At 55.8% G+C, this 57,671-nt stretch carries 42 protein-coding genes and 5 tRNA genes (2 of these 47 only partly in view); 44 read left to right on the forward strand and 3 right to left on the reverse strand.

All coding sequences use genetic code 11. The annotated features are described in order from the left end of the window. From LCM31_RS15500 to tuf (LCM31_RS15590), 19 genes are all read left to right on the forward strand, one after another. On the forward strand, positions 1 to 698 hold the 3' portion of the coding sequence (locus LCM31_RS15500) for an SPOR domain-containing protein (RefSeq protein WP_224871602.1). Its footprint begins 43 nt before the window's first position; 698 of the gene's 741 nt are visible here — the last part of the coding sequence; its start codon lies beyond the left edge, outside the window; it ends in the stop codon at positions 696 to 698. Positions 699 to 861: 163 nt separating this feature from the next. After that, a tRNA-Thr gene (locus tag LCM31_RS15505) sits at positions 862 to 937 on the forward strand. Positions 938 to 1,048: 111 nt separating this feature from the next. After that, positions 1,049 to 1,132 (forward strand) — tRNA-Tyr (locus LCM31_RS15510). Positions 1,133 to 1,212: 80 nt separating this feature from the next. Beyond that, positions 1,213 to 1,286, forward strand: a tRNA-Gly gene (locus LCM31_RS15515). Positions 1,287 to 1,395: 109 nt separating this feature from the next. Beyond that, positions 1,396 to 1,470 (forward strand) — tRNA-Thr (locus tag LCM31_RS15520). 155 nt (positions 1,471 to 1,625) lie between these two features. After that, positions 1,626 to 2,819: an elongation factor Tu gene (gene tuf, locus LCM31_RS15525; RefSeq protein ID WP_222232482.1), complete on the forward strand. Its 1,194-nt coding sequence runs from the start codon at positions 1,626 to 1,628 to the stop codon at positions 2,817 to 2,819. A gap of 120 nt (positions 2,820 to 2,939) precedes the next feature. Next, positions 2,940 to 3,015: transfer RNA gene (locus tag LCM31_RS15530), tRNA-Trp, on the forward strand. Positions 3,016 to 3,132: 117 nt separating this feature from the next. Next, positions 3,133 to 3,501: a preprotein translocase subunit SecE gene (secE, locus tag LCM31_RS15535; RefSeq protein ID WP_010130322.1), complete on the forward strand. Its 369-nt coding sequence runs from the start codon at positions 3,133 to 3,135 to the stop codon at positions 3,499 to 3,501. Between the two features lie 10 nt (positions 3,502 to 3,511). After that, positions 3,512 to 4,045 (forward strand): transcription termination/antitermination protein NusG, encoded by a 534-nt coding sequence (gene nusG / locus LCM31_RS15540; protein WP_224871603.1) that lies wholly within the window; start codon positions 3,512 to 3,514, stop codon positions 4,043 to 4,045. A gap of 174 nt (positions 4,046 to 4,219) precedes the next feature. Beyond that, a complete protein-coding gene (gene rplK / locus LCM31_RS15545) occupies positions 4,220 to 4,651 on the forward strand; it encodes a 50S ribosomal protein L11 (protein WP_224871605.1) in 432 nt (143 codons plus the stop codon). Further along, a complete protein-coding gene (rplA, locus tag LCM31_RS15550; protein WP_224871607.1) occupies positions 4,652 to 5,350 on the forward strand; it encodes a 50S ribosomal protein L1 in 699 nt (232 codons plus the stop codon). 282 nt (positions 5,351 to 5,632) lie between these two features. Beyond that, a complete protein-coding gene (gene rplJ, locus LCM31_RS15555; RefSeq protein WP_077406725.1) occupies positions 5,633 to 6,127 on the forward strand; it encodes a 50S ribosomal protein L10 in 495 nt (164 codons plus the stop codon). An 87-nt stretch (positions 6,128 to 6,214) separates the two neighbouring features. Beyond that, positions 6,215 to 6,583, forward strand: a complete 369-nt coding sequence (gene rplL, locus LCM31_RS15560; protein ID WP_224871609.1) for a 50S ribosomal protein L7/L12 — start codon at positions 6,215 to 6,217, stop codon at positions 6,581 to 6,583. A gap of 304 nt (positions 6,584 to 6,887) precedes the next feature. Then, entirely contained in the window at positions 6,888 to 10,961 is a 4,074-nt protein-coding gene (rpoB, locus tag LCM31_RS15565) for a DNA-directed RNA polymerase subunit beta (protein ID WP_224871611.1), read from the forward strand. A gap of 123 nt (positions 10,962 to 11,084) precedes the next feature. Continuing rightward, positions 11,085 to 15,314: a DNA-directed RNA polymerase subunit beta' gene (rpoC, locus tag LCM31_RS15570; protein WP_224871613.1), complete on the forward strand. Its 4,230-nt coding sequence runs from the start codon at positions 11,085 to 11,087 to the stop codon at positions 15,312 to 15,314. 260 nt (positions 15,315 to 15,574) lie between these two features. After that, entirely contained in the window at positions 15,575 to 15,949 is a 375-nt protein-coding gene (rpsL, locus tag LCM31_RS15575) for a 30S ribosomal protein S12 (protein WP_010130332.1), read from the forward strand. 128 nt (positions 15,950 to 16,077) lie between these two features. Continuing rightward, positions 16,078 to 16,548 (forward strand): 30S ribosomal protein S7, encoded by a 471-nt coding sequence (gene rpsG, locus LCM31_RS15580; RefSeq protein ID WP_222232490.1) that lies wholly within the window; start codon positions 16,078 to 16,080, stop codon positions 16,546 to 16,548. Positions 16,549 to 16,668: 120 nt separating this feature from the next. Beyond that, positions 16,669 to 18,777 carry an elongation factor G gene (gene fusA, locus LCM31_RS15585; RefSeq protein WP_224871615.1) on the forward strand — a complete coding sequence of 703 codons (2,109 nt, stop codon included), beginning with the start codon at positions 16,669 to 16,671 and terminating at the stop codon, positions 18,775 to 18,777. Between the two features lie 42 nt (positions 18,778 to 18,819). Continuing rightward, positions 18,820 to 20,013 (forward strand): elongation factor Tu, encoded by a 1,194-nt coding sequence (gene tuf / locus LCM31_RS15590; protein WP_222232482.1) that lies wholly within the window; start codon positions 18,820 to 18,822, stop codon positions 20,011 to 20,013. Between the two features lie 82 nt (positions 20,014 to 20,095). On the opposite strand, the gene LCM31_RS15595 is transcribed toward tuf (LCM31_RS15590), so the two are convergent. From LCM31_RS15595 to LCM31_RS15605, 3 genes are all read right to left on the reverse strand, one after another. Continuing rightward, positions 20,096 to 20,572, reverse strand: coding sequence for an aminoacyl-tRNA deacylase (locus LCM31_RS15595; RefSeq protein WP_224871617.1), 477 nt, complete (start codon positions 20,570 to 20,572; stop codon positions 20,096 to 20,098). Between the two features lie 161 nt (positions 20,573 to 20,733). Continuing rightward, positions 20,734 to 23,472, reverse strand: coding sequence for a serine/threonine-protein kinase (locus LCM31_RS15600; RefSeq protein ID WP_224871619.1), 2,739 nt, complete (start codon positions 23,470 to 23,472; stop codon positions 20,734 to 20,736). Positions 23,473 to 23,479: 7 nt separating this feature from the next. Further along, positions 23,480 to 24,013, reverse strand: coding sequence for an ECF-type sigma factor (locus LCM31_RS15605; RefSeq protein ID WP_224871621.1), 534 nt, complete (start codon positions 24,011 to 24,013; stop codon positions 23,480 to 23,482). Between the two features lie 600 nt (positions 24,014 to 24,613). Here LCM31_RS15605 and LCM31_RS15610 point away from each other — a divergent pair. From LCM31_RS15610 to secY, 25 genes are all read left to right on the forward strand, one after another. Further along, positions 24,614 to 25,366, forward strand: coding sequence for a SapC family protein (locus LCM31_RS15610; RefSeq protein WP_224871623.1), 753 nt, complete (start codon positions 24,614 to 24,616; stop codon positions 25,364 to 25,366). Positions 25,367 to 25,559: 193 nt separating this feature from the next. Then, on the forward strand, positions 25,560 to 45,371 hold the full coding sequence (locus LCM31_RS15615; RefSeq protein ID WP_224871625.1) for a leukotoxin LktA family filamentous adhesin: 19,812 nt from the start codon (positions 25,560 to 25,562) through the stop codon (positions 45,369 to 45,371). Between the two features lie 115 nt (positions 45,372 to 45,486). Beyond that, positions 45,487 to 47,178, forward strand: coding sequence for a ShlB/FhaC/HecB family hemolysin secretion/activation protein (locus LCM31_RS15620; protein WP_224871627.1), 1,692 nt, complete (start codon positions 45,487 to 45,489; stop codon positions 47,176 to 47,178). A gap of 107 nt (positions 47,179 to 47,285) precedes the next feature. Next, positions 47,286 to 47,597: a 30S ribosomal protein S10 gene (rpsJ, locus tag LCM31_RS15625; protein WP_010133849.1), complete on the forward strand. Its 312-nt coding sequence runs from the start codon at positions 47,286 to 47,288 to the stop codon at positions 47,595 to 47,597. Positions 47,598 to 47,707: 110 nt separating this feature from the next. Next, positions 47,708 to 48,343, forward strand: coding sequence for a 50S ribosomal protein L3 (gene rplC, locus LCM31_RS15630; protein ID WP_010133848.1), 636 nt, complete (start codon positions 47,708 to 47,710; stop codon positions 48,341 to 48,343). An 18-nt stretch (positions 48,344 to 48,361) separates the two neighbouring features. Beyond that, positions 48,362 to 48,976 (forward strand): 50S ribosomal protein L4, encoded by a 615-nt coding sequence (rplD, locus tag LCM31_RS15635; protein WP_222232508.1) that lies wholly within the window; start codon positions 48,362 to 48,364, stop codon positions 48,974 to 48,976. Further along, entirely contained in the window at positions 48,973 to 49,269 is a 297-nt protein-coding gene (gene rplW, locus LCM31_RS15640; RefSeq protein WP_077406679.1) for a 50S ribosomal protein L23, read from the forward strand. The genes rplD and rplW overlap by 4 nt, the downstream gene beginning before the upstream one ends. 14 nt (positions 49,270 to 49,283) lie before the next feature. Continuing rightward, positions 49,284 to 50,108: a 50S ribosomal protein L2 gene (rplB, locus tag LCM31_RS15645; protein ID WP_077406676.1), complete on the forward strand. Its 825-nt coding sequence runs from the start codon at positions 49,284 to 49,286 to the stop codon at positions 50,106 to 50,108. A 37-nt stretch (positions 50,109 to 50,145) separates the two neighbouring features. Continuing rightward, complete coding sequence (rpsS, locus tag LCM31_RS15650) at positions 50,146 to 50,424, forward strand: 30S ribosomal protein S19 (protein ID WP_010133844.1); 279 nt, start codon at positions 50,146 to 50,148, stop codon at positions 50,422 to 50,424. A 15-nt stretch (positions 50,425 to 50,439) separates the two neighbouring features. After that, entirely contained in the window at positions 50,440 to 50,772 is a 333-nt protein-coding gene (gene rplV / locus LCM31_RS15655; protein ID WP_010133843.1) for a 50S ribosomal protein L22, read from the forward strand. A 19-nt stretch (positions 50,773 to 50,791) separates the two neighbouring features. Beyond that, positions 50,792 to 51,472 carry a 30S ribosomal protein S3 gene (rpsC, locus tag LCM31_RS15660; protein ID WP_077406673.1) on the forward strand — a complete coding sequence of 227 codons (681 nt, stop codon included), beginning with the start codon at positions 50,792 to 50,794 and terminating at the stop codon, positions 51,470 to 51,472. An 11-nt stretch (positions 51,473 to 51,483) separates the two neighbouring features. Further along, positions 51,484 to 51,897 (forward strand): 50S ribosomal protein L16, encoded by a 414-nt coding sequence (gene rplP / locus LCM31_RS15665; protein ID WP_222232512.1) that lies wholly within the window; start codon positions 51,484 to 51,486, stop codon positions 51,895 to 51,897. Beyond that, positions 51,897 to 52,088 carry a 50S ribosomal protein L29 gene (rpmC, locus tag LCM31_RS15670; protein ID WP_010133840.1) on the forward strand — a complete coding sequence of 64 codons (192 nt, stop codon included), beginning with the start codon at positions 51,897 to 51,899 and terminating at the stop codon, positions 52,086 to 52,088. Before rplP ends, rpmC begins: the two co-directional genes overlap by 1 nt. Before the next feature lie 2 nt (positions 52,089 to 52,090). After that, entirely contained in the window at positions 52,091 to 52,354 is a 264-nt protein-coding gene (gene rpsQ, locus LCM31_RS15675; RefSeq protein WP_222232514.1) for a 30S ribosomal protein S17, read from the forward strand. A gap of 50 nt (positions 52,355 to 52,404) precedes the next feature. After that, a complete protein-coding gene (gene rplN, locus LCM31_RS15680) occupies positions 52,405 to 52,773 on the forward strand; it encodes a 50S ribosomal protein L14 (RefSeq protein WP_077406664.1) in 369 nt (122 codons plus the stop codon). Between the two features lie 20 nt (positions 52,774 to 52,793). Further along, positions 52,794 to 53,111, forward strand: coding sequence for a 50S ribosomal protein L24 (gene rplX / locus LCM31_RS15685; RefSeq protein WP_077406661.1), 318 nt, complete (start codon positions 52,794 to 52,796; stop codon positions 53,109 to 53,111). A gap of 14 nt (positions 53,112 to 53,125) precedes the next feature. Beyond that, positions 53,126 to 53,665 carry a 50S ribosomal protein L5 gene (gene rplE / locus LCM31_RS15690; RefSeq protein WP_077406658.1) on the forward strand — a complete coding sequence of 180 codons (540 nt, stop codon included), beginning with the start codon at positions 53,126 to 53,128 and terminating at the stop codon, positions 53,663 to 53,665. A gap of 9 nt (positions 53,666 to 53,674) precedes the next feature. Beyond that, a complete protein-coding gene (gene rpsN / locus LCM31_RS15695) occupies positions 53,675 to 53,980 on the forward strand; it encodes a 30S ribosomal protein S14 (protein WP_010133834.1) in 306 nt (101 codons plus the stop codon). A 27-nt stretch (positions 53,981 to 54,007) separates the two neighbouring features. After that, positions 54,008 to 54,400, forward strand: coding sequence for a 30S ribosomal protein S8 (gene rpsH, locus LCM31_RS15700; RefSeq protein WP_222232516.1), 393 nt, complete (start codon positions 54,008 to 54,010; stop codon positions 54,398 to 54,400). A 12-nt stretch (positions 54,401 to 54,412) separates the two neighbouring features. Beyond that, positions 54,413 to 54,946 (forward strand): 50S ribosomal protein L6, encoded by a 534-nt coding sequence (gene rplF / locus LCM31_RS15705; protein WP_222232518.1) that lies wholly within the window; start codon positions 54,413 to 54,415, stop codon positions 54,944 to 54,946. A 9-nt stretch (positions 54,947 to 54,955) separates the two neighbouring features. Further along, positions 54,956 to 55,306 carry a 50S ribosomal protein L18 gene (gene rplR / locus LCM31_RS15710; RefSeq protein ID WP_222232521.1) on the forward strand — a complete coding sequence of 117 codons (351 nt, stop codon included), beginning with the start codon at positions 54,956 to 54,958 and terminating at the stop codon, positions 55,304 to 55,306. Positions 55,307 to 55,316: 10 nt separating this feature from the next. Then, positions 55,317 to 55,826, forward strand: coding sequence for a 30S ribosomal protein S5 (rpsE, locus tag LCM31_RS15715; RefSeq protein WP_010133830.1), 510 nt, complete (start codon positions 55,317 to 55,319; stop codon positions 55,824 to 55,826). Positions 55,827 to 55,888: 62 nt separating this feature from the next. Beyond that, positions 55,889 to 56,074 carry a 50S ribosomal protein L30 gene (gene rpmD, locus LCM31_RS15720; protein ID WP_077406649.1) on the forward strand — a complete coding sequence of 62 codons (186 nt, stop codon included), beginning with the start codon at positions 55,889 to 55,891 and terminating at the stop codon, positions 56,072 to 56,074. A gap of 1 nt (position 56,075) precedes the next feature. Further along, positions 56,076 to 56,510: a 50S ribosomal protein L15 gene (gene rplO / locus LCM31_RS15725; protein ID WP_222232523.1), complete on the forward strand. Its 435-nt coding sequence runs from the start codon at positions 56,076 to 56,078 to the stop codon at positions 56,508 to 56,510. 12 nt (positions 56,511 to 56,522) lie between these two features. Further along, positions 56,523 to 57,671 carry the 5' portion of a preprotein translocase subunit SecY gene (secY, locus tag LCM31_RS15730; RefSeq protein ID WP_077406642.1) on the forward strand. It continues 198 nt past the right edge of the window, so the window shows 1,149 of its 1,347 coding nt (coding positions 1-1,149); its start codon is at positions 56,523 to 56,525; its stop codon lies beyond the right edge, outside the window.

Raw genomic sequence — 57,671 nt, forward strand, 5'->3', positions numbered from 1 at the left:
TGTTCGGCTGGTTTATGACCACCGAGCGCACCCCGGCAAAGACTGTAGTGGTGTCGCAGGCGGATCGCGGCGCTGACACCATATCTCTGGTTAACGAACTGGACCCTGAAGAGCTGGCGGCGCGGGCACCTGTCGCCGAGGCGCAGCCGCCTGCGCATTCGGAGCCAGCGGTCGATACGGTTGCAGACCCCCTGTGCACCATGGTCGGGCCGTTTGATGAGGCCTATCAGGGGGAGGATGTGGTGCGCCGTCTGCAGGCCCTGCAGGTTGAGGCAGATTTGCGCGACATCGAGATGCAGGGGCAAATGCGCTACTGGGTCTACCTGGCGCCGTTGAACTCATCCAAAGACGCCTTCCGCAAGCTGCGTGAGCTCCAGGCTGCGGGGGTGGATAGTTATGTGATCCCCAAGGGATCGCTGGAGAATGGTATTTCCTTTGGTATTTTTTCCGAGATTGACCGCGCGCAGTCTCTAACCGAGGAGTTGCGCGCGCGCGGATTTGACGCCGAATACCGCGAAGAGCCGCAAACCTATCTGGAGCGCTGGGTCGTGCTCAGCAGTGCCGGTCCTTCCGCGGATGGCGGTTCGCCAGAGCTTGTGGGCGAGGAGTTTTGGCAGCAACTACAGTTGGATTATCCGGATATCGGGCGCCGCCAAAACGTGTGTAGCGAGATACGTGAGGCCGGTGCCGAGCAGTAACAGAGAAATGTCTGCCTGGGGTGAAGAAAAACGACAACAGGCTGTTGCGTGTCGTCATCACTTCCCCTAGAATCCCGCCTCCACTTCAGGGGGGATCAACAACCTTTGAAGTGAGTGAACCCTCGGGTTTCACAGAGAGGCCGCAAGGCTTCGTTTTGGAGATGCTGACGTAGCTCAGTTGGTAGAGCAGCTGACTTGTAATCAGCCGGTCGGGGGTTCGACTCCTCTCGTCAGCTCCATCTCTATCCTGTTCCACAGGTTGCTGAAGAAGTTCAGTTAAGTGTGTGAATTTTAAGGAAAAACTTGTTGACATCGATCGGGTCGCTGTAGAAAATACGCACCGCTTTCGAGCAGGGGTTCCCGAGTGGCCAAAGGGATCAGACTGTAAATCTGACGCGCAAGCTTCGGTGGTTCGAATCCACCCCCCTGCACCATTATTTAGATGCCTGTGTGCTGGCATCGAAGCCGGAAGAGATTGTTGCTCTTTTGGTTGGAGGTTTTCGCACGCGATAGCGCGGGCATAGTTCAATGGTAGAACCTCAGCCTTCCAAGCTGATGATGCGGGTTCGATTCCCGCTGCCCGCTCCATTTCATTGTGTGGAGCCTGCTTGGAAAGGCATTTGGAATCTTGCAGCTTAGGTTGCAAGAAAGCAGGCGGCCCCGCCTGCGCCGGCAGGATTGCCGGTCGTTGGAGTAAGCTCATGTAGCTCAGGGGTAGAGCACACCCTTGGTAAGGGTGAGGTCGGCGGTTCAAATCCGCCCATGAGCTCCATTATTCGTAACCGCGGTGGCCTGTGTCTCCGCGGTTATTTGTATCCGGGTTTTGCGTTGTTGCGGTCCGGGTGCAAAAGGCTCCCGAGCGGATTTCCGGGGGTTTTTCTTGGTAAGGCCGCGCGTGCGGCTCACGCTTATATTGGGAGGCCCGCAATGGGAAAAGAAAAGTTTGAACGTTCCAAGCCCCACGTAAACGTGGGCACCATCGGTCACGTTGACCACGGTAAAACCACTCTGACTGCTGCACTGACTCGCGTATGTGCAGAAGTATGGGGCGGCGACGCTGTTGCTTTCGACGGTATCGACAACGCTCCGGAAGAGCGTGAGCGTGGTATCACCATCGCAACCTCTCACGTTGAATACGAGTCCCCGACCCGTCACTACGCACACGTAGATTGCCCGGGACACGCCGACTACGTTAAGAACATGATCACCGGTGCTGCTCAGATGGACGGCGCTATCCTGGTATGTTCCGCAGCTGACGGCCCCATGCCGCAGACTCGTGAGCACATCCTGCTGTCTCGTCAGGTAGGTGTACCGTACATCGTGGTATTCCTGAACAAAGCCGACATGGTTGACGACGAAGAGCTGCTGGAACTGGTTGAGATGGAAGTTCGTGAACTTCTGGACCAGTACGAGTTCCCGGGTGACGACACCCCGATCATCGTTGGTTCCGCTCTGATGGCGCTGAACGGCGAAGACGACAACGAAATGGGTACCACCGCTGTTAAGAAGCTGGTTGAAACCCTGGACGAGTACATTCCGGAGCCGGAGCGTGCGGTAGACCAGCCGTTCCTGATGCCGATCGAAGACGTATTCTCCATCTCCGGTCGTGGTACCGTAGTTACCGGTCGTGTTGAGCGTGGTGTTATCAACACTGGTGACGAGATCGAGATCGTTGGTATCAAAGAAACCACCACTACTACCTGTACTGGTGTAGAAATGTTCCGCAAGCTGCTGGACGAAGGCCGCGCTGGTGAGAACATTGGTGCGCTGCTGCGTGGTACCAAGCGTGACGAAGTTGAGCGTGGTCAGGTTCTGGCTAAGCCGGGCTCCATCACCCCGCACACCAAGTTCGAAGCAGAAGTGTACGTACTGTCCAAGGACGAAGGTGGTCGTCACACCCCGTTCTTCAAAGGCTACCGTCCGCAGTTCTACTTCCGTACCACCGACGTAACTGGTGCGTGTGAACTGCCAGAAGGTACCGAGATGGTAATGCCAGGCGATAACGTTCAGATGACCGTTACCCTGATTGCACCGATCGCAATGGAAGATGGTCTGCGCTTCGCGATCCGCGAAGGTGGCCGTACCGTTGGTGCTGGTGTTGTAGCCAAAATCATCGAGTAATCGGTGAAAAGCGCGACTACAATGTGAATCTGTAGTCGCGCTTGCAAATGCTGGGGTCGGTGGTATGATCCGCCCCTCATTTTTTCCGGAGATGGCGCAGTCTACCTCCGGATGTGTTCCAGGCCAGTAGTTCAATTGGTAGAGCACCGGTCTCCAAAACCGGCTGTTGGGGGTTCGAGTCCCTCCTGGCCTGCCAACTTTCAGATGCCCGCAAGGGGCCTGCAGTTGGGCTATCCTGTACTGCTGTCGCTCTTTGTGGTCGTAGGCAATAAAGGCGCCTTGCAGTATCTGGGCGCACTAAAGGCTTCTTTGTATGAATGCAAAAGTAGAGGCGAAAACCTTTCGTCTTGACGGCCTCAAGTGGCTGGTGGTCGTGGCGTTGATTGGCGCTGCAGTTGCCGGCAATTCCTACTACGCCGAAATTCCCCTGTTGTATCGTGTGCTGGCAATCGTTGCGCTTTGCTTGGTTGCGGTATTTGTTGCAGTGCAGACCGAGAAGGGTAATGCCTTCTGGAATCTGCTGCGGGAAGCGCAAAATGAAGTGCGCCGCGTAGTATGGCCGACCCGTCAAGAAGCAACCCAGACCACCCTGATCGTGGTTGTGTTTGTGCTGCTGATGGCGGTCATTCTCTGGGCGTTGGACTCCGGTCTTGGCTGGATTGCTTCCAAGATCATTGGCTAAAGGTTAATCCATGGCAAAGCATTGGTATGTGGTTCAGGCCTACTCCGGCTATGAGAAGCGTGTAAAGACTTCTCTGAAGGAGCGCATTGAGCTGCACGAAATGGACCATCTCTTTGGTGAGGTGCTGGTGCCCACCGAGGAAGTGGTGGAAATGCGTGCCGGCCAAAAGCGCAAGAGTGAGCGTAAATTCTTCCCCGGTTACGTACTGGTGGAAATGGAGTTGAACGACGACACCTGGCACCTGGTCAAAGAGACCCCGCGTGTGCTGGGTTTTATTGGTGGCAAGGCGGACAAGCCTGCACCAATTACCGATCGGGAAGCTCAAGCGATTTTGAATCGCATCGACGACTCCGTTGATAAGCCCAAGCCCAAGACGCTGTTCGAGCCGGGCGAAATGGTGCGTGTTATCGATGGTCCGTTTAATGATTTCAATGGTGTGGTTGAGGAAGTCAACTACGAGAAGAGCCGCCTGCGAGTGGCGGTGTTGATCTTCGGTCGCTCCACACCGGTAGAGCTGGAATTCGGTCAGGTAGAAAAGAGCTGAGTTCAAGCTGAAAGGATTCGGCCCTCTTTCGTTTCGGCGAAAGAGGGCTTTCGCGTCCCTGAAAACCCAGTGCTGAAAATGCATTGGCCGGATGGGAAACAGGGGAGCTGAGCGTTGCACGTTTGTATAAGTGTACAGCGCAGGCGCTAATACCCAGTTAAAGAGGAAGCTGTAATGGCTAAGAAAGTAGAAGCTTACATCAAGCTGCAAGTTAAGGCCGGTCAGGCCAACCCGAGCCCCCCCGTTGGTCCCGCACTGGGCCAGCACGGCGTAAACATCATGGAGTTCTGTAAAGCGTTTAACGCACAGACCCAGAGCCTGGAGCCAGGCCTGCCGGTACCGGTAGTGATCTCTGTTTACAACGATCGCTCCTTCACCTTCATCATGAAGTCGCCGCCCGCGTCGGTTCTGCTGCGCAAGGCTGCCAAGATCAAGAGCGGTTCTGGCCGTCCGAACACCGAGAAAGTCGGTAAAGTGACCCGTGCTCAGCTCGAAGAAATCGTTGAAATGAAAAAAGCAGACCTCACTGCATCCGACATGGACGCAGCGGTGCGCACCATCGCTGGTTCTGCTCGCAGTGCCGGTATCGAAGTGGAGGGTCTGTAAGTGGCTAAATTGACCAAGCGTCAGCGCGCAATGGCTGAAAAACTGGAAGCTGGCAAAGCTTACGGTATCGACGAAGCAGTAGCGCTGCTGAAAGAGTTCTCCAACGTTAAGTTCTCTGAAACCGTAGACGCAGCGATCAACCTGGGTATTGATCCGCGTAAATCCGACCAGGCTGTTCGCGGCGCGACCACCCTGCCGCACGGTACCGGTAAAGAAGTACGTGTTGCTGTATTCACCCAGGGTGCCAATGCCGACGCCGCGAAAGAAGCGGGCGCTGACATCGTTGGTATGGACGAGCTGGCTGCGGAAGTTAAAGCTGGCAAGATGGATTTCGACGTAGTTGTGGCCTCTCCGGACGCTATGCGCGTTGTTGGTCAGCTGGGTCAGATCCTCGGCCCGCGCGGCCTGATGCCGAACCCGAAAACCGGCACCGTTACCCCGGACGTAGCGACTGCGGTTAAGAATGCGAAAGCTGGTCAGGTGCGTTTCCGCGCTGACAAAGGCGGCATCATTCACGGCGGCATCGGCAAGGTGTCTTTCGACGCGAACGCGCTGAAAGAAAACCTGGAAGCACTGGTTGCTGACCTGAAAAAGGCCAAGCCGGCTTCTGCCAAGGGCGTATATCTGAAGAAGATCACCCTGAGCACCACCATGGGCCCGGGTCTGGTCCTCGATCAGGCTTCTCTGGACGTTAAGTAAGTTACATACAGTAATTACTACGCCAGATTGTAAAAGAACTTTGGGGTTCGCCGCATCGCTTAGGCAATGCGGCGGGCCGTCAAAGACCGTAGGTGCGGTGGGTGTTTGAGGTTTAAATGCTCCCCGCTTAATCCGCGCTCCGGCCAGGTTGGCCTTAAGTGAGTGCGAGCCTACGCAGACGGTGTTGCCCAAACCAGTATTTTTACTGGATTTGAGCTTTTTGCACCGGAACGGATTGGGTTCATTTGACCCCAATCTTTTTTCAAATCCAGGAGTGACACTATGGCTATTGGACTCGTAGACAAGAAAGCGATTGTCGCGGAAGTCCAGCAGGCTGCTGAGGGTGCTCTGTCTGCGGTTGTTGCGGATTCCCGTGGCGTAACCGTGAATGACATGACTGCCCTGCGCAAAGAGGCTCGCGAGAACGGCGTTTGGTTAAAAGTCGTCCGCAATACTCTGGCGCGTCGCGCTCTGGCCGGTACCGAATTCGAATGTCTGATCGAGACGTTCGTAGGTCCCAGCATCATTGCTTTCTCTAACGAACACCCGGGTGCCGGCGCGCGCATCCTCAAGGCGTTCGCGAAAGACAATGAAAAGCTGGAGCTGAAAGGTGCCGCCTTCGAAGGCGTAGCGACTGACATCGCTCTGTTGGCAAGCCTGCCGACTTACGATGAAGCAATCGCTAAGCTGATGAGCTGCATGAAAGAAGCATCCGCTGGCAAACTGGTTCGCACTATTGCGGCCGTTCGCGACCAGAAAGAGCAGGAAGCTGCTTAATAGTTTCGCAAAAGCGAAATGGCAGTTATCCACTTTTTATAGAAATTACGAGCAGTTTGCTGCTCACACGAAATCAGGTACTAACTCATGTCTCTGACTAAAGAAGATATCATCAATGCGATCGCCGAAATGTCCGTTAAGGACGTTGTTGAGCTGATCGAAGCTATGGAAGAAAAGTTCGGCGTGACCGCAGCTGCTGCTGTTATGGCGGGCCCGGCTGGCGGCGAAGCTGCTGCAGAAGAGAAAGACGAATTCGACGTAATTCTGACCTCTGCTGGCGACAAGAAAGTAAACGTGATCAAAGCTGTTCGCGGCATCACCGGTCTGGGCCTGAAAGAAGCCAAGGCGCTGGTAGACGGTGCTCCGAGCCCGCTGAAAGAAGGCGTTTCCAAAGACGAAGCCGAAGCAGCGAAGAAAGAGCTGGAAGAAGCTGGTGCTACCGTAGAACTGAAGTAATTCGGTTTTACACACCACCGCCGGGGCCGATCAGTCGGTTGCCGGCGGAAAGGCTGGTGGACTTTTGTCCGCCGGCCTTTTTGCCGTTTGCAGCATGGGGCTTTTCCCGCCACTGGTGAGGAGTAGGTCGCAAGGTAAACGGCAATCAAACCGAGAGGTTTGTGCACAGGGCGGTATGTTTTTTGGGCAGTCCTTTAAGCGTAGCGCAATGTGCAGAGACTTCTCGCCCGGATGGGCTGCGTACGTCAGGTTGCTGACCGTAGCTCTGATGAAGTCTTGTCACCGATCAAGCTGGGGAATATGAATGGCTTACTCATACACTGAGAAAAAACGTATCCGCAAGGATTTTGGCAAACTGCCTAAGGTCATGGACGTGCCTTTCCTGCTTGCGATACAGCTGGACTCGTATCGCAAATTTACGCAGGCCGACACGCGCCCGGATGAGCGTCTGGATATCGGCCTGCAGGCGGCGTTCAAGTCTGTATTTCCAATTGTCAGCTACTCTGGCAATGCCGCACTGGAATATGTGAGCTACACCCTCGGCAAACCTGCCTTTGATGTAAAAGAGTGTACCCTGCGCGGCGTCACTTACGCGTGCCCGCTGCGTGTGCGCGTTCGTCTGATTATTTACGATAAAGAATCTGCGAATAAGTCCATCAAGGACATTAAAGAGCAGGAAGTGTACATGGGCGAGATTCCGCTCATGACTGAAAACGGTACCTTCGTAATCAATGGTACCGAGCGTGTTATCGTGTCTCAGCTACACCGCTCCCCGGGTGTATTCTTCGATCACGATAAAGGTAAGACACACTCTTCCGGTAAGTTGCTGTACGCCGCACGGGTAATTCCTTACCGCGGCTCCTGGCTCGACTTCGAGTTCGACCCGAAGGATCTGGTGTATGTGCGTATCGACCGTCGTCGTAAATTACCGGCGACCATTCTGCTGCGCGCACTGGGTTACAGCTCGCAAGAAATGCTGGAAATGTTCTTCGATACCAGCAAGTTCACCCTGAACGAAGAAACTGTCAGTCTGGATCTGATTCCTTCCCGCCTGCGCGGTGATGTTGCGTCCTTCGATATCAAGGATGGCAGCGGCAAGGTCATCGTTGAGGAAGGTCGCCGTGTGACGCCACGTCACATTCGCCAGCTGGAAAAAGCCGGCGTAGAGAAGCTGGAAGCGCCAATTTCCTATGCCTACGGCCGTGTACTAGCCCACGACGTAATTGATGAAGGCACCGGTGAAGTCGTTGTTGAGGCGAACGCCGAGATCACCGAAGAGGTGATCACCAAGCTGCGCCTGATGAATGTCGACAGCTTCAACACCCTGTATACCAACGATCTGGACTGTGGTCCGTTCATTTCCGACACGCTGCGCGCCGACCCTTCCCGCACCGAGCTGGAAGCACTGGTAGAAATCTACCGCATGATGCGCCCGGGCGAGCCGCCCACCAAGGAATCTGCGGAATCCCTGTTCGAGAACCTGTTCTTCTCCGACGAACGTTATGACCTGTCTGCGGTAGGCCGCATGAAGTTCAACCGTCGTCTGGGGCGTGCGGACGAGACCGGTGAGGGCACCCTGAGCAAAGACGATATCGTCGATGTTCTGAAGACCCTGATCGAGATCCGTAACGGTCGCGGTATGGTCGACGATATCGACCACCTGGGTAACCGTCGTGTACGTTCCGTGGGCGAAATGGCCGAAAACCAATTCCGTGTTGGTCTGGTACGTGTTGAGCGCGCGGTGAAAGAGCGTCTGTCCATGGCGGAATCCGAAGGCTTGATGCCGCAGGATCTGATCAACGCCAAGCCGGTCGCCGCTGCGGTGAAGGAATTCTTCGGTTCCTCCCAGCTGTCCCAGTTTATGGACCAGAACAACCCGCTGTCGGAAGTGACCCACAAGCGCCGTGTTTCTGCACTGGGCCCGGGTGGTCTGACCCGCGAGCGTGCGGGCTTCGAGGTGCGCGACGTGCACCCGACCCACTACGGCCGCGTATGTCCGATTGAGACGCCGGAAGGTCCGAACATTGGTCTGATCAACTCGCTGGCGACCTATGCCCGTGCCAACCACTACGGCTTCCTGGAAAGCCCGTACCGCAAGGTTGTCGACGGCCAGGTAACCGACGAGATCGAATACCTGTCAGCGATTAACGAAGCCAACTACATCGTTGCACAGGCTTCCGCAGAAGTAGATGAGAACGGTCGCTTCACCGATGACCTGGTAAGCGTGCGTCACCAGTACGAATTCACCCTGAAAGCACCGGAAGAGATCCAGTACATGGACGTTTCCGCCCGTCAGGTTGTGTCTGTGGCTGCGGCAATGATTCCGTTCCTGGAACACGATGATGCGAACCGTGCACTCATGGGTTCCAACATGCAGCGTCAGGCGGTGCCGACTCTGCGCGCCGACAAGCCGCTGGTAGGTACTGGCATGGAGCGCACCGTAGCGCGCGACTCCGGTGTATGTATCGTTGCCAAGCGCGGTGGTGTGATTGAGCGTGTCGATGCCAGCCGTGTTGTTGTACGTGTACACAACGACGAAGTAGAAGCCGGTGATGCGGGTGTGGATCTGTATGGTCTGACCAAGTACACCCGCTCTAACCAGAACACCTGCATCAACCAGCGCCCGATCGTGAAGACCGGTGACGTGGTTGCGCGCGGCGACATCCTCGCCGACGGTCCTTCTGTCGACCTGGGTGAGCTGGCGCTGGGCCAGAACATGCGCATCGCGTTCATGCCCTGGAACGGTTACAACTTTGAGGATTCCATCCTGGTATCCGAGCGCGTGGTACAGGAAGACCGCTTCACCACCATCCACATTCAGGAACTGACCTGTATTGCCCGTGACACCAAGCTGGGCAGTGAGGAAATCACCGCAGATATCCCCAACGTGGGCGAGTCTGCGCTGAACAAACTGGATGAGTCCGGCATCGTGTACATCGGTGCGGAAGTGGGCGCTGGTGACATCCTGGTTGGTAAGGTGACCCCGAAAGGCGAAGCCCAGCTGACTCCGGAAGAAAAACTGCTGCGTGCGATCTTCGGTGAGAAGGCCTCTGACGTTAAAGACACTTCCCTGCGTGCGCCTTCCGGCACCCGCGGTACCGTGATCGACGTACAGGTCTTCACCCGCGACGGCCTGCAGAAAGACCAGCGCTCCCTCGCTATCGAGAAGGCGCAGCTGGACGAAGTACGCAAGGACCTGAACGAAGAGTACCGCATCGTTGAAGGCGCTACCTTCGAGCGTCTGGCCGCTGCGCTGGAAGGCCAGAAAGTTGCCGGCGGTAAAGGCGTCAAGAAAGGCGACGTACTGACCGCTGAGATCCTGTCCGAACTGCCGCGTGAAGACTGGTTCAAACTGCGCATGGCAGAAGAGAGCCTGAACGAGCAGCTGGAAAAAGCGGAAGCTCAGCTGAGCGATCGCCGCAAGCTGCTGGACGAGCAGTTCGAAGACAAGAAGAAGAAACTGGAATCTGGCGACGATCTGGCGCCGGGCGTACTGAAAATCGTCAAGGTATACCTGGCGATCAAACGTCGCATCCAGCCTGGTGACAAGATGGCCGGCCGTCACGGTAACAAAGGTGTTATCTCCGTGATCAAGCCGGTGGAAGACATGCCTTACGACGAGAATGGTGAGCCGGTAGACGTGGTTCTTAACCCGCTGGGTGTTCCGTCTCGTATGAACGTTGGTCAGGTTCTGGAAATGCACCTGGGTATGGCGGCGAAAGGCCTGGGCGTGAAAATTGATCGCATGATCAAAGAGAAACAGGAAGCGGCGAAGATCCGTGGCTTCCTGGAAGACGTCTACAACTCCACCGGCGGCCGCAAGGAAGAGCTGGACGAGCTGTCTGACGAAGAAGTGCTGTCCATGTCCGAAAACCTGCGCCGCGGTGTACCCATGGCGACTCCGGTATTCGACGGTGCGGCAGAGCCCGAGATCAAGAAGCTGCTGCGTCTGGCTGACATCCCGGATTCCGGCCAGATCACCCTGTACGATGGCCGTACCGGTGATGCCTTCGAGCGTCCGGTAACCGTTGGCTACATGTACATGCTGAAGCTGAACCACCTGGTAGACGACAAGATGCACGCGCGTTCTACCGGTTCTTACAGCCTGGTTACCCAGCAGCCGCTGGGTGGTAAGGCGCAGTTCGGTGGCCAGCGCTTCGGTGAGATGGAGGTGTGGGCACTGGAAGCATACGGTGCTGCTTACACCCTGCAGGAAATGCTCACGGTCAAATCCGATGACGTTGAAGGTCGTACCAAGATGTACAAGAACATCGTGGATGGCGACCACCGCATGGAACCGGGCATGCCCGAATCCTTCAACGTACTGGTTAAAGAAATCCGCTCGCTCGGCATGAACTTCGAGCTGGAAAACGAATAACACTGGTATTAATCGGATTTAGTAGACAGAGACCGGTGGCGGCCCGCAGCAATGGCCACCACCGGCCCTCCCGGCCCCAGAGGCAGTTGGCCGGGAAGACTACCCCCTAGTGGAGGAAAGACCTTGAAAGATTTGTTAAACCTGGTGAAAGCCCAGGATCAGCTCGAAGAATTTGACGCTATCCGTATCGGTCTGGCATCCCCGGACACGATTCGCTCCTGGTCCTACGGTGAAGTGAAAAAGCCGGAGACCATCAACTACCGTACGTTCAAGCCAGAGCGTGAAGGTCTGTTCTGTGCCAAGATTTTTGGCCCGGTAAAGGACTACGAGTGTCTGTGCGGCAAGTACAAGCGCATGAAGCACCGCGGCATCATCTGTGAGAAGTGCGGTGTTGAAGTAACCAAGGCGAAAGTACGCCGTGAGCGTATGGGCCACATCGAGCTGGCCAGCCCGGTTGCGCACATCTGGTTCCTGAAGTCCCTGCCGTCCCGTATCGGCCTGCTGCTGGACATGACCCTGCGCGACATCGAGCGTGTACTGTACTTCGAATCTTACGTTGTGACCGATCCGGGTATGACTACCCTGGAGCGCGGCCAGCTGCTGAACGACGAGCAGTACTTCGAAGCGATGGAAGAGTTCGCCGATGAGTTCGAAGCAAAAATGGGTGCGGAAGCCATTCAGGAGCTGATGAACGACATCGACCTGCCTCAGGAAATCCAGCGCCTGCGCGAAGAGATTCCGGCAACCAACTCTGAAACCAAGATCAAGAAGCTGTCCAAGCGCCTCAAGCTGCTGGAAGCCTTCTACAAGTCCGGCAACAAGCCGGAGTGGATGATCATGCAGGCTCTGCCGGTTCTGCCGCCGGATCTGCGCCCGTTGGTACCGCTGGACGGTGGCCGCTTCGCGACCTCCGACCTGAACGACCTGTACCGTCGCGTGATCAACCGTAACAACCGTCTGAAGCGTCTGCTCGAGCTGAACGCGCCGGACATCATCGTGCGCAACGAAAAGCGTATGCTGCAGGAGTCTGTGGACGCACTGCTGGATAACGGCCGTCGCGGCCGCGCCATTACTGGCTCCAACAAGCGCCCGCTGAAGTCTCTGGCAGACATGATTAAAGGTAAGCAGGGTCGTTTCCGTCAGAACCTGCTCGGTAAGCGTGTGGATTACTCCGGTCGTTCCGTGATCGTGGTAGGTCCGACCCTGCGTCTGCACCAGTGTGGTCTGCCGAAGAAGATGGCCCTTGAGCTGTTCAAGCCGTTTATTTTCGGCAAACTGGAAGCCCGCGGCCTGGCAACCACCATTAAAGCGGCCAAGAAAATGGTCGAGCGCGAAGAAGCGGTGGTATGGGACATTCTCGACGAAGTGATTCGCGAGCACCCGGTACTGCTGAACCGTGCACCGACTCTGCACCGTCTGGGTATCCAGGCATTTGAGCCGGTACTGATTGAAGGTAAGGCAATTCAGCTGCACCCGCTGGTGTGTGCGGCGTACAACGCCGACTTCGACGGTGACCAGATGGCGGTACACGTACCGCTGACCATTGAAGCGCAGCTGGAATCCCGCGCGCTGATGATGTCGACCAACAACATCCTGTCGCCGGCAAACGGTGAGCCGATCATCGTACCGTCTCAGGACGTGGTACTGGGTCTGTACTGGATGACCCGTGAGCGTGTAAACGATAAAGGTGAAGGCATGTCCTTCTCCGATATCAAGGAAGTGAGCCGCGCCTTCTACGCCAAGCAGGCCGGCCTGCAGGCGAAGATCAAGGTGCGTATCGACGAGGCTGTAATCGGTGAAGACGGCGAAAAGCACGTAACCCGTACCGTGTACGACACCACTGTTGGCCGCGCGCTGTTGTGGAACATCGTACCGGAAGGCCTGCCCTTCGAGCTGGTTAACCAGCCAATGAAGAAGAAGGCGATCTCCCGCGTACTGAACGAGTGTTACCGTAAGGTGGGTCTGAAAGCGACGGTTATCTTTGCTGACCAGCTGATGTACACCGGTTTCGACTTCTCCACCAAGTCCGGTTCCTCCATTGGTGTGAACGACTTCGAGATCCCGGCAGCCAAGGCTGACCTGATTGCGTCTGCAGAGGCGGAAGTAAAAGAGATCGAAAGCCAGTTTGCCTCCGGTCTTGTGACTGCGGGTGAGAAATACAACAAGGTCATCGACGTCTGGTCCCGTACCAACGACAAGGTGACCCAGGCGATGATGGCCGGCATCAAGAAAGAGCCGGTGGTGGATCGCGAGGGTAATGACACCGAGCAGGACTCCTTCAACTCCGTATACATGTACGCCGACTCCGGCGCACGGGGTTCTGAAGCGCAGATTCGTCAGCTGGCCGGTATGCGTGGCCTGATGGCGCGTCCAGATGGCTCGATTATCGAAAACGCCATTACCGCGAATTTCCGTGAAGGTTTGAGCGTACTGCAGTACTTCATCTCGACCCACGGTGCTCGTAAAGGTTTGGCGGATACCGCACTGAAAACCGCGAACTCCGGTTACCTGACCCGTCGTCTGGTAGACGTGGCGCAGGACGTGGTAATTACCGAAATCGACTGTGGTACCGACGAAGGTCTGACCATGACCCCGGTGATCGAGGGTGGTGACGTGATCGAATCCCTGGGTGACCGTATCCTGGGACGAGTGGTTGCGCGCGACGTAGCCAAGCCTGGCAGCGAAGAAATCGCGGTTCCGGCCGGCACCATGATCGATGAAGCCTGGGTAGAGCGTATCGAAGGCATGGGTATCGATGAGGTTATGGTGCGTTCCGCCATCACTTGTGCCACCGCGCACGGTATCTGTGCCCAGTGTTACGGCCGTGACCTGGCGCGCGGTCACCGCGCGAACCCGGGTGAGTCTGTGGGCGTTGTCGCCGCACAGTCCATTGGTGAGCCGGGTACCCAGCTGACCATGCGTACCTTCCACATCGGTGGTGCGGCAAGCCGTGCTTCTGCAGCGGATAGCATCCAGGTGAAACAGGCCGGTACTGTGCGCTTGCACAACCTGAAGACCGTGAAAACCGAAGCGGGTAACTTGGTTGCGGTTTCTCGTTCCGGTGAGCTGGCGGTTGCCGACCCCGCTGGTCGTGAGCGTGAGCGCTACAAGCTGCCTTACGGTGCGATCATCAGCGTTGACGAAGGTTCCAGCATCGACGGTGGTCAGATCGTGGCCAAGTGGGATCCGCATACCCACCCGATCATCACCGAGGTTGCGGGTTGGGTGAAGCTGTCCGGCATGGAAGACGGTCTGTCTATTCGCAAGCAGACTGACGAAATCACGGGCCTGTCCTCCATCGAAGTGATCGATCCGGCTGAGCGCCCGGCGGCGGGTAAAGACCTGCGTCCGGCTGTGACTCTGGTGGACGAGAATGGCGAAGAGTTGACTCTGGCGAACTCCAACGCGCCGGCGCACTACGCACTGCCGCCGCGCGCAATCCTGAGCCTGAAGGACAGCGACAAGGTGAACGTTGGTGATGTAATCGCACGTATTCCACAAGAATCCGGCGGTACCAAGGACATCACCGGTGGTCTGCCGCGCGTTGCTGACCTGTTCGAAGCGCGTAAGCCGAAAGAGCCGTCCATCCTGGCGGAAATCTCCGGTACCGTTTCTTTCGGTAAAGAGACCAAAGGCAAGGTTCGTCTGCAGATTACCCCGCAGGACGGCAAGCCGCTGGCCAACGGCAAGGATCACTACGAAGTACTGATTCCGAAGCATCGCCAGCTGACCGTATTTGAAGGTGAAACCGTAGCGAAGGGTGAGGTGATCTCCGATGGCCCGTCCAACCCGCACGACATTCTGCGCCTGAAGGGCGTGGAAGAGTTGGCGCGCTACATTACCAATGAGATCCAGGAGGTTTACCGCCTCCAGGGTGTAGGCATTAACGACAAGCACATTGAAACCATTGTGCGTCAGATGCTGCGTAAGGTTGAGATCCTTGAGATGGGTGACTCCGAGTTCATCAAGGGCGACCAGGTGGAATACCAGCGCGTGGTAGAAGAGAACGAGCGTCTGCGTGCCGAAGGCAAGCAACCGGCTCAGTACGAGCGCCTGCTGCTGGGTATCACCAAAGCGTCTCTGGCGACCGAGTCCTTCCTGTCAGCGGCCTCCTTCCAGGAGACCACCCGCGTACTGACCGAAGCAGCGGTAACCGGTAAGGGCGATAACCTGCGCGGCCTGAAAGAAAACGTGGTAGTGGGTCGTCTGATCCCGGCCGGTACCGGTCTCGCCTACCACGCCGAGCGCAAGCGCAAGCGCACCCAGCAGCAGACCCAAGGCTTCGCCGAAGGTCCTTCTGCTGAAGAGGTGGAAGCGGCGCTGACCGAAGCCCTGAAATCTTCCGGGGAATAAGGTCAACGAAACGGAGTAGTCTGACTGGAAGGTTCTGTCTATACGGCGTTTTCCAGTCAGTTCCGGATCGAAATCACCAAGCGATGTAAGTGTTTACTTCGCTTGGTGGTTGACTCGGGGATGCGGCGTTTATAGAATGCGGCCCCCGCTAATGGGGTGCGATTGCCTGACGGACTTCAGGTTCGCCGGTATATCGCGCACTGACGATAGGCCCTCACTGCTGTAACTGGTGGGGGCGTTTTATTTTGGAGTGATTTTTAATGGCAACGATCAACCAGTTGGTTCGTAAGCCGAGAAAACGCAAAGTTGAAAAAAGCGACGTGCCTGCACTGCAAGCTTGCCCGCAGCGCCGTGGAGTTTGTACTCGTGTGTATACCACTACACCGAAGAAGCCGAACTCCGCACTGCGTAAAGTTTGTCGTGTGCGCCTGACCAACGGTTTCGAAGTAACTTCGTACATCGGCGGTGAAGGCCACAACCTGCAGGAGCACAGCGTGGTACTGATTCGCGGCGGTCGTGTAAAAGACTTGCCGGGTGTGCGCTACCACACTGTACGCGGTGCACTTGACTGTGCCGGCGTAAACGATCGCAAGCAGGGCCGTTCTAAGTACGGTGCCAAGCGTCCTAAGGGATAATCCCCCAAGGTCAATTTGCGTTTCGGTTTAACGAATAACCGGAGTAAGGCTGAGCTCGCCGATTTGTAGAAGCTAGTTATTAGCGAATGCGGCGGCATCTCAGAGTAACCCTGAAGAGAGGCAATTCCATGCCAAGAAGACGAGTAGTCGCCAAGCGCGAAGTACTGCCCGATCCCAAGTTTGGGAACGTGACTCTGGCCAAGTTCATGAACCATGTCATGATCTCTGGTAAGAAGTCTGTGGCAGAGAGCATCGTATACGGTGCTCTGGATCTGGTTTCAGAAAAGCTGAATAAAGATCCGATTGAAATTTTTGAAGAGTCCCTGGAAAACATCGCCCCGATGGTGGAAGTAAAATCCCGTCGTGTTGGTGGTGCTACCTACCAGGTACCGGTAGAAGTGCGTCCTGCACGTCGTACCGCGCTGGCAATGCGCTGGCTGGTAGATTTCTCCCGTAAGCGCGGTGAGAAGTCTATGGCCCAGCGTCTGGCCAATGAAATGATCGACGCAGCCCAGAACAAGGGCGGTGCGGTCAAGAAGCGTGAAGACGTGCACCGTATGGCGGAAGCCAACAAAGCGTTCTCTCACTATCGTTTCTAAGATAGTGTCGCTTCTAAGTCTGATGAATATTTACATCGGCAATTAAAACCGAAAGGCAGCACGGCCAGTTTTTAAACACCCGGCCTGGCTGCCTTTTGCCGTTATATCGAGGATACAACTGTGGCACGTAAAACGCCTATCGAACGCTATCGTAATATCGGTATCTGCGCCCACGTAGACGCCGGTAAAACCACGACTACCGAGCGCGTACTGTTCTACACCGGTCTGTCCCACAAAATTGGTGAGGTGCACGAAGGCGCCGCAACCATGGACTGGATGGAGCAGGAACAAGAGCGCGGTATCACCATTACTTCTGCAGCAACCACCTGTTTCTGGGCTGGTATGCAGCAGCAGTTTCCGCAGCATCGCGTAAACATCATCGACACCCCGGGACACGTTGACTTCACCATTGAAGTAGAACGCTCCCTGCGTGTTCTCGATGGCGCGGTCGTTGTACTGTGCGGCTCTTCAGGCGTTCAGCCTCAGACCGAAACCGTATGGCGCCAGGCGAACAAGTACGAAGTACCGCGCATGGTATTCGTAAACAAGATGGACCGTGCCGGTGCGGACTTCCGCAAGGTTGTGGGCCAGCTGAAAGATCGCCTGAATGCGAACGCTGTACCTCTGCAAATGACCATTGGCTCTGAAGACGAGTTCAAAGGCGTTGTAGACCTGATCAAAATGAAAGCCATCCTGTGGAACGAAGACGACATGGGCATGACTTTCGAATACGGCGACATCCCGGCGGATATGCAGGACGAGTGCGAAGAAATGCGCGAGTTCCTGGTTGAAGCGGCTGCGGAAGCGACCGAAGAACTGATGGAAAAGTACCTGGAAGAAGGTGAGCTGACCGAAGAAGAGATCAAGTCAGCGATCCGTCAGCGTACCCTGGCTAACGAAATCGTACCGGTTCTGGGCGGCTCTGCGTTCAAGAACAAGGGCGTACAGGCCATGCTGGACGCGGTTATCGAGTTCCTGCCTGCCCCGAACCAGGTTAAGGCGATCGAAGGTACTCTGCTCGACGCGGCTGAAACTGTTGAAACCCGTGAAGCTGACGACAATGCACCGTTTGCTGCACTGGCGTTCAAAATCGCGACCGACCCCTTCGTTGGTACTCTGACCTTCTTCCGTGTGTACTCCGGTAAGCTGGAAAGCGGCACCGCGGTATACAACTCCGTGAAGCAGAAGAAAGAGCGTGTCGGCCGTATGGTACAGATGCACTCCAACGACCGTCAGGAAATCAAAGAAGTACTGGCAGGTGACATCGCCGCGGCCATCGGCCTGAAAGATGTGACCACTGGTGACACCCTGTGTTCTGAGGACGCCAAGATCGTCCTCGAGCGTATGGAGTTCCCGGAGCCGGTAATCTCCGTAGCGGTAGAGCCGAAGTCCAAGCCGGACCAGGAAAAAATGGGCATCGCACTGGGCAAGCTGGCTCAGGAAGACCCGTCTTTCCGCGTCAAGACCGACGAAGAGACTGGCCAGACCATCATCTCCGGTATGGGTGAGCTGCACCTGGACATCATCGTTGACCGCATGCGTCGTGAGTTCAACGTTGAAGCCAACATCGGTAAGCCTCAGGTTGCCTACCGTGAAACCATCCGCAACACCTCTGAGATCGAAGGCAAGTTCGTTCGTCAGTCCGGTGGTCGCGGTCAGTACGGTCACGTTTGGGTGAAATTCGAGCCGGCAGAGGACGAGTCCGCTGAAGGTCTGGAATTCGTCAACGAGATCGTTGGTGGTGTGGTACCGAAGGAATATATCCCGGCAGTAAACAAGGGTATTGAAGAGCAGATGCAGAACGGTGTTCTGGCTGGCTACCCGCTGCTGGGCCTGAAGGCTACCCTGTATGACGGCTCTTTCCACGATGTGGACTCCAACGAAATGGCGTTCAAGATCGCGGGCTCCATGGCTACCAAGAAGCTGGCAGACGTGGGCGGTGCTGTACTGCTCGAGCCGGTGATGAAGGTAGAAGTGGTTACCCCGGAAGAGAACATGGGTGACGTAGTAGGCGACCTGAACCGTCGTCGCGGCCTGATCCAGGGCATGGACGAAAATGCGTCCGGTAAAGTTGTAAACGCGGAAGTGCCGCTGGCCGAAATGTTCGGTTACGCCACCGACCTGCGTTCTGCTACCCAGGGCCGTGCTACTTACACCATGGAATTCCTGAAGTACGCGGAAGCGCCGAAAAACGTCGCTGACGAAATCATTGCAAAGAACAAAGCTTAAGCTTTAGTCCCTTTAAAACTTTTTAGTTAGAGGATCCTGAAAATGGGAAAAGAAAAGTTTGAACGTTCCAAGCCCCACGTAAACGTGGGCACCATCGGTCACGTTGACCACGGTAAAACCACTCTGACTGCTGCACTGACTCGCGTATGTGCAGAAGTATGGGGCGGCGACGCTGTTGCTTTCGACGGTATCGACAACGCTCCGGAAGAGCGTGAGCGTGGTATCACCATCGCAACCTCTCACGTTGAATACGAGTCCCCGACCCGTCACTACGCACACGTAGATTGCCCGGGACACGCCGACTACGTTAAGAACATGATCACCGGTGCTGCTCAGATGGACGGCGCTATCCTGGTATGTTCCGCAGCTGACGGCCCCATGCCGCAGACTCGTGAGCACATCCTGCTGTCTCGTCAGGTAGGTGTACCGTACATCGTGGTATTCCTGAACAAAGCCGACATGGTTGACGACGAAGAGCTGCTGGAACTGGTTGAGATGGAAGTTCGTGAACTTCTGGACCAGTACGAGTTCCCGGGTGACGACACCCCGATCATCGTTGGTTCCGCTCTGATGGCGCTGAACGGCGAAGACGACAACGAAATGGGTACCACCGCTGTTAAGAAGCTGGTTGAAACCCTGGACGAGTACATTCCGGAGCCGGAGCGTGCGGTAGACCAGCCGTTCCTGATGCCGATCGAAGACGTATTCTCCATCTCCGGTCGTGGTACCGTAGTTACCGGTCGTGTTGAGCGTGGTGTTATCAACACTGGTGACGAGATCGAGATCGTTGGTATCAAAGAAACCACCACTACTACCTGTACTGGTGTAGAAATGTTCCGCAAGCTGCTGGACGAAGGCCGCGCTGGTGAGAACATTGGTGCGCTGCTGCGTGGTACCAAGCGTGACGAAGTTGAGCGTGGTCAGGTTCTGGCTAAGCCGGGCTCCATCACCCCGCACACCAAGTTCGAAGCAGAAGTGTACGTACTGTCCAAGGACGAAGGTGGTCGTCACACCCCGTTCTTCAAAGGCTACCGTCCGCAGTTCTACTTCCGTACCACCGACGTAACTGGTGCGTGTGAACTGCCAGAAGGTACCGAGATGGTAATGCCAGGCGATAACGTTCAGATGACCGTTACCCTGATTGCACCGATCGCAATGGAAGATGGTCTGCGCTTCGCGATCCGCGAAGGTGGCCGTACCGTTGGTGCTGGCGTTGTAGCTAAGATCATCGAGTAATATTTACTCTCGATCGAAAGCAAAAAAGCCGTGGCAGAAATGCCGCGGCTTTTTTTTGCCTCTCGGTTGTTGTCCCTTTCGGTTACCACCAATCCCGGCTTAGATTGCAATGGCGACTGGTCGCCATAAGACGGTCGAAATCCTCTCCGTCCAGTGCCACCAGCGATTCATGATCGCCGGATTCCAGATAGATTGTATCGCGACTGTCCAGTCCAGTATCAACCAGCGTCGTCAGTCCGTATGCCTGACCCAGTGGTGGCAGAGCGCCGAGTTCACAGTCGCTGAAGATGTTGCTGAATTCTGACTCGCTCACCATTTCCAGCTGATTGCGCCCCGTTTCATCGCGCACTGCGCGCATATCCAAGCCGCTGCTTGCGGGTATGACCACCATTACCATGCCCTGGTCGTCCTTTAGCAGGATCGCCTTTGCCACCCGGTCTTCACGAACATCCGCTTTGTGCGCGCTTTCACGGCTGGTCGCGCTGTGTTCATGGGGGATCACCCGGTAGTGGACGGAATGGTTATCAAGGTATCGACTGACAGTGGGTGCCATGGTCATGACGTATCCCTCCTGTTTAATGTTTGAATGCCTCTACTGACAGTTTAGTTTCCCGCCGCCGGTCTTAAAGGGACATGTCCATCGTTGTATATGTCTATCCGTGATATGAGCGGCGTTCTTGAACTGACAGAGGGGGTGGTCGTGTACCGGATAAACACGAATCAGGCAGATTTGGTGAGCTGCTCTAACAATTGTCGATGGCGGGCGATGATCGGCGCATCCTCGGGGAAAATACTTTCGTAGGTTTCTATTAGTCGTTTACAGATTTCTATCGCTTTTGACTTGTCGTTTTGTGCAAGGGCAATGTGCATTTCTGTTTCATCGTTTTGCAGTACGATGGGGTGGTCATGGCTAAAGGTCTTTAAGTTAATGGTTTGCGACAGCTGATTTAGTTCTCTCGCCTCTTCCAGATTGCCCTCATGCAATGCGATACGCGCAAGACGCAAGTTCCAGCTCGCCACCCCATAGTCATCGGCACCGTATTGCACGATGTTTTCCTGCTTAACCTGGTTGATCAGCTCGATGCCGGCGGTGACATCCCCCGTTATCGCCAGCGCTTCACCGAGATTCGCGCGCGGCAAAAAGGTGGAGTCGGAGTTGTGTGGATAAATCTTGCCAAGTATGTCCACGGCCTTTTCCAGATCGGCGCGTGCCAGTGCAACGTGGCCAAGATGAAAGTTGAAGTAGCCGCGATGGTGGAAAAGTTCCGCAGTGGTTTCCAGCTCGCGCACCTCGCCGGCTAGGAAAGGGTTCAGTACCTCAGCAGCCCCTTGAAAGTCACCCAGGCGGCCCAGTAGTCGCGCATAAGTGATCGCGCTGTGCCGAAAGATTTTATTTTCGGTGCTGAAAATTTTACCGCTCACCTGATAGGCCCGCTGCGCGAGCTCACGGGCTTCCTGCCAGCGCCCAACACGCATATAGCTCCGCGCGACAAAACGATAACTATTGAGCGTGTCCGGGTGGGACTCCCCCAATAGTTTTATGCGTTCAGCAAGTACTGCGGATTCGGTTTCCGCGGCCATGGGGAAATCTGGTTTATTGAAGTAGGCGTTAGACAGGCTGTGGTTGTTAGCCAAGCCCAGAGCGCCGCCCTGGTCGGGCATTTGCTGCCAGATATCCTTGGCCGCGTTCAGTACTTCGATGGCGTCATCCGGTGAACCAACACGGGAAATCAGCTGTCCCTGCCGGTGCAGCGCCTTTGCCTGCAGGCGCTTGTCGGGATGCTCCCCCAGAAGGGTGAACGCCTCTTCAAGTGCCGCTGCAGCGCCATTCACCGCGCCGGATTCCCGCTGATAGCGCCCGAGGCCGATTAATAGCTCGGCGCGCATATGGGCGGCTTCCGTTGCACTGATACCTGCCGGCAGTAGTGCGGCGGTGTCGAGTTGTTGGAGTGCTTCCTGCTGAAGTGTCGCGGCTTCGTGGTACTTGCCGACGTTGTAATTTAACTGCGCCAGTGATTTCAACAGTTGTGATTTCACGGCGGGGTCATTGTCCAGAGTCTCGCGAATCTTGCGTGCGCCGTCTTCCAGAATCTGGTCGACGTTGACGGTGCGGCTCTGGGCGCGTGCAGGCGACGCCGCTTCAAACATGTCCGTGAGAAGCGCCGTTGTGCGTTCCGCGGTGTACATCTGCCGTTTGATTTCCCGTTGTGCGTCGAGCAGGCTGTCGCGTTCCATACGCAGCTGGTCTGCCAGGTACAAAGAAGCGGCGAGCCCGAGATTAATCGCAAGCACTACAGAGGCGGCGAGGCCGCTGGCGACAGGGTGCCGGGCTACTACGCGGCCCGCGCGGTAAAACAAGCTCGAAGGTGTTGCCTGCACCGGCTCTCGGTTCAGGTAGCGCTCAATATCCCGCTGCAGATCACGGGCGCTGTCGTAGCGTCTGTCTGGCTCCTTGCGCAGCGCCTTACTGACAATATTGTCCAGGTCGCCGCGCAGTGATTTCCGGTCTTGGATTCCCCCGCTCTCCACCCGTATCCGACTGGGTGGTGTTGTCTCCGTATGGCAGATGGCTTCCACCGCCTGCTCCGCACTGTTGTTTCCCAGCCCGTGGGGAGACCGCCCGGTAAGCAGGCAATACAGTAGTGCTCCGAGCCCATACACATCGGTGGCCATGGTGGTGCGTTCACCACGTATCTGTTCCGGGCTGGCATAGGCCAGGGTCATGCCTTGCAGGGCTGTCGCATTGGTGCGGTCCGCCTCTCCTTGCAGGGCTTTGCCAATGCCAAAATCCAATAGCTTTACCTGGCCCTGCTCGTTGACCAGTACATTTTCAGGCTTGATATCCCGGTGAATAATCAGGTGATTGTGGGCATAGCTGACCGCCTTGCAGGCTTCAATAAACAGCTGAAGCCGTGCCTTAAGGGGCAGTTTGTGGGTAAGGCAGTGTTCATGAATCGCCTTGCCCGATACATATTCCATGACCAGATAGGGGCGGTTATCGTCGGTCGCGCCGCCGTCCAGCAGCGTCGCGATATTCGGGTGCTGCAGCTTGGCCAGGATCTGCCGTTCCTGATGGAAGTGCTTTAACTCTTCGGCGCTGGCAAAACTCGGGGCTACCTTGATTGCCACCTGCTGCTCATAGCTGCCATCGGCCCTGCGTGCACGAAACACGATGCCCATTCCGCCGTGGCCAATTTCTTCTTCGATTGCGAACGGGCCCAGCTGCTGCCCGGAGGGGATGCTCTGACTGAGCGTCCGTAATTGCTGGCCGATAATATGCGTCTGCTGTGCACTGACATCGACCGTATCGTGAAACGACAGGAGTCGCTTCACTTCGCACTGTTCTTCAGGGCTGGCCTCCGCCGAGGCGAGTAGCGCATCGCGTTCGCTAACAGGCGCTTCAGCGCAGCGGTCGAACAGGTCTTTAACCGTTTTCAGGCGGATTTTGCGGTTGGACATAACGCATTCAGGCTGGGGTGGGGTGGTGGAGCTCTTGCAGGCGATCAGTCAGGAACGCCCGGGCAAATTTCAATTCGCGCTCAACAGTCGCCACACTAATGTTCAAAATTTCAGCAACTCGGGCCTGGGTGAAGCCGGCGAGGTAATGCAGCTCGGCAATGCTCTCCAGTCGCTCACCAATTTGTGACATTTCGGTCAGTGTTTGGTCGATGGTGAGCAGGCCGAGGTTTACATCGATATCTCCTAGCAGGCTGTCCATCCAGACCGTGCGCATGTGCATTCCATTGCGCTTCTGCGCAGATTTTGCACGGGCGTGGTCCACCAGTAAATGCCGCATGGCTTTGGCTGCGCAGCGATACAGGTGGGTACGGCTTTCAAACTGCGCCGGCGATTCAATCAGGCGCAGACACGCTTCGTGCACCACATCGGTGGTCTGCAGGGTCAGTCCCGCGGACTGGTTCGCCAAGATGCGCCGCGCACAGCGCCGGAGCTCTTCATAAAGCTGCCCGGTCAGTTCGGGTAATTGTTCGTGCTGCGGCATGTGCTGCTGCTCTGATTGGGTTTCCGCTATTACGCCCGTTTTAGATCTTGTGGCAAATATGATCAACAAAAATTTTTAAAAAATTGAGTTCTATTGAGGGAATGCGCCTCGTATTTACGTAACTCTTTCCAAGGATCTTTTTTTACGCGGGTTCGGTACGGGCCGTCGGCTTACTAATTTGCGGGACTCACTGAATGTCAAAACAGTATTTGGTGGCGGGGTTGCTGGGTATCTCGGTTTTTTTGCTGGTGATTCTTAGTGCTCGATCAGAAATAGCCGAGCGTCCAAGAATGTCTGGTGGGCCCGCAGAACCTGTGGCGGTGGGGAGAGACCGCTGAGTGGGATATTGGCCCCTGCTGGGGGCGAACTGGCTACCTTCGTCAATGGCGGAAAAGTGCTGTAAAGGAAGGTGTATATATGTGCCAGTTTTAACCCGACTTAAGTGACATTGCGTCCGTAACGTTGAAAATAATGCTAACCGTGTCACATCAAATTCGTTAAATTGCGCATATTGATCACCCCCTCACTGGTCGCCAGTGGGTAGGAATTAAGAACAGGGATATCTGGTGAGATATCCACAAAGGTTTCGAGATATAACTGATGAGCGAACTGCTGTTTTACCGTAAGCCGGTGGCCCTTAACCGGGAAAATCACCGCAATCTCAAGTTTTCCCCGGGCGACAAGTTCCTATTCTCCCGCGAGATCAATTCGGTCCCACTTACCGGGATTGAATTCTTCGAAGCCAGTCGCGACCTGCCGATTTTCTTCAGCCGCAATGAGTCCGGCCAGTACTTCCCTCTAGCCCTGTTGTCGCTGCGTAACAATCAGCACGCATTGGTTGATGACGATGGCAGCTGGCAAGGCAGCTACGTCCCTGCGTTTATCCGCCGCTACCCATTTGCGATGACCGACAACCAGACGGTCTGTTTCGATGAGGGCTGCGAGCAATTTTCCGAAGAGACTGGAGAACCGCTGTTCAACGAGCAGGGTGAGAACAGCACAACCCTGAATAACGTCCTGCAGTTCCTGACCAACTTCGATAAGTCATACAGGGCAACTCAGGAGTTCACTGCAACCCTTGCCGAGCACCAGCTGTTCAAGTCCTTTGATATGCAGGTTATGGCTGGGGATGGAAAACCCGTGCGCCTGGAAGGCTTGCACGTAGTGGACGAGGCCAAACTGCTGGAAGTTGAGCCTGAGCAGGTGCAGCGCTGGTTCAAGAGTGGCCAGCTGGCCTGGATCTATGCACACCTGCATTCCCTCGGTGCGCTACGTCAGCTCTCCAAGCAGCAGGCGCAGACCAACGCCGTTGCCGAAGCGAAAGAAAAAGCCGAGGCCGGCGCGTTGAATTAATCGCACTCGCTGAAATTTTCAGCAAAGAAACACCTGGTCAGTATTTTGGGTCAGGTTCAAGGCAGTCGTAAGCCAAATTGTTGGCGCGGCTGCTTTGCTGTTTTAGCAAGATCATAAAAAGGCCGTTTATTTGACGGTCGTACACAAAATTAGAACGACGAAGAAAACCCCTAGTGTTTTCAAGGACCAAAGCATGAAACCCTTCCGCCACCATATGCTTGCTCGCGCAATTCGCCATGCCGTTCGCGGCAACGGAGCCGAATTGAATCGCAGTAAACGTACGCATAGGGGCAAGCAGCTCACCCTGGGGGCGCTGCTTTCCGGTGGTGCGGTCAACCTGTTGGCGGCGACGCACAATGTTGACGCAGTGGATGCGTTTACCGATGTGGAAGATCTCGGCGGCAACGTCGAAAAAGTTACCAGCAAGTACAAGAAGGGCTCGGTCGGGGTCAACGTCTTCAATGATTTCGTGGTAGGCGATCTCAACACGGTCAACCTTGAGCTGGATAGCGATGTCGATCAGCTCGTAAATATCGTGCGCAACAGCCGCCCGGAAGTACACGGTGTGCTGAACAGCTATCAGGATGGAACGCTGGGTGGCAACGTTGTATTTGCCAGCTCCTACGGTTTTCTTGTGGGGGCGTCAGGGGTCATCAATGTCGGTCAGCTTTCCGTAAGAACGCCCTCACAAACTGAGATCGATAGCTGGCTGGATGTGGGCACTCCGGACTTTTCCGACGAGGGCATCACGGCACTTGCCAACGACGACTACAGCGTGTCCGCCAGTGGTCTGGTGACGATTTCGGGCAAGATTAATACCGCTGACGGTATCGATATCCTTGCAAACGAGGTTGTTGTGGATGCCGGCGCGGTGATGACCGCGGGCAATGCCATTCAGGCGATCTATGTCGATGCCGCTATGGTAAACGTGGGCGATTTCACCGCGCCTACGGCGCTGCAGGTCGAGGGCGGCACAATCGCGATTGTGGCCGAGGGTGATACGACGGTTGGCGGAGACCTGATGGCCGATGGTGGTATCACCATCAGTGCGGCGGATATTGTTGTTGAGAGTGGCGCGATCATCGATGCGCGGGATGACTCGGTTGCTTCCGAAGCTGCGACAACCGCGATGTTCGTGGGGGACAACGTCTCTCTCGCGGGTGATGTATTGGCAAGTGATATCAGTATCATCGCGGATCAAACGGTTACCGTAACCAGCAACCTTACCGCTCTGGGTAGCATCGGCACCGAAGATGACGAGAACGAGTACGTTGTCGGTATCGTTGATGTGGATGCTCCGCAATTCAATCTCGACGCAGGCAGCGATGCGCTGATTCTGGCCGCCACCATTGACGAAAGTGCGGTGACTTCCGCCGGTGCCAGTGACATGGTGATCGTCGGTGAATTGGATGCGTTTGATTCTCTGGATGCGAGCGCGGGCACAATCGAGATCACCGCGGACAACGTCGTGTCTGGCTCCGATGTGGCGCTGCACGCGAGTGATATCCAGATTAGTGGCAGCCTGACCGCTGACGCTACGGCCGCGGACAGTCTCGGGCAGGTATTGCTGGATGGTGATGCCAACTACGATGAGCTGGGCAATATCTCCGCGAGTCGTGTCAAAGTCGTCACCACCAACGATTTTTACCTCACCAGCGATGCCAGCTCGGTATCCAGCAGCAGTGGCGATCTCGTATGGGAGGAATCCTCCGGCTCGATCGATCTGGATTTTGCGCTGGAGCTTGAAGCGCAAAACCTGCAAACCACATCCGGCCTCACAATTTCCGCCGAGGAAATTGTACTGACCGCAGGCAATGCCCTTTCGGTCGGCGATCAGCTGGCCGCCACCGGAGAAATCCGTCTGAGCGGTAACACGCTCGATTTCGATTTTTCTCAAATCAGCGCCGACACACTGTCGCTGGTGACCAGCAATAACATGGTATTTGCGGCGGCGGCCACCGACAGCGAATACGTGGCAGCAGGGGCCGATGACTTCAGGCTCGTGGGGGCTGTTGACTTCGATGGCGAGCTGAAACTTTCCGCCGGCGCGATCTCCGTAACCAGCGGCAATTCGATTACCGCAGACAATATCTCCTTCGATTCCGCCGATACGCAAATCAATGGCAGCGCCATTGCCGATGCCGGCGATAGCGACAGCGCGACTTTTGGCACCATCACTCTGGAGCAAAGCGCGCGCTATGCTGACCTGGGTAACCTCAGCTATTCCGAGCTGGCGCTGGTAACCGACGCGACCATTGTGCTTTCCGATAATGCCTCTGACAGTGCGGTTACCGGCGCTGCAGCGAGCGATATTGTCTGGGTAGACAGTGGCGATTTCGATTTCGGTGGTTCCGACATTAGCTTTACCGCCGGCACCCTGACGCTGACCACGGATACTTCCGTCTCTGCCGATAACATTACTCTGGAAGTCGATACCTTCGATACCAGCGGCACGCTCAATGCCACCGGCGATATCATCCTGCGCTCGTCGATCGATGACAGTCTTGACCTGAGCGGGCTGAATGCGGCAAAGCTCACCCTGGATTCCGATGACCTGACCTGGACTAAGTCGCTGGTATACGGCGGTGATCTCGAACTGATTGCGGATACCATCACGGTTTCTTCGGCTACAGATATTACCGCGGCAAATATTACGCTGGACGGTGACACCATCAATGTAGCGGGTAGCTTGTCCACCGGTGGTGGCGATATCACCATCGATGGTCGCGAAATCACGCTGGAAGATGGCAGCCACCTGGACGCGACTGGGGTTGCCACGGATGGTGATGTCACCATCACCGCCAGCGACAAGAGCGAAGTCGGTTATGGCACCGCGAGTGCCACCACCAGTATTACCCTGTCTGGTGAGATCGATGCGGCGAACATTACCGCCGAGGCCGAAAGTATCGCCATTAGCTCCATGTATGCGGAGCTGGGAACGACCCTCGGCGTTAAGGCGGTGGCCCAGCTGCTGGGTGTTGAGTTTAACTATATGGAGGCGCTGGCGGATGCGACCGTAACCGTGACCGGTACTGCGGATCTGAACGCGACCGATGACATCACCCTCGCCTCTGAATCGCACGCAATGAGCGAATCCATGGCGGCCGTACTTGGCGGCGCGCCTGCGGGAGTGGCCCTGGCCGGTATCTACAGCCATTCCGATGCAAGCAGCACCACAGAAATTCAATCCGGTGCAGTGGTTCATGCCGGTCAGGACCTCAGCGTCACCGCACACAATGAGGCGTATGTGGCGGCCTCTGCCTTCGTTATTCAGGCGCAAAACTCGAACAAGGCTGTGGTTGCCGCGTCCGTGGGCGAGGGTGATGTGAATGCGACCGCACGCATTGAAAACGGCGCGGATCTCGACGCGGCGAACCTGGTGCTCTCTGCAGAGAACCTGAATCGTTTCTATTCATCATCCAGTGTCTACGGCCTCACCGGTACCCGCTACGGTATCGCGGTTGCCGTGGGTGATTTTGATACCAACGCGACCGCAGAAATGGGGGCGGATATTGGTAGCGCGGGCGACAAGGTCGGCAACGTGACCGTGACCGCGCTGGATCGCACCGTAGAGCAGCGCGTGCACTCCGGCGTGAAGATCGGTGCGGGCAAGCTCCTGCGGATGTTTGGTTCCCGGCTGATCAAGGGCGCGAGTAAAGTGCAGAGTGGGGCCTCCAGCCTCCTTACCAATTTCCTCCCAGAAAGTACCGAATCCCCGGAAGATAACGGCAAACCCGGTGAGGTTGAGTGGAAGGGCGGACTTGCGCTATCGCTCAACCTGTCTGATCACGAAGCCTACGCCTATCTCGGTAACAACGTGTCGGGCGCAGATGAAGCGCCCAGTATCGATGCAAGCGGCGATGTGCTGGTCGCCGCGGCAACGGATCTTGGTACCGACAATGATGCGATTATTGGTGGTGATGGCCGCGGTGCGGTCGGTGGCGACCAGGGCGGTTATCGAACCACTGCGCAGACCAGCATCTCCTCGCCAAAAACGCGTGGCAATGTCGTCGCCAATGCAGAAAAGAGTGCGGCACTCTCTTTTAACTTTGCGATCAATGAGGGCGAGGCGGTTGCCGAGGTCGGCGACTACGTTAGCATTAATGCGCAAAACCTCGGCGTGGTGGCCGAGCAGAAAATGCCGATCGTTTCGACCTACGATCGGTGGGACACCATGTCCGACATCAAAAACAAATTCAGCAGTACCGCGGGACTGGAAAGTAATCTTCTGACCACCTTCGCCAACTCCGGTGCGAGTGCCGATAAGGAAGCCTACGGCGGTACCGTGAATGTTGTGTGGAACGATATCGACACCAAAGCCTGGATCGGTGATAACGCCACTGTTATTACCACCGACACCGGTAGCTGGAGTGCTGAACGCAAGGTAGAGAGCAATAGCGGTACGCCGGGTATTCTCGATGATTTCGAACCGTTCCAGACGGTGACCTATACCTTTGACTTTGATGAGTCCGTCTCGGTACGCGCATTCAACCTAATCGAAAGCGCCAACGTGGCGGGTAATATTGGTAGTCTCGGCCTGATGCCTAACGCCAATGGTACCAACGAGGAAGGTAAATCCGTTGGTGGTTCTATCGTCTTCGTTCAGCAAAACGCGGACGCGGTCGCTGGTATCGGTGAATCCACGATTACTGCGGCCGGCGATATATCTATTACCGCAGAAACCGACGAGCGGCACTTTGTGGTTACCCCGTCTTCCGGTTGGGGTGCGGGTACCGGTTTCAACGGCGCTATTGCTGTATTGAATTCCGAAGCGCTGACCCACGCCTCACTGAGTAATCGCGCGTTCGTTACCGCCGAAGATTTGGTTATTGTTGCCGACCATCAAATGGGTAACTGGGCCGCGGGCGGCGCGGTTAACTGGACCACCGGTGAGAGTGCCGTGGGTGTGGCTATCGCGGTCAACATCACCCAGGGTGACACCAAGGCGTTCATTGGCGATAACTCGGAAGAAGAAGAAAAGGTTTCGTTCAAAAACGATTCCCAGCCTGCACCTGACGCACCGTCAGCCCCGGCGCCCACCGAACGCGCCATTGTTGCGCGCAATGTTGAGGTGCGCAGTAAATCTTCCGGTACCAATGGCAGCCTCGCGGCGGCGGGTGCACTGCTGCAGGAGCACACCGACGAACCAGGCATGTCCACCAAGCTGAAAGGCTGGTTGGACGGCAAGACCGGCGGTCTGGCCAGCAAAATTTCCAGCAAACTGTCAGGCAAACACAGTGATGCCAGCAGTAGTAGCAGTAGCAGCAAAAGTTCGGTTAATCAGGCATCCAGTGATGCTTCGAATGGCAGTTCTTCCGACAGTAGCGATAGCGTGGCCCAGGTCGACGCGGATGCGACCAGCTTTGCCGGTGCGGGTAGCGTAACGGTTTCCGTTTCCAACCTGGATGCCAAATCCATCGTTGATGGGGCAAATATTCGCGCACATAGCGGCGCTGGCGACGAGGTGAATCTCGATATCCAGGCGCTGCAGAAAATTGTATCGGCCTCTGCCTCTGGTTCGGCGGCGGTTAACCTGTCCCAGTCCCCGTCTACACCGAATAGTAAAGCAATGGCGGGTGCTATTGCGTACCAGATTACTTTCAATGATGCGCTGGCGTGGCTGGTGGACTCCACCGTAGTGGATGCCGGCGATGTCGCCGTGCAGGCACTGCATGGCGGTGACCTGACTTCCGTTGGCCTGGCGCTCGCGGTGGACAAACCCTCACAGGGTGGCAAGTCCACTTCTGCCGGGCTTTCCATTTCTGGCGCCATGGTGCGCGATGGTACCTCCGCGCGCGTCGAAGGGTCCTCAATCAGTTCCAGTGAAGGTGGTGATGAAGATCTGGAGGTGACCGCCTATAACAACACCGATATCGGTGTGGGTGGCGGTACACTGTATGCCGGTGGTCAGCAAGGTTTTGGCCTGGCGATTACCTATGCGGATATTGATGACCCGGCCGATCTGATTGGTGACAGCAACCCGGATGGCAACAATATCTGGAGCAGCGCATACAACGAAGACGTGTACAGCGGCAAAGCAGTGGAAGCCGTGGTCACCGACTATTCCGGTACCAATAGCGACATTAATGATTTTCAGAATATCGATATCAGTGCACGCGGTTTGCAGCGTATTGGTATCGGCGCCGCGGGTGTTGGCTACAACGATAATGCCGAAAATGCTTTTGGTTTTATGGGCAGCTTTGCCATTGGCTCTATCCGCAGCGATAGTAAAGCACTGCTGGAAAATGTGGATATCACCAGCGCGGATACCATTTCCGTTAACGTTGCCGGCAGCAAAAACGGCAGCCTGGACACTATTCTGGATGGGTTGGGTTCCAGCAGTGTAAATGACGATTACGACTTCTCCGGTGCAAGTGCTTTCGATAACACCGAAGTGCACACCAGTGATGACGGCACCGGCTCCGCTTACAACTATGGCACCGAGGGTGAGCGCATTATCGCGGTTGCCGGTGTGGTGCAGGTTGGCAAAAGTAACCTCGGGATTTCTTACGCCCACGCGGATGTCAGCACGGAAAAAACCGCACAGATTCGCAACGCCAATATCAATGAGTCCGATACTGCGGCGAGCAGTGTCGATGTAAGTGCCCGTGATGAGGCCCTGTTGTACACCGTTTCCATCGGTGTTGGTGTGGCCACCGGTAAGTACTCCGGGATTGGTTCGGTTGCGGTGAACAGCCTCAATAACACAGTGAAAGCCGAAATCGGTGACTGGAACGGCAGTAAAGAAGGCCTTATTCACGCTGAAGATGTGGCCGTTACCGCGCAAAACGATATGGACGCAATTAACGTAGCGGGCGCGGTGGCTGTTTCCACCGGCAGTGGTGCGGCTGGCGGCCTGGCGGTGGCCCTGAACCTGGTGGGTGACAGCGGACACGAAACCCGTGCACGCATCGGTAATATTGATTTGGAAGTTTCCGATGATATTACCGTGAAAGCGTCCAGTGGTTCCGACGGCGATGAAAACCTGCTGGTAGGTAACGCCATCGGTATTGGTGCCTCTACCGGAGGTTCTGGCCTCGCATTTGCTGGTGCCATCGGTGTTACCGACGTCGACCAAACGGTACAGGCGGGGATCAAAAACGTTGGGGAAAACTCCGATGGCTCCGCGACTAATAGCGGTGGCACCATTCGCGTGCAGTCCACCGATTACACCGACAGTGTATCTACCGCCTGGATGGGTGCAGGTTCTTCCAGCGGTTCTGCCGGTGGTATCGCGCTGGCGGTAAACCGTGTGGATTCCGATGTAACTGCAGAAATTCTTGGTGACGATAGCAGCGATACCAGCACGGTACTCGCAGCAAAACATGTTTACGTCGATGCCCTGCGCGATAACTGGTTGCTCACCATCGACGCCGGTGTTGCCGCATCGAATCAGATATCGGTAGCCCCGTCCATTGGTACCGGCGTTGTCGACGGCAATGTGACGGCGCGTATCGCCAATAAGGCCGACATTGATGCCTACGGCAACGTCGGGGTTGAAGCGCAAGCGCACACCGAAAACCTGGTGGGTAGTGGTGCGGTTGGTGTTGGACTGAATGGCGGCGCGGGTGCAATCGCGATTTCTACCGCGGCTGAATACGGCAAGACCCAGGCCTATATCGAAGACGCAACGGTTAAGGCCCTGGGCCTGGGCGGCACTTTCAATATCCTTGATGGTGAACTCACCGGCATGACGGCATTGCCCGATCTTTCTGCCACCGAAGAAGACTCTGATGGCAACTCCAATGCGGTCGGCAATTCCGATGTGTCCATGGATGACCTTACAACCGCATTTGGCTCGCAGAATTTGAGCGAAGGCAATGAAGCGGTTACCGGTGTCGCGGTTAACGCCACCAGTTTTGTTAAGCAGCAGGCGATCACCGTCGGCGGTTCCGGCAGCAAGAATATAGCGATTACCGCGAACGTCGCCACCAATGTATTCGAGTCCAGCACGGACGCTTATATTAAGAATTCCACAATCAATAGTGGTGTGTCCGGCACGGATACCGCAGACGTTGTCGTGCGTGGTTCCAGCCATGACTACGGGCTGGGCGTTTCTGCCGGTGTCGCAATTTCTGGCGGTGGCGCTGGCATCGGCGGCTTCTCTACCAACCATATGGGTAAGGAAGCAAACGCAGAGATTGATAACAGTACGATCGATGCGGATGAGTTGGTGCTGGAGGCGAATTCCACCCAGCTGGCGCAGGCGGTTTCCGCCGGTATTGCCGCGGGCGTGGGCGCCGAGAGTGGTCTGGGTGGTGCGGCCTCGGTGACCATCAATAAAATGATGGGTGGCACCAAGGCATGGCTGCACGACAGCACCATTACCGCCTCTGATGTGGTGGTCAATGCAGAGCGTCGTCAGGATGTGAATTCCGCGGCCGGTTCCGCCGGTATCGGCACCACTGTAGGTGTGGGCTTCGGTCTTGCGCTCAATCTGGTGGGCGGCGACAGCACTGCGCTGATCGGCAACGATCTGGATGACTCCGGTGATGCCGACACCACCCTGATCAAGGCGGATAACGTGACCGTCGACGCCGACCGGCTGGAAAGCGTGAACAGCTACTCCCTGGGTGCCGGCCTCAGCACCGGCTATGGCGTGGCGGCGATGATCAACGTCACCGAATTCAAAGGCGAAACCCGCGCAGCTGTGCACGGCCTGCTGCATGACAATGGCACCAGCGCGAATACCGCCGATGATTACTTCACTACCCAGATTGTTGGCAAGGACGGCACCGCCGATGCCACCAGTGTCACTGTCAATGCACAGGACATTCTCGATGTTGACCAGGAGACTCTGGGTATTGGCGTCGGCAGCAGTGTCGGCGTGGGTGCCGTGGCCAACGTGGTGCTTGGTCGCAGCCAGGTTTATTCCGAGGTCGTCGGTTCTGATGTCGATGCCACGCTGCTGGATATCGATGCTACCGCGCAGCGTGAGGCGTGGATGATTTCCATGGCCGGTGGTGCCTCCACTAATGTGGGGGCCGCGGTCAGCATTGGTGTTGCGCTGTTCGGTCAGGGGGATACCACTACCGAAGACGGCACCAACGCGGAAGACGAATTCGATCCGTCGCGCCAGACCGCGAACAATGTGCTGGCGGAAGACACCGCTGGCTATAACCCGCATCTCTCGAGCGATGATATTGCCGCGATCGAAGAAGAGAGTGGCTCAACCATCGAGGCCTCCACTGCCCCGAGCACCAGTACCACGACCGAATCCGGTAATTCGCTGAAGATTGGTGGCGAGAGTGTGGTGGCCGCGCGTATTTCCGGCGGTGACATCGATGTGGATACTCTGGATGTCGACGCCCAGACTTTGCTGTTTACCTATCAGGGGCTAGGTGCAGTTGCATTGGGTAGCGGTGCCATCTCCGGTGCCGTGGGTGTTACCCGTCTGTACGACATGACCATTGCCACCGTGGACACCGATCTCACCGCCAACGACGTAACCGTTGATGCGCAGGTGATGGATGTATCCGATGATGACGCCGCGGGCGAAATGAAATCCTGGGTGATCAGCGGCGGCGGTACCGGTATTACCGTGAACTATAACGATGTGCGCAGTGAGCTGCGCACCGTTGCCGGGGTGTCGTCTGCGACCGGTGACAGCACTGGTGATATTTCCGTTTCCGCACGCGATACCACCGAGCTACGCGTGGGCGACCTGGATGCCGGCAAACCGTCCGATCCAACCGAAGGTTCCCTGAGTGTCACCATTGGCGCCGGCGCGATTGGCGTGTCCATTGGCTTTGCAGAAAAGAACAGTGATGTGGATGCCTGGCTGGGTGAGGCCGGCAAAGCCATCAGCGGTTACAACACGGTCGAGCTCGATGCCTATTCTGCAGGCCTGGTGAAAACCAGTGCCTTTGCCCTGGCCGGCGGTTTGCTCGCTGGTGTTCAGGGCGTAGTGACCGATGCCCGGGACGAATCCAATGTTAATGCCACCGTACACGGCACCATTGATGCCGATTCCGCGGTGAATATCGACGCCCAGGCGACCCCGGAAGTCTTCTCCCGTGCCTACGGTGTTACCGTTGCTGCCGGCGGTGCCATGGGTGGCTCCTTCTCCTATGCCATCGCGGACACCAAGGCGGTGGCTGAAGTTGGCGATGGTACCTACTTTACCGGGAATGCGGATGTAAATGTTCGCGCCGAAACCGGTGATGGTTCCAATGACGATTACGTCAGCGCCGATGCCAATGCATTTGCCGCATCCGGTGGTTTGCTGGCCGGCGTGGCCGGTTCCGAAGCGCTCGCAGAAAATAGCTCGCAAGCTGTAGCCAAAGTCGGCGACGGCGTACGTATCCCAGACAACGACTTCGGCGTTTATGCACGCAACACCGCGGTGCAATATGCCGATGCGGATGGTTACTTCGTTGGCCTGTTTGCCGGTGGCTTTAACTGGTCTACCGCTGAGTCTAGTACTTCCGCACGCGTAGAGTATGGCAGCAACCCGATCTCCAACGCGGTGCTGCGCACTGGCGACTTTATTCTTGACGCCTACAACTACGACGAAAACCAGAGCTTCACGACCGCCGGTGGTGGTGGTTACTACGCGGCCTCCGCGGCGGTTTCCAACGCGAACAGCTATAACAATTCGAACGCTAACAAGTCCGCGAGTGTTGAGATCGCAGACTGGGCTTCCGGTTACACCGCGGTGCCGGTAATGGGCGGCGAGGTGCGTCTGTCTGCTGCGCATGAAAGCCAGTTCTTCTCCGGTGTTGACTCGACTACAGTTTCGGTGGTGGGTGGCTCCGGTGCGGAAGCCAGCTCCGATATCGACAACGATGTTGAAGTGACTCTGGGCAACAACGTCAGCTTCGAAGCGCTGCAAATCGAAATCGAAGCCGACAACAGTGCATTGCAAATTCAGGACCCCGCGGAGTCCGGCTTCTCAACCAGTATTAATGCTGGCGCCGGTGGTGCAGCCAACGGTTCCGCAGGTCTGTCGTACCAGGATCTTACCGGCGTCGAAGCGGCGGTGACCATTGGTAACAATGCCGTGCTGGCGATCAGCGATCTGGCCTGGCTCGACAGTACTTATGACCACGGTATCGCAATCGACGCGCACACGCGTTTCTATGTATACGATGCGGCGGTACTGAAGGTGGGTGGTGCCCTGCAGGGCGCCGGTTCGGAGTCCGACGTGGACGCCACCACCAAAAACACCGTCTCTATTGGTGATGATGTGGTGCTGTACAACCCGATTGGTGAAATCGGTATCGGTACCTACACCATTGGTTCTGCCACCGCACAGGCGGAAACCAGCGTGTGGGCCGTTGCCGGTGTGGCCGGTGGCGTATCCGATGTGAACGTCACCGTTACCAACACCGTGGATATCGGTCAGGACGTGATTATCAACGCCCTCGACAATATTGGTATCTATGCGGGCCGTGGTTCCAGCTACCTGTACGAAAACCAGCTGGTGGCCGATGCGCGCACCAATGTATACAACTGGACTGCGGTCCCGATTCCGGCGGGCAATGCTGCCGACGCCGATATTAATGTCACCAACACTGTAGTTTTCGGAGATGACATTGATCTGGGTAGCGACAGCCACGTTACCGTGGAAGCCAATGAAGGCTCTCTCTATGCCAATGCAGATGGTGTAGAGCGCAACCCCTATCTGGAACTCTTCTCCACGGAAACCACTTTCGGTTCCAACGACACCAGCAGCGATAACTCGCTGGTGTTCGAAGGTTCCGGCTCTGTGGTTGCGGGACAGAATGCCTACCAGTGGGTGGATGTTGACGATTCCGGAAATATCACCTCTGACCTCGCGGGTTATGGCGCTGCAGGGCAACTGAGCGATAAATATTCTTCCCGTGCCAGCTTACAGGCCTACATCGATGAGCTGCAGGCGCTGGTGGACGAGTACGAGGCGTGGACCGAATCCGGCACCAGTAACGAAGGCGGTAAGACCGACGGTAACGAAGATACCGGTGATGCCGGCAGTGGCGGCACCAGTACCGAAGTCGATACTGGTAGCTCCGGTGAAAACCCGTATACCGACGAAATCGTCGAGCTGAAGACCGAAATTGCCGCGCTTTCCGTGGTTCTGGATACGCTGTCCGAGCAGGAAAATAACGTGATCGCGGTCACGGACATCAGCGCGTCTGCCGGTAACGTCAGCCTGCTCGCCGACACGATAGATTTGCAGGGCGCGAACAATAATCGTCCCCAGTTTATTGCCCGTGGTGACGCCTACATCGATATCAACAACCGCGATGACCAGCACCTGCTGGTGGGTAACCTGTACATTGCCAACCAGACCGGCGGTAATGTGTACGTTACCGGGGGCGCGTCACTGGATGAAGCCTATATCACCGAGGAAGACAGCAGTACCACGGGTATCAGCTCCGGTATTCATATTGTCCACAACCCGGGCGGTCCTAATTACCTTAGCTCGGATGTCATCATTGACGGTGCTATTTCCAACCTGCTATCCACGGTTGATATCACTCTGGAAGAAGGCGACCTGCTGCAACAGGCGACCATCGAGGCCAACACCATCAACCTTACGGTGGAAAATGGCAGCCTGGTAGTGGACGCAGGGGATAGCGATGTTTACTACGGTCGTGCGCCCTCATCACTAGTGAATTTTGTCGACAAGTGGAAGCCCGACGACGCCGACGATTTTGTTCAGTACTGGATCAACCACCGCTATGAAGATGATATCGATGCGGTGGGCATCGACGAATTCAACAACTGGTTCTATGCGTGTGCTACTGCACACCGGTGTACTGTGGGTGGCACCAGCTACAACGATGAGCACAGTTACTTCAATAACTCCGCGGACGATAATGCGGACTACGACAAGATTCATGTGTTCTTTAACTGGGGCTTCAGTAACAGTCAGGAATACACAGATAGTGACCGTGTCGATCTTGAGTTCAGGACCGACAGTGATAGCCGCGGCGGTCGACACTGGAAGTTCCAGCCGGTTGAAAACAAACAGAGCAACCTGGTCCGCACCGCGAGCTACAACTCGGTGAAGAGTGATATTGGCTCACCGGGTGCCACTATTGTTGGTGAAAAGGTTGTTATCAATGCGCGCCGGGTGGATATCAACGGCACCATCGAGGTGGGAACCGACAACAACTGGTCGGTGAGTGTGGGCAGCGGATTTGATTCAGCCATTGCCCAGTACATCAGTCTTGCAGGTCTTTCCAGTGGTGATCAGATCGAGCTGCAGCCTGGGCAAACCCTGCGCCTGAATAACCCGGATTACATCAATGACTTTATGACGCCATTTGAAGATCGCTATATTTATATCGATCCTCAAATTTCCAAAGTTAATGGTGCCGAAAGTATTACGTTGACCTACGATGTGGCCAGCGGTCAGTTGCTGGTGGACGACGTACCGGTTTCCGGTGGTGGCTATCTGTCGATCAATGCCAAAATTTCTTCCACCGGTGCGGATGGAAAGATTCTGGTACGCGATGGCCTTGGTCAGATCGATATCGACAATAACTCAAACACCGAACTGGTGATCAATAGCCTGGATGCGGGCGATGACGCTGTGGGTATCGTGCGCATTACCGATCACAACTTCACCAAAAATATGAACGACGGTGGCAGTAGCAACGACTACTTTAGTCACTGGTATGTGCATAGTCCCGGCGGCCAGATTCAGGAATACGAAACCACTTCATACGCTACAAGTTATGAAGACGGAGCCTTTATCCGCTCTTCCGGCGGCACCGGCACCACTTCCAGTACCACTTACAACCCGCTTGCAGGGCAGTTGTATTACATCCGCGAAGATGCCTCGGTCAGTCGCTCTTATACAGATTTCCCGGATGGCTACTTGGCCAAGTACCCAAATACTGTGGGTGAGTGGCAGGGAACTGGTGCGGGCGGCGACCTGGAGTGGACGGTAGAAGAAAGCCGTTACACCACCTGTGCGGCGAATCCGGATGTCTGTACCAACGGCACGGCCACCAACTATATTCGTCAGGAATACGATGCGGATAGTATCAATCGCTATTGGTGGGGGATCGGCTACAGCTACGACACGTACTACGGCTCTAACTGGACCAATACCGATCCGAGTGTGTACATCCCGTATTACCTCAATATGGAAACCCACACCTATGTGAAAGCGGATCACAGCATTGGTATTTCCTTTACCGGTGTGGGTACCGGCAGCATTGATATTGATTCGGCAGCAAATGTCAGTATCAACGGCAATATCTATAACCCGCTCGGCACTACCGACATCAATACCAGTGGTGCCCTGAATGTCAGTGCTGGCGCGGCTTTCGATGCGGAAACCCTGCGTCTATACTCGGCAGAAGGGGATCTCGGTAGCCTGAGCGACCCGCTGAATATCGCCACCAATACCGTCTCGCTCGATGCAAATAGCGGCTCTGTGTATTTCGATATCACCGGCAAGTCCGGCGCTGTGCAGTTGGAAAAATTCCGTGCACTGTACGATATCGCCGGTACTGTGGATAAGGGCCTGGAAGGTGTCGGAACCGGTACCCATATTCAGGGTGATACCCTCGACCTGGTGAGTTACTCCGGTAGCATCGGATCGGCGGGTACCATCGGCACCTCGTCCACCTACGATTACATCAATATAGACGTGAATGAAGTCACTCTGGAGGCTGCCGACGATATCGTCATCTACCAAGCATCCGGGGATCTGGCGGTGAATACTATTACCGCCAGTGAAGATGTGGTGGTCACCCTCGGTAATGGCAGCCTAGTCAATGGTATTGGCCAGAATGAAAAAACCGATGAGGAGTTGGCCTACCTGCAGACCGTTTGGGACCGTCTCGGCCTGCAGGATGCTGACGCCGGTGAGATTGCGGTTACCGGCTACGAAAACCAGTTTACCAGCAAGTACCACACTTACTGGCTGATCAAGCAGCGTCTGAGCGATTCTTCTGAGGCGGGTTTCACCATTGACGGCGCCTTCGAAGACACCTTTATGTCCCGCTACGGCGTGTCGACAGTTGCCGAGGCAGCGCAGCTGGCGAAAGATGAATACTTCGCCCTGGAAGACTGGTTCGCAGACCAGGTCGCGGCACCGGACGTTTACGCGAATGAAGAAGATGCGATTGGCGTAGAGCAGAAAGGTACCCTGCAGGGTTACGCCTACGGCGACCTGCTGACCAGCAGTTATGACGCGGACTACGCGCTGGTAATCGATGAGGCCAGCTCCTGGTATGCAGACCTGATTGAGGGCGCGCAGTGGAGTCAGAGCCAGCTGGATATCAGTATTAACGCGGCGGCTCTGAATGCGGATGCGCAGGCAACGCTGACCAATCGCGAAGCCAACATCGTTGCCCCGAACCTCGACATTAATGTCAGTGGTGGCAGCGTGGGTGAAGACCTCGCGGATCTGGTATTCGTTATCGATCGCGATAACCCGACCATTACCGACGCGCAAAAAATTGCGCTGTTGGAAGCGGGCCCCGGCGATATCGAAACCAGTGAAAACGGTTCGCTGATTACCTTCAATGTGTCGCAAGTGGATCCGATCAAGATCGATACCACCGGTGTGCTGAATATTGCCGCTACCGATGAGATTTACGCGGAGTCAGCCAGCGGCCTGACCTTGGGTAGTATTGTTTCTACCGACGGCAATGTACGCCTGGCGGTGAACGGCGCCATCGACGCGATCAGCGGTACCAATATTTCCGCAAACGATCTGTACCTGGCGAATACCCAGGGCGATATCGGTAGCGTAAGTAACCGCGTCCAGGTAGACCTGGACGGTGTACTGCGCCAGGCAGGCGCAGCCAACAATTTGTACCTTACCCAAGTTGGTGGCGATTTGATTGTCGACGCGGTGAGCGCGGGTGGCATTGCAAGTCTGACCAGTAATACGGATATCCTGGGCCTGGATAGCGAAAGCGTTGTTTCCGGTAGCGCGATTCAACTGGTGGCTGGAGATGATCTGGGTAGTAATACTCAGGCCCTGAACCTGCGTATGTCCGGTGGTGGCGATCTGGATATTACTGCGGACAACGCCTGGCTGAATATCGCCGGTACTTCCGAAGCGCGTCTGGGCGCAAGTCTGAATGGTGTTCTGAGTGTCGATGCCAGCGGTAATCTGGTGATCGACGGTGGTATCAGTGCTGCGGAGCTCGACCTATACGCTGCCGGCGACATCCTCGACAGCGGTGCGGAGACCGTAACCGTTACCAGTCTGGCAAAACTTTCCGCAGACAATATCGATGTCGATGCAGTGACCTTTGACATTGGCAGCGGCGACTTTGATGCGACTGCAGGCGCCATGACCCTGGGCGATATCACTACCGAGGGTAATCTTGACCTACTGGCAACCGGCGCAATGCAGTTAAATGGCGATCTCGATATTGCTTATACCAATGCCTCCTCCGGTGGTGATGCGCGAATGCTGGCGGATGCCCAGAGCATTACCATGGCTGCGGGCAAATTCATTCGCAGCGAAGACGATATCCAGCTCACTGCCGTTGACAGCCTCGATCTGCAATCCTTGATTGCGGGTCGCGATATCAATCTCACCGCATTGAACCTGCTGGATACAACGCTGGGTGATATCGATGCGGTGTATCTGCAGGCCGACAACGTCTACGTCGATGCGCGCGATGCACTGACTCTGGCTGACGTTGCTGCCTCCGGCATTATCAATCTTGAGGGTGAAACCCTGCTGGTTACCGGCGACCTGCTTACCGGCGGTGATGTAGTGGTTACCGCCGGCAACGGCCTGGAAGTTCAGGGCGATATTGGCAGCACGGGCAGCAAAGTTGCATCGATTAACTTGCGGTCGGGTATTGGTGGCGTAACTCTCGGTGGTAGTGCCTTCACCAGCGGCCAGTTCCTCGCGAATGCAGGCAACGACCTCTCCCTTGCTGCGATTAGCCTGATTGATGCCGCTTCAATTGATGTAACTGCGCGTGCGGTTGCTGCAAATGCGGCAAGCCAGATGACCTCAGGCGGCTCTGCGCTGTTTACCCTGCGCGGTGGCGACAGCACTTTTGGTGAAGTAACTACCAGCACCAACCTGACACTGGATAGCGACACCAATATTACTTTTGCCAGTGATGTGACTACTGGCAATAACCTGCGCTTGGAAACCCTGGGTGATGTGTTTGTTAGTGATGGCGTAACGCTGGATATTGGTCGTAACCTGCGTGGTATTGCGACCACCGCGTTACTGGCGCAGAGCTGGCAGATGGCGGGTTCCAGTCAGTTGCTCGTCGCGAACAATGCAGAAATTGATACCGACGGTGTACAAAGTTTCGAAACCCTGTTCGTGACGGGTAACCTGACGCAGCGCGCCGGTGATGACGTTACTTTCGATGCGAATACCAATATTGGCGGTCGCTTGCACCTGACCGGTGGTGCGGGCCTGTTCCTCGTCGGTGACTTGAACGTTGGCACCGCATCGACTTCTGACATGACATTGCTGCTGGATGGCTCGGTTGTACAGTCCGCCGGTCAAACCAGCAGTGCCAGCGGTGCGATCAGTGCTGAAGCGCTTGCCTGGGCCGCGGCCGCAAACAGTGCGCTGCAAATTGGCGCTGGCGCTTCGTTTGAATTTACCTCATCAAGCTCTGCAAGCAGCTTCGGGTTGCTTACCAGTGGGGGTGACCTTTCTATCGATAGCGCTGGTGATATCGACTTCCTGAACGATGTTACCGTCGGTTCGAATGTTTCCGGTGCAAACCTGCTGTTGAATGTCGATGGCGATGTGTCTCTCGCCGACGCGGCAACATTGCTGACTTATGGCAATTGGCAAGGTATTGCCGAAGTCTCCGCACGTGTTGGTAGCTTGACTGCTGGCAGCGGCAGCCTGGTCGATACCCGTGATGCGATGAATGTGGTTGCTCAGCAGGGCATTGATTTCGCCCAGTTGAATGTAACCAATAGCGCGCTGTTGAGTGCAGGCGGCGATATCCAGTTTAGTGAAACGGCCGATTTCGGTAGCTTCCTGACCATTGCCGACGGAAATCACTTGAATCTTGTCGGTGATGTCACTGTTGGCTCTGCGGGTACCGCAAATGCGGACCTCACTTTGCGCGGTGACGTTACCCAGTCCGCCGGCCAGCAGTTCACCATCGGCAACGATCTCACCGCTTCCGCCAACAGCTGGAGCATGGGCGACAACGCCCTGCTGCAGGTCGGTGGTGCAATCGATATTGCCACTGCAGCAGGCATGAGCCTGGCGAGAGTGGATAGTGGCAGTACGCTGTCCCTGAGCAGCTCGATGTCCGATATCCAGCTGCGTGATCACCTGACTTCCGGAGGCCCGGTGCTCTTGTCTGCAGCGGGTACTGTCAGCGTGGATCCAACTCTGGATGTGGTGAGTGGCGATGCATTTACCCTGCGTGCAAACAGCTTTGTCATGGGGCAGGGCAGTCTGTTGCAAGTAGCTGGGGATACTCAGCTCGATAGCGCAGGCGATGTCGTATTGGCCGAAATTATTGGCCAAGGCAATACCGAAATTACCGCGGGTGGAGCGCTTCAGCTTAATGAGCGTGCCGAAACCTTCGGTAGTCTGAAGTTGGATATCGCCGCTGAAATGGCGCAGGCCGAAGGGCAGCACCTGGTTGTGCATGGTGACTTGTCCGCATCGGCAGCGAGCTGGCAAATGGATAGCGATGCGCGCCTGCAGGTAGTAGGCGACGGCGATGTCACACTCACTGGCGATGCGGATCTGCAGTTGCTGAATGTTGGTGGCGATTTCGCGCTCACCAACGGCGGTGACGTAGCGCTGCGCCGCGACGTGCATACCGGTGGCGCACTCACCTTGCAGGCCACTGGCGACATTGCCCAGTCTGCGGACACCCTGGTGAGAGCGGGTGGCGCTGTGGCGATCGATACCAACCGTTGGACCATGGGTAGTGGTAGCCGCCTGGAGTCGCTAGGTGGTATCCGCGTGCACAGCTCCGAAAGCATGTTGCTGTCGGAACTGAGCAGTAGCTGGAGTGGCGATTACGCATTTGACCTGCTAAGCAGCAACGGCCGTGTTGATGGACGCAGCGATGCCGACCTGCACCTGCAAGGCGTGGCCGATGGTCGCAGCTACCTGAGTGCGGCAACGGGCATCGGCGACCCTCTGATCATGGATGTACCCTGGTTCTCTGCCGTCACCGATGAAGGCGACATCAACCTGATCCTGCTCAACGACGCCCATGCAGAACTGCTTTCCGCGCAGAATGGCGACATTCATATGCGCGCCTTCGGCGATGTGGAAATTGCCGAACTGATTGGTACCCCACACCTGTGGATCGATGGCTTCCTGCTCGCGAACCAGATGACGATTCCAGAGGGCAGCTTTATTGCCGAAGAAGGGATCCAGATCGATCAGTTGCTGATGACCGCTTCTGGTGAGTTGGAGTTGCGTGCACCAACTATCGACTTGAATGTTGATAGTCAGGGGAACCCCGAGCTGTTCCTGACGTTGACCAATATCGACGGCGCAGCCGCACAGTGGGTAGGCGTCAATGTGGATAACAATGAGCGCTTGACCATCGATCGCCTGATGACCGACTACGGCGCAATCACAACCAGTGGCGACCTGCGTATCGAAAGTGCGGAAGTGATCTCTGAACTGGATATGCAGAGTGGCGTGTTGAGTTTGACTCTGGATAACGTCGACCTGTCGCCACAGGACCTGAACGGTCAGCTGGTCACGCCTTATGGGGAGTTCTGGTTGGATGTGCAGGGCAACTTGCTACTTACCAACGCGCAGGTGACTCGCTATCGCGACCCTCTGGTTCTGACTTACCAGGGTAAAGACGGTGAGTACGTGATCGGCGACCCCGGCTTCAGCCGTCTTTCCATCGAGCACCAGCTGGAAATTTCGATCGATGGTGAACGTGCCGAAGGCCGTGACTTGTGGCGCTTGTGGTTCAGTCGCCCGCTGGATTACCTGAATGCGGAAGAGTACTTCTGGAACCCGGTCGATTGGCTGGACCCGGATGAGTACAGCGAGATGGATCCGGAAAGTGACGAACCCGGTTACGCGGAAATCTCTGCGGACGACACGTTGGCCATGCGCTAATCCTCTCCCCCCTTCTCTGAGGGGGTGAGAGGGAGCGATGTTTATATAAAGATGTAACACGGCCGTCCCGGCGCGAGCCGCCGGGAATTGGCGATAAACCTGAATGGTGGTGAAAGTGGCAAGGTTGGAATTTGGAAAGCTTGCGCAGGTAGTGGCGCTCGCAGTGGCGGTACCCTGTGCTTGGGCGCAGACGGGAGTCGACCTGCCCGAGCATATTCCCGGCGCGGATGCGGGGGAGCAGGCGGCGGAGATTCGCCGTCGCGAGCAGTTGCTGATGGATCGCCCTGGGGCGCCCGCGTTACGAGGGATAGATGAGGTTGAAGTGACCGGTGATCCCCGTGAGCTGGAGGGGCCGGTATTCGAGCTGCGCAGCGTGCGCTTCAGTCCATCGGAGCTGCTTACCGAGCAGCAGCTGCGGGACATCGTCCTGCCCTATCTGGGGCAGCAGGTCGCCCACAGCCAGCTGATGGAGATCGTAGAGTCGATTAACCGCACCTACCGCGAATCTGGCGTTTATACCGCCGTAGCGGTATTGCCGCAGCAGGAAGTAAAAGAGGGCGTGGTATCAATTCGCCTGATCGAGGGCAAGCTGGGCGAGATTCGCTTTGAGGGCAACGAATACACTGCGGACGCCTTCTTCTCTGAGTGGATGGTCAAGCATCAGGGGCAGGAAACTGTGGATATGCCGCTGCTGCAGGCGGATATCCTCGAGTTCAACCGATTGCATGACGAGCGCATTCGCGCGGAACTGCGCCGCGGTGAATCCTTTGGCCTGACCGACATTGTGGTCACCGTACAGGAGCCTGAGCGCGGCTTTTTCCAGACCTTCGCCGACAACTACGGCTACGAGAGTTCCGGGCGCGAGTCACTTGGCTTTATGTACCGCCGCCAGCACCTGCTTTCTGGTGGCGATCGTGCCATTGCCTACCTGTCGGGTAGTGAGGGTGCACAGTCCCTCAGTCTGAGCTATAACCGGCCTCTCCCCGGTACCCTTTGGCGTTTCGGTGGCAGTGCGTCTCTGACCCGTACAGACCTGACCGAGGGGGATTTTGCCACTTCCGATGTGCAGGGTGATTCGCACCGTCTCGGGCTCGAGTCCTCCTGGCTGGCATGGTCCGGCGAACGCGGCTGGCTAAATGTGCTTGGCGCCGCCGGCTACACCCGATCTACCACCGAAATCGCTGGGGTTGTGTTTAGTGACGACGCTATCCTGCAGGGTCAGGTTGGCGCCAGCGTCAACTGGGTAGGGCGTAACTGGCAGGTGACCGGCCGCCAAATGCTGGCCTACACTGATTTTGACGACAAGTCCGACGTGGGCTCAGCACGTCAGGCTACTCAGGAGACCCTGTATAATGGAGCGCTGACCGGGTACGTGCGCGCGGGCACTACAGGCTTCTACGGTATTCTGCTCTCCTCCTGGCAGCACAGTAACGATGCGCAACTGCCGGGTTCGCTGTCTTTCTCGCTCGGCGGTCCAACTAGTATCCGGGGCTATTTGCCCAGCGCTGTCAGCGGTGACCGGGGATGGTATGGGCAGGCTGAGCTGCATTACGATGCTTGGCAGCCGTGGGGTGTGACTGTGGAGCCATACCTTTTCTTCGATTACGGCGAAGCCAAATCTCTGGATCGTGGTGCGGACGGAACGGAAAAAATTAACGTCGAGACCGCGCTTGGTGCGGGGGGCGTTGGATTGGCACTTTCGGGCACCTTCTGGTCACTATCGATGAACTTCGCAGAGCCCACTAAGGAAGCGACTCCCGAGCAGGATTCAGCCGTGTTCTATGCCCGCATGAGCGTTCGCTATTAGCGGTTGACAGCTCAAAACTTCGCCCGTAGAATTCGCGCTCCTTTTCGCCCGCCCTCGGGGCTGCGTAAAAGGACGTTCTTTAGCTTTTATTATTGGAGTTTGATTCCATGCAGGGTCAACGCATCCGAATTCGCCTGAAGGCGTTCGATCACAAGCTGATCGACGCGTCTACCCAGGAGATTGTTGAGACGGCCAAGCGCACTGGCGCACAAGTACGCGGTCCTATCCCGCTGCCGACTCGTAAAGAGAAGTACACCGTACTGATTTCTCCGCACGTCAACAAAGACGCGCGCGACCAGTACGAAATCCGTACTCACAAGCGTTTGCTGGACATTGTAGAGCCTACCGAGAAGACCGTTGACGCGCTGATGAAGCTCGATCTGGCGGCCGGTGTTGAGGTTCAGATTAGTCTCGGCTAACACGTTAAATTAACTACCGAATCCCAGGCGAAAACGGTCTGGGTAGTGTAACGCTCTGAAATTGGGCGGCCGCAGTGGGTTAAAGCCCCGTGCACTGAGAGGTTGAAAAGATGACTATAGGTATTGTCGGCCGCAAGAGCGGCATGACTCGCATCTTCACCGAAGATGGCGCTTCTATCCCGGTAACTGTTATCGAGGTAGCTCCGAACCGCGTCACTCAGGTGAAAACTGTGGAAACTGACGGCTACTCCGCGGTTCAGGTAACTGTGGGTTCCCGTAAGGCTTCCCGTGTCTCCAAGCCCCAAGCGGGCCACTTCGCCAAAGCCAACACTGAGGCTGGCTCTGCACTTTTCGAACTGCGTACTGACGGTTCTGAAGAGTCCTTCGAAATCGGTTCTGAAATCACTGTATCTGGCTTTGAAGCTGGTCAGAAGATCGACGTAACCGGCACTTCCAAAGGTAAAGGTTTCCAGGGTGGCGTTAAGCGCTGGAATTTCCGTACCCAGGACGCTACTCACGGTAACTCCCTGTCTCACCGCGCTCCCGGTTCTATCGGTCAGTGCCAGACTCCTGGTCGTGTGTGGAAAGGCAAGAAAATGGCCGGTCACATGGGTGCTGAGCGTGTAACCACGCAAAACCTGGAAGTGGTTCGTGTTGATGCCGAACGTAACTTGCTGCTGGTTAAAGGTGCCGTACCTGGCGCTCCCGGTGGTGACGTGATCGTTCGTCCGGCAGTTAAAGCCTAAGTCTGAGGGGAAATAGATATGGAACTGAATATCGCTACTCCCGAAGGCGCTAAAGGCACTGTTGCAGTCTCTGAAGTGGCTTTCGGTCGTGAATTCAATCAGGACCTGGTGCACCAGGCAGTTGTCGCCTATATGGCTGGCGCTCGTCAGGGTACCAAGGCTCAGAAAAACCGCTCTGCGGTTTCCGGCGGCGGCAAGAAGCCGTGGCGCCAAAAAGGTACTGGCCGTGCTCGTGCCGGTACTATCCGTAGCCCGCTGTGGCGTTCTGGTGGCGTAACCTTCGCTGCTGAACCGCGTGATCACAGTGTAAAGCTGAACAAGAAAATGTACCGTGCTGCACTGCGCTGCATTCTCTCTGAGCTGGCTCGTCAGGAGCGTCTGGTTGTAGTTGAGTCTTTCGACGTTGAGGCGCCGAAGACCAAGCAGCTGGTAACCAAGCTGGCACAGTACGATCTGTCCGACGCGTTGATCGTGACCGAAGAGGTTAACGAAAACCTCTACCTGGCCGCGCGCAACCTGCACAAGATCGATGTTCGCGATGTACAGGGTATCGATCCGGTAAGCCTGATTCGCTTTGACAAGGTCGTGGTTACCGTTTCTGCACTGAAGAAAATTGATGAGGTGCTGGGATGAACCAAGAGCGAATCTACAAAGTACTGCTGGGCCCGGTAATTTCCGAGAAAGCTGCTGTACTGGCGGACGCCGCCAACCAGGTAGTTTTCAAGGTAACCACCGACGCGTCCAAAGCCGAAATCAAGGCCGCGGTAGAGAAGTTGTTCAACGTTTCTGTTGAGCAGGTTCGCACCGTGAACGTTAAGGGCAAAACCAAGCGTACTCGCACTGGCATGGGTCAGCGCAACGACTGGAAAAAAGCCTACGTTCGTCTGGCCGAAGGCAGCGACATCAACTTCGAAGCCGCTGAGTAAAGGGGAAAGTTGCAATGGCTATTGTAAAAGCAAAACCGACCTCTGCTGGCCGTCGTCACCTGGTAAAGGTTGTTAATACCGACCTGCACAAAGGTGCGCCTTACGCTCCGCTGGTTGAGAAGAAGTCCAAGACCGGTGGCCGTAACAACAACGGTCGCATTACCACCCGTCATATCGGTGGTGGTCACAAGCATCACTATCGCGTAGTGGATTTCAAGCGCAACAAAGATGGCATTCCAGCCACCGTTGAGCGCCTGGAATACGATCCGAACCGCAGCGCGCACATCGCCCTGGTGTGCTATGCCGACGGTGAGCGTCGTTACATCATTGCGCCTAAAGGCCTCAAGGCCGGTGCCAAGATCCAATCTGGCGACGCTGCGCCTATCGCTGTAGGTAACACCCTGCCGCTGCGCAACATCCCTGTTGGTTCTGTAATTCACGCCATCGAGCTGAAGCCTGGTAAAGGTGCTCAGCTGGCCCGCTCTGCCGGTGCCTCTGTACAGCTGGTTGCCCGTGAAGGTCAGTACGCGACTATCCGTCTGCGTTCTGGCGAAATGCGTAAAGTTCTGTCTGAGTGCCGCGCCACCCTGGGTGAAGTGAGCAACTCTGAACACAGCCTGCGCAAGCTGGGTAAAGCTGGTGCCAAACGCTGGCGCGGTGTTCGTCCTACCGTTCGCGGTGTGGCGATGAACCCGGTAGACCACCCACATGGTGGTGGTGAAGGTCGTACCTCCGGTGGTCGTCACCCTGTGACACCTTGGGGCGTTCCGACCAAGGGTAAGAAAACGCGTAAGAACAAGCGCACCGACAACATGATTGTACGTCGTCGCGGCAAATAAGCCGCGCGATGTCTGAGCTGCTAGAGAGGAATCGACAGTGCCACGCTCATTAAAGAAAGGTCCCTTTATTGATCTGCATTTGATCAAAAAGGTGGAGGCAGCGATCGAGAAAAATGATCGCCGGCCGATTAAAACCTGGTCCCGCCGTTCCATGGTTATGCCGGAAATGGTGGGCCTGACGATTGCTGTACACAACGGTCGTCAACACGTGCCCGTTCTGGTCAACGAAGAAATGGTTGGCCACAAGCTGGGCGAATTCGCCGCTACCCGCACTTACCGTGGCCATGCCGCGGATAAGAAAGCGAAGAAGCGCTAAGCCGAGGTTATAGAGATGGAAGTGCAAGCAAAACTACGCGGTGCTCGTCTTTCGGCACAGAAAGCGCGTCTGGTAGCTGATCAGATTCGCGGCAAAGGTGTCGAGGAAGCCCTGGATATCCTGGCTTTCAGCCACAAGAAGGGTGCTGCGATCGTCAAGAAGATTCTGGAATCTGCCATCGCCAACGCCGAGCACAACGAAGGTGCCGACGTCGACGAACTGAAGGTTTCCACCATCTTCGTGGATGAGGGTATGACCATGAAGCGCATTAAGCCGCGTGCAAAAGGTCGTGCCGATCGTATTCTGAAGCGTACTTGTCACATCACTGTGAAAGTAGCCGAGAAATAAGAGAGCAGGCGAGAAAACCATGGGACAAAAAGTACATCCTACCGGCATTCGTCTGGGTATCGTTAAAAAGCATACTTCTGTTTGGTATGCCGGCAGCGACGAGTACGCAGACAAGCTGTACACGGATCTGAAAGTTCGCGAATTCATTCGCAAAAAACTGGCCCACGCTTCTGTGAGCCGCATCGAGATCGAACGTCCGGCCAACACCGCTCGTGTGACCATTCACACTGCGCGCCCGGGCATCGTAATCGGTAAGAAAGGTGAAGACGTAGAGCGTCTGCGCAACGAAGTTAGCGCTCAGATGGGTGTGCCCGTGCACATCGACATCGAAGAAGTGCGCAAGCCTGATCTGGACGCCACTCTGGTTGGCCAGAACGTTGCTCAGCAGCTGGAGCGTCGCGTTATGTTCCGTCGCGCTATGAAGCGTGCCGTGCAAAACGCAATGCGCCAGGGCGCACAAGGTATCAAGATCCAGGTTAGCGGCCGTCTGGGCGGCGCCGAGATCGCACGTACCGAATGGTACCGCGAAGGTCGTGTACCTCTGCACACCCTGCGTGCCAACATCGACTACGGCACCGCTGAAGCCAGCACGACTTACGGCATCATTGGTGTGAAAGTTTGGATCTTCAAAGGTGAAGTCATCGGTGACGAGGTTGCCGAAGAGAAACCAGCGAAGCCTCGCAAGAAAGCTTCTAAGTAAGGGGTGCGCAGATGCTACAACCAAAGCGTACAAAATTCCGCAAGGTACAGAAGGGTCGCAACCGCGGTCTTTCCCAGCGCGGCTCTAAAGTGAGCTTTGGCGAGTTCGGCCTCAAGGCCATCGGTCGTGGACGCATTACTGCGCGTCAGATCGAAGCGGCTCGTCGCGCAATGACTCGTCACGTTAAACGTGGCGGTAAAATCTGGATTCGTGTGTTTCCAGACAAGCCCATCACCAACAAACCTCTCGAGGTTCGGATGGGTAAAGGTAAGGGTAGCGTTGAATACTGGGTTGCCCAGATTCAGCCAGGTAAGGTCCTCTACGAGATGGAGGGTGTTTCCGAAGAATTGGCTCGCGAAGCATTTGAGCTCGCCGCAGCCAAGCTGCCTGTAAAGACAACTTTCGTTAAGCGTTCGGTGATGTAATGAAGACTGCAGATCTACGCTCAAAGTCAGTTGAAGAACTGAACCAGGAACTGATTACCCAGCTTGAAGCACAGTTCAAGCTGCGTATGCAGAAGTCCACCGGTCAGCTGACTCAGACCCATCTGCTGAAGCAGACTCGTCGCGACATTGCTCGCATTAAGACTGTGTTGACCGAGAAGGCAGGTAATTAATCATGGCTGAAGCAAAACTGAAGCGTACTCTGACCGGCAAGGTTGTGAGTGACAAGATGGATAAAACCATCACCGTTTTGATCGAGCGCCGTGTTAAGCACCCGATCTACGGCAAAATTTTGAGCAAGTCCACCAAGCTCAAGGCTCACGATGAGAACAATGACTGCAACATCGGTGATGTTGTGACCATTGAAGAGTCTCGTCCGCTGTCCAAGAGTAAGTCCTGGTCCTTGCAAACTATTGTAGAGCGTGCGGCGAAGGTTTAAACCTGGGCCCATTGACTGTGAAAACCTAAACCGGTTTTCGGAGAGGAACAATGATTCAAACAGAATCCTACTTAGAAGTAGCCGATAACAGTGGGGCTCGCCGTGTCATGTGCATCAAGGTGCTGGGCGGCTCCCACCGTCGCTACGCTGGTGTTGGCGACATTATCAAAGTAACCGTTAAGGAAGCGATTCCTCGCGGTAAAGTGAAAAAGGGTCAGGTAATGACCGCTGTTGTGGTTCGCACCAAAAAAGGTGTGCGTCGCCCAGACGGCTCCCTGATCAAATTTGACGATAACGCAGCGGTGCTGCTGAACCAGAACCAAGCTCCGGTCGGCACCCGTATTTTTGGCCCGGTAACTCGTGAGTTGCGTGGTGAGAAGTTCATGAAGATCATCTCACTGGCTCCCGAAGTTATCTAAGCCACGAGCGGAGAAGAGTAATGCGCAAGATCAAGCGTGACGATGAAGTGATCGTTATCGCCGGTCGCGACAAGGGCAAGCGTGGCACCGTAACCAAGGTGCTGAACGATGGCCGTTTGATCGTATCCGGTGTTCAGATGATCAAAAAACACCAGAAGCCGAACCCACAGTTGGGTGTTGCCGGTGGGATCGTTGAGAAAGAGGCCGCTATTCAGGCTTCCAACGTAGCCATCTTCAACCCGAATACGCAAAAAGCTGACCGGGTAGGCTTCAAAGTACTGGAAGATGGCACTAAGATCCGCGTCTTCAAATCCAGCGGCGAAGCCGTTGACGCATAAGTCAGGTGGAAAACATGGCAAGGCTTAAAGAGCTCTACACCAAAGAACTCGCGTCCAAGCTTAAAGAAGAGCTGGGACTTGAGAACGTAATGTCCGTGCCGCGCATCACCAAAATCACCGTCAACATGGGTGTCGGTGAAGCCATTGGTGATAAGAAGGTACTGGAACATGCAGTCAATGACATGACTGCAATCACTGGTCAAAAACCTATTGTGACCAAAGCGCGCAAGTCTATCGCGGGTTTTAAAATCCGTGAAGAATGGCCGATCGGTTGTAAGGTAACTCTGCGCGGTGAGCGCATGTATGAGTTCCTGGAGCGACTGATTGGTATCGCTATCCCACGTATCCGCGACTTCCGTGGCATTAGCCCGAAGCAGTTCGACGGTCGTGGTAACTTCTCAATGGGTGTAACAGAACAAATTATCTTCCCGGAAATTGACTACGACAAAGTAGACAAAATTCGTGGTCTGGATATTTGTGTCACTACTACAGCAGCTACCGACGAACAAGGTCGTGCACTGCTGAAAGCATTCAACTTCCCTTTCAAGGGTTAAGAGGATTCCATGGCGAAGAAATCCATGATTGCGCGTGAGAACAAGCGCGCTCGAACCGCAGCTAAGTACGCTGAAAAGCGTCAAGAGCTGAAGGCGATCATCGCCAGTGCCAGCGCTTCCGATGAGGAGCGCTGGGAGGCTCAACTCAAGCTGCAACAAATGCCGCGCGATGCAAGCCCGGTACGTCAGCAACGTCGCTGTCGTATCACTGGTCGCCCCCACGCTGTCTACCGCAAGTTCGGCCTGTGCCGTAACAAACTGCGTGAAGCCGCTATGCGTGGTGATGTCCCCGGTCTGGTTAAGTCCAGCTGGTAATACGGCACACTTGAGGAGTCTTAAGTAATGAGTATGCAAGATCCGTTGGCAGATATGCTGACCCGCGTCCGCAACGCCTTGGCGCGCGGCAAGGGCAGTGTTTCTATGCCTTCTTCCAAACTGAAAGTAGCCGTAGCAAACGTTCTGAAGAGCGAAGGTTACGTTACTGATGTCGCTGTTAGCGAAGGTGCCAAGCCTGAGCTGACCATTGAACTGAAATACTTCCAGGGCAAGCCGGTAATTGCTGAGCTGGACCGGGTTTCCCGTCCAGGCCTGCGTAACTACGCAGGTAAGAAAGCGTTGCCGTCCGTTCGCGGTGGCCTGGGTATCGCTATCGTCTCCACCTCTCAGGGTGTGATGACTGATCGCGCTGCCCGTCAGGCTGGCGTCGGCGGCGAAGTGCTCTGCACCGTATTCTAAGCGGGGGTTAATATGTCTCGAGTAGCTAATAGTCCCGTAAGTATCCCCGCTGGCGTTTCCGTTGACCTGAAAGGTCAGGAAATCGCTGTGAAAGGTGGTAATGGCAACCTGAACTTCTCCGCGCACAGCGACGTTGAAGTTAAACAGGAAGAGAATCAGCTGACCTTTGCTGCACGCAACGGTTCCAAGCAGGCCCGTGCCCTCGCCGGCACTACCCGCGCGCTGGTTAACAACATGGTGGTCGGTGTCAGTCAGGGTTTCGAAAAGAAACTTCAGCTGAACGGTGTAGGTTACCGTGCGAAAGCATCTGGTAAGACCGTTAATCTGACTCTCGGTTTCTCTCACCCGGTAGATTACGCACTGCCGGAAGGTGTTACTGCAGAAACCCCGAGCCAGACTGAAATCGTACTGAAGAGCAGCGATAAGCAGCTGTTAGGTCAAGTGGCCGCAGAGATCCGCGCATTCCGTCCGCCGGAGCCCTACAAAGGTAAGGGTGTCCGCTACGCCGATGAGCGCGTGTATCGCAAAGAGGCCAAGAAGAAGTAAGGCATAGATATGAACGTTAAGAAGCAAACTCGCTTGCGTCGTGCACGTCGTGCCCGCGCCAAGTTCCGTGAGCTGGGCGCCGTTCGCCTGACAGTGAACCGCACTCCTCGCCACATTTACGCACAGATCCTGACCGCCGATGGCGACAAGGTATTGGCCACCGCCTCTACTCTGGATAAGGACCTGCGTGAAAGCAAAACTGGTAACGTCGATGCTGCTAAAGCCGTTGGCACCCTGATCGCTGAGCGTGCGAAAGCCGCTGGCGTTGAAACGGTAGCCTTCGATCGTAGCGGTTTCAAATACCACGGCCGTGTTAAGGCCCTGGCTGACGCTGCCCGTGAAGCCGGTCTGAAATTCTAAGGGTTGAGTTATGGCTAGAGAAAAAGTCGAGAAGAGCAACGACGAAGGCCTCCAGGAGAAACTGGTTCAGGTCAATCGTGTTGCCAAAACCGTTAAAGGTGGTCGTATCTTCGCGTTCACCGCTCTGACCGTAGTTGGCGATGGCAATGGCCGCGTTGGCTTTGGTCGTGGTAAAGCCCGCGAAGTGCCAGTAGCCATCCAGAAGGCTATGGAAGCTGCGCGTCGCAACATGATCCAGGTAGATCTGAATGGTGACACCATCCAGTACGCTACCAACGGTCGCCACGGTGGTTCCAAGGTATACATGCAGCCCGCTTCCCAGGGTACCGGCGTAATCGCCGGCGGTGCCATGCGCTCCGTACTGGAAATGGCTGGTGTCCACAACGTACTGGCCAAGTGCTACGGCTCTACCAACCCGGTAAACGTCGTACGCGCCACCTTCAGTGCGCTGGGCAAAATGAGTAGCCCAGAAGACGTTGCTGCCAAGCGCGGCAAGTCTGTGGAAGAAATCCTGAACTGATTCGGCTCGGGCTGTAGTGATTCGCTGTAGCCCGGTCTGAACTTGCTTTGAGTGAATGAGTCATGGCTAAGAAGACCATCAAAGTAACCCAGGTTAAAAGCATCAACGGTCGTCTGAAGAATCATCAGGCGTGTGTTGCTGGTCTGGGTCTGCGCCGCATTGGTCACACTGTGGAAGTGGAAGACACTCCCTCTGTGCGCGGCATGATCAACAAAGTGAACTACCTCATTAAAGTGGAGGAGGCGTAACATGCGTTTGAATGAACTGTCTCCCGCTGAGGGTCACAAGAGCAGCGCCAAGCGCGTTGGTCGTGGTATTGGTAGCGGCCTGGGTAAAACCGGCGGTCGCGGCCATAAAGGTCAAAAATCCCGCTCCGGCGGTAGTGTTCGTCCGGGCTTCGAAGGCGGTCAGATGCCTTTGCAGAAGCGTCTGCCGAAGTACGGCTTCACCTCTCGCGTTGGCCGCTTTGTAGCGGAAGTGCGTCTGGCGGAGCTGGCGAAGGTAGAAGGCGACACTATTGATTTGGCAGCGCTGAAGAATGCCGATATTATCGGCAACCACATTAAGCGCGCCAAAGTGTTCCTTTCTGGTGAACTGACCAAAGCGGTTACCGTTAAAGGTCTGGGTGTCACCAAGGGTGCTAAAGCAGCCATCGAAGCTGCTGGCGGAAAAGTAGAAGACTAAATCGAGGCCCCAATGGCACGACCAGGAACTGGTGTTAACTCCCTGGGCAACGGCAAGGGATTAGGCGAGCTTTGGGCTCGCCTTCGTTTTCTGTTTCTCGCGATTCTTGTTTATCGCATAGGGACCCACATTCCGGTGCCCGGTATTGATCCGGAGAAACTGGCGAATCTGTTCAATCAGAATCAGGGAACGATCCTGGGTCTGTTTAACATGTTTTCCGGTGGTGCACTGGAGCGGATGAGTATTCTTGCGCTCGGCATCATGCCTTACATCTCTGCGTCCATCATCATGCAGTTGATGACCGCAGTAACGCCCTCCTTGGAGGCGTTAAAGAAGGAAGGTGATGCAGGCCGTCGTAAAATCAACCAGTACACCCGTTATCTGACGGTGTTTCTGGCTCTGATCCAGGGTATCGGTATGACCTTTGGTCTCGCCGGACAAAACCTCGCTTATTCCGCAGAGCCCGCATTCGGTTTTTACTTTGTGGCTGTTGTGTCACTGGTAACCGGTGCAGTGTTCATGATGTGGCTGGGTGAGCAGATCACCGAGCGCGGTGTTGGTAACGGCATTTCGATGCTGATCTTTGCCGGTATCGTCGCTGGTCTCCCCAGTGCCATCGGTCAGGCTTTCGAGCAGGCGCGTCAGGGTGAATTGCACATCCTGATGCTGCTGGCCATCGGCTTCGTAGCGTTAGCGGTAGTCTACTTCGTAGTGGTGATGGAGCGCGGTCAACGCCGTATTACTATCAACCACGCACGTCGTCAGGCAGGTCGTTACTCGCAGGCGCCTGCGGCACAGTCCAGCCACTTGCCGCTGAAGGTCAACATGGCCGGTGTGATCCCGGTGATCTTTGCCAGCAGTATCCTGCTGTTCCCTGCGACACTTGCGCAGTGGTTCGGCCAGGGTGGTGAAGGCATTGGTGCACAGATTCTGCAGTGGATGGCACTGCAGCTGGGCCCGGGTCAGCCCCTGAACATTATTCTGTTCGCTCTGCTGATCGGCTTCTTCTGCTTCTTCTATACGGCGTTGATGTTTAACCCGAATGAAGTGGCAGATAACCTGAAAAAATCCGGTGCCTACGTACCCGGTATTCGCCCAGGTGAACAGACCGCTCGTTACATCGACAGCGTTCTGACTCGCTTGACCCTGGTGGGTGCTTGC

The organism is Microbulbifer agarilyticus, assembly GCF_020171345.1.
GTDB lineage: Bacteria > Pseudomonadota > Gammaproteobacteria > Pseudomonadales > Cellvibrionaceae > Microbulbifer > Microbulbifer agarilyticus_D.

Coding starts and splice junctions, on each gene's coding strand:
- rplW (WP_077406679.1), top strand. CDS start 48,973: ATGAACCAAGAGCGAATCTACAAAGTACTGCTGGGCCCGGTAATTTCC.
- rpsN (WP_010133834.1), top strand. CDS start 53,675: ATGGCGAAGAAATCCATGATTGCGCGTGAGAACAAGCGCGCTCGAACC.
- rplV (WP_010133843.1), top strand. CDS start 50,440: ATGGAAGTGCAAGCAAAACTACGCGGTGCTCGTCTTTCGGCACAGAAA.
- LCM31_RS15605 (WP_224871621.1), bottom strand. CDS start 24,013: ATGCCGCAGCACGAACAATTACCCGAACTGACCGGGCAGCTTTATGAA.
- rpsC (WP_077406673.1), top strand. CDS start 50,792: ATGGGACAAAAAGTACATCCTACCGGCATTCGTCTGGGTATCGTTAAA.
- rpsG (WP_222232490.1), top strand. CDS start 16,078: ATGCCAAGAAGACGAGTAGTCGCCAAGCGCGAAGTACTGCCCGATCCC.
- tuf (WP_222232482.1), top strand. CDS start 1,626: ATGGGAAAAGAAAAGTTTGAACGTTCCAAGCCCCACGTAAACGTGGGC.
- LCM31_RS15600 (WP_224871619.1), bottom strand. CDS start 23,472: ATGTCCAACCGCAAAATCCGCCTGAAAACGGTTAAAGACCTGTTCGAC.
- rplK (WP_224871605.1), top strand. CDS start 4,220: ATGGCTAAGAAAGTAGAAGCTTACATCAAGCTGCAAGTTAAGGCCGGT.
- rpsE (WP_010133830.1), top strand. CDS start 55,317: ATGGCTAGAGAAAAAGTCGAGAAGAGCAACGACGAAGGCCTCCAGGAG.
- LCM31_RS15610 (WP_224871623.1), top strand. CDS start 24,614: ATGAGCGAACTGCTGTTTTACCGTAAGCCGGTGGCCCTTAACCGGGAA.
- rplJ (WP_077406725.1), top strand. CDS start 5,633: ATGGCTATTGGACTCGTAGACAAGAAAGCGATTGTCGCGGAAGTCCAG.
- LCM31_RS15595 (WP_224871617.1), bottom strand. CDS start 20,572: ATGACCATGGCACCCACTGTCAGTCGATACCTTGATAACCATTCCGTC.
- rpmC (WP_010133840.1), top strand. CDS start 51,897: ATGAAGACTGCAGATCTACGCTCAAAGTCAGTTGAAGAACTGAACCAG.
- rpmD (WP_077406649.1), top strand. CDS start 55,889: ATGGCTAAGAAGACCATCAAAGTAACCCAGGTTAAAAGCATCAACGGT.
- rplL (WP_224871609.1), top strand. CDS start 6,215: ATGTCTCTGACTAAAGAAGATATCATCAATGCGATCGCCGAAATGTCC.
- tuf (WP_222232482.1), top strand. CDS start 18,820: ATGGGAAAAGAAAAGTTTGAACGTTCCAAGCCCCACGTAAACGTGGGC.
- rplN (WP_077406664.1), top strand. CDS start 52,405: ATGATTCAAACAGAATCCTACTTAGAAGTAGCCGATAACAGTGGGGCT.
- rplP (WP_222232512.1), top strand. CDS start 51,484: ATGCTACAACCAAAGCGTACAAAATTCCGCAAGGTACAGAAGGGTCGC.
- rplC (WP_010133848.1), top strand. CDS start 47,708: ATGACTATAGGTATTGTCGGCCGCAAGAGCGGCATGACTCGCATCTTC.
- LCM31_RS15615 (WP_224871625.1), top strand. CDS start 25,560: ATGAAACCCTTCCGCCACCATATGCTTGCTCGCGCAATTCGCCATGCC.
- secE (WP_010130322.1), top strand. CDS start 3,133: ATGAATGCAAAAGTAGAGGCGAAAACCTTTCGTCTTGACGGCCTCAAG.
- rpsL (WP_010130332.1), top strand. CDS start 15,575: ATGGCAACGATCAACCAGTTGGTTCGTAAGCCGAGAAAACGCAAAGTT.
- rplR (WP_222232521.1), top strand. CDS start 54,956: ATGAACGTTAAGAAGCAAACTCGCTTGCGTCGTGCACGTCGTGCCCGC.
- rpoB (WP_224871611.1), top strand. CDS start 6,888: ATGGCTTACTCATACACTGAGAAAAAACGTATCCGCAAGGATTTTGGC.
- rplD (WP_222232508.1), top strand. CDS start 48,362: ATGGAACTGAATATCGCTACTCCCGAAGGCGCTAAAGGCACTGTTGCA.
- nusG (WP_224871603.1), top strand. CDS start 3,512: ATGGCAAAGCATTGGTATGTGGTTCAGGCCTACTCCGGCTATGAGAAG.
- rplB (WP_077406676.1), top strand. CDS start 49,284: ATGGCTATTGTAAAAGCAAAACCGACCTCTGCTGGCCGTCGTCACCTG.
- rpsQ (WP_222232514.1), top strand. CDS start 52,091: ATGGCTGAAGCAAAACTGAAGCGTACTCTGACCGGCAAGGTTGTGAGT.
- rpsJ (WP_010133849.1), top strand. CDS start 47,286: ATGCAGGGTCAACGCATCCGAATTCGCCTGAAGGCGTTCGATCACAAG.
- rplX (WP_077406661.1), top strand. CDS start 52,794: ATGCGCAAGATCAAGCGTGACGATGAAGTGATCGTTATCGCCGGTCGC.
- rplF (WP_222232518.1), top strand. CDS start 54,413: ATGTCTCGAGTAGCTAATAGTCCCGTAAGTATCCCCGCTGGCGTTTCC.
- rpsH (WP_222232516.1), top strand. CDS start 54,008: ATGAGTATGCAAGATCCGTTGGCAGATATGCTGACCCGCGTCCGCAAC.
- rplE (WP_077406658.1), top strand. CDS start 53,126: ATGGCAAGGCTTAAAGAGCTCTACACCAAAGAACTCGCGTCCAAGCTT.
- rplO (WP_222232523.1), top strand. CDS start 56,076: ATGCGTTTGAATGAACTGTCTCCCGCTGAGGGTCACAAGAGCAGCGCC.